Origin of the sequence: Streptomyces sp. NBC_00667, from assembly GCF_036226825.1 — a bacterium.
Classification (GTDB): Bacteria; Actinomycetota; Actinomycetes; order Streptomycetales; family Streptomycetaceae; genus Streptomyces.
The window spans coordinates 3,359,789-3,415,534 of the sequence record NZ_CP109022.1 but is presented as its reverse complement, the minus strand read 5'-3'; the positions used below and the strand labels follow the sequence as shown (position 1 = coordinate 3,415,534).

50 protein-coding genes and 2 pseudogenes (1 of these 52 running past the window's edge) are annotated in these 55,746 nt (G+C 72.7%); 20 read left to right on the top strand and 32 right to left on the bottom strand.

Features of this window, described 5'->3' with window-relative positions:
• Positions 1–362: 362 nt before the first annotated feature.
• Positions 363–789, top strand: a pseudogene (locus OHA81_RS34615) (TetR family transcriptional regulator C-terminal domain-containing protein); the annotation flags it as partial.
• A gap of 6 nt (positions 790–795) precedes the next feature.
• Here the strand turns inward: OHA81_RS34615 and OHA81_RS15865 are convergent.
• The 10 genes from OHA81_RS15865 to OHA81_RS15820 form a co-directional block, all read right to left on the bottom strand.
• The gene (locus OHA81_RS15865) at positions 796–1,773 is read right to left on the bottom strand and encodes an NAD(P)H-quinone oxidoreductase (protein WP_329196579.1); all 978 of its coding nucleotides are present in this window, start codon (positions 1,771–1,773) and stop codon (positions 796–798) included.
• A gap of 10 nt (positions 1,774–1,783) precedes the next feature.
• Positions 1,784–2,875, bottom strand: coding sequence for a potassium channel family protein (locus OHA81_RS15860; RefSeq protein WP_329196577.1), 1,092 nt, complete (start codon positions 2,873–2,875; stop codon positions 1,784–1,786).
• Positions 2,863–4,200 carry a molybdopterin molybdotransferase MoeA gene (locus OHA81_RS15855; RefSeq protein WP_329196575.1) on the bottom strand — a complete coding sequence of 446 codons (1,338 nt, stop codon included), beginning with the start codon at positions 4,198–4,200 and terminating at the stop codon, positions 2,863–2,865. The genes OHA81_RS15860 and OHA81_RS15855 overlap by 13 nt, the downstream gene beginning before the upstream one ends.
• Positions 4,197–5,096, bottom strand: coding sequence for an NTP transferase domain-containing protein (locus OHA81_RS15850; protein ID WP_329196572.1), 900 nt, complete (start codon positions 5,094–5,096; stop codon positions 4,197–4,199). The genes OHA81_RS15855 and OHA81_RS15850 overlap by 4 nt, the downstream gene beginning before the upstream one ends.
• Positions 5,097–5,518: 422 nt before the next feature.
• Positions 5,519–6,058 (bottom strand): bacterial proteasome activator family protein, encoded by a 540-nt coding sequence (locus OHA81_RS15845; RefSeq protein WP_329196570.1) that lies wholly within the window; start codon positions 6,056–6,058, stop codon positions 5,519–5,521.
• A 103-nt stretch (positions 6,059–6,161) separates the two neighbouring features.
• The gene (locus tag OHA81_RS15840; protein WP_329202310.1) at positions 6,162–8,903 is read right to left on the bottom strand and encodes an ABC transporter permease; all 2,742 of its coding nucleotides are present in this window, start codon (positions 8,901–8,903) and stop codon (positions 6,162–6,164) included.
• Between the two features lie 152 nt (positions 8,904–9,055).
• Positions 9,056–9,799: an ABC transporter ATP-binding protein gene (locus OHA81_RS15835; protein WP_329196569.1), complete on the bottom strand. Its 744-nt coding sequence runs from the start codon at positions 9,797–9,799 to the stop codon at positions 9,056–9,058.
• 26 nt (positions 9,800–9,825) lie between these two features.
• The gene (locus tag OHA81_RS15830; protein ID WP_329196568.1) at positions 9,826–10,524 is read right to left on the bottom strand and encodes a PadR family transcriptional regulator; all 699 of its coding nucleotides are present in this window, start codon (positions 10,522–10,524) and stop codon (positions 9,826–9,828) included.
• Between the two features lie 71 nt (positions 10,525–10,595).
• On the bottom strand, positions 10,596–11,174 hold the full coding sequence (locus tag OHA81_RS15825; RefSeq protein ID WP_329196566.1) for a hypothetical protein: 579 nt from the start codon (positions 11,172–11,174) through the stop codon (positions 10,596–10,598).
• A gap of 186 nt (positions 11,175–11,360) precedes the next feature.
• Positions 11,361–13,016 (bottom strand): protein kinase domain-containing protein, encoded by a 1,656-nt coding sequence (locus OHA81_RS15820; RefSeq protein WP_329196565.1) that lies wholly within the window; start codon positions 13,014–13,016, stop codon positions 11,361–11,363.
• A gap of 227 nt (positions 13,017–13,243) precedes the next feature.
• On the opposite strand from OHA81_RS15820, the gene OHA81_RS15815 reads away from it, so the two are divergent.
• On the top strand, positions 13,244–14,869 hold the full coding sequence (locus tag OHA81_RS15815; protein WP_329196563.1) for a protein kinase domain-containing protein: 1,626 nt from the start codon (positions 13,244–13,246) through the stop codon (positions 14,867–14,869).
• 271 nt (positions 14,870–15,140) lie between these two features.
• Here OHA81_RS15815 and OHA81_RS15810 read toward each other — a convergent pair whose 3' ends face one another.
• On the bottom strand, positions 15,141–15,803 hold the full coding sequence (locus OHA81_RS15810) for a response regulator transcription factor (RefSeq protein ID WP_329196561.1): 663 nt from the start codon (positions 15,801–15,803) through the stop codon (positions 15,141–15,143).
• 325 nt (positions 15,804–16,128) lie between these two features.
• On the opposite strand from OHA81_RS15810, the gene pdhA reads away from it, so the two are divergent.
• The 4 genes from pdhA (at position 16,129) to OHA81_RS15790 (ending at position 20,876) form a co-directional block, all read left to right on the top strand.
• Positions 16,129–17,328 carry a pyruvate dehydrogenase (acetyl-transferring) E1 component subunit alpha gene (gene pdhA, locus OHA81_RS15805; RefSeq protein WP_329196559.1) on the top strand — a complete coding sequence of 400 codons (1,200 nt, stop codon included), beginning with the start codon at positions 16,129–16,131 and terminating at the stop codon, positions 17,326–17,328.
• Between the two features lie 5 nt (positions 17,329–17,333).
• Positions 17,334–18,314 carry an alpha-ketoacid dehydrogenase subunit beta gene (locus tag OHA81_RS15800; RefSeq protein ID WP_190185636.1) on the top strand — a complete coding sequence of 327 codons (981 nt, stop codon included), beginning with the start codon at positions 17,334–17,336 and terminating at the stop codon, positions 18,312–18,314.
• Between the two features lie 12 nt (positions 18,315–18,326).
• Positions 18,327–19,820 carry a dihydrolipoamide acetyltransferase family protein gene (locus tag OHA81_RS15795; RefSeq protein ID WP_329196557.1) on the top strand — a complete coding sequence of 498 codons (1,494 nt, stop codon included), beginning with the start codon at positions 18,327–18,329 and terminating at the stop codon, positions 19,818–19,820.
• Between the two features lie 117 nt (positions 19,821–19,937).
• Positions 19,938–20,876, top strand: coding sequence for a GNAT family N-acetyltransferase (locus OHA81_RS15790; protein WP_329196555.1), 939 nt, complete (start codon positions 19,938–19,940; stop codon positions 20,874–20,876).
• 85 nt (positions 20,877–20,961) lie between these two features.
• Here OHA81_RS15790 and OHA81_RS15785 read toward each other — a convergent pair whose 3' ends face one another.
• Both OHA81_RS15785 and OHA81_RS15780 read right to left on the bottom strand, forming a co-directional pair.
• Positions 20,962–21,378, bottom strand: a complete 417-nt coding sequence (locus tag OHA81_RS15785) for a PPOX class F420-dependent oxidoreductase (protein WP_329196553.1) — start codon at positions 21,376–21,378, stop codon at positions 20,962–20,964.
• Positions 21,379–21,457: 79 nt separating this feature from the next.
• Positions 21,458–22,681, bottom strand: coding sequence for a DUF1266 domain-containing protein (locus OHA81_RS15780; protein WP_329196552.1), 1,224 nt, complete (start codon positions 22,679–22,681; stop codon positions 21,458–21,460).
• A 343-nt stretch (positions 22,682–23,024) separates the two neighbouring features.
• Between OHA81_RS15780 and OHA81_RS15775 the strand changes: the two genes are divergently transcribed.
• The 4 genes from OHA81_RS15775 (at position 23,025) to OHA81_RS15760 (ending at position 28,359) form a co-directional block, all read left to right on the top strand.
• A complete protein-coding gene (locus tag OHA81_RS15775) occupies positions 23,025–24,095 on the top strand; it encodes a hypothetical protein (RefSeq protein WP_329196550.1) in 1,071 nt (356 codons plus the stop codon).
• A gap of 207 nt (positions 24,096–24,302) precedes the next feature.
• A complete protein-coding gene (locus OHA81_RS15770) occupies positions 24,303–26,261 on the top strand; it encodes a C1 family peptidase (RefSeq protein ID WP_329196548.1) in 1,959 nt (652 codons plus the stop codon).
• 131 nt (positions 26,262–26,392) lie between these two features.
• Complete coding sequence (locus OHA81_RS15765) at positions 26,393–27,043, top strand: GntR family transcriptional regulator (RefSeq protein WP_329196546.1); 651 nt, start codon at positions 26,393–26,395, stop codon at positions 27,041–27,043.
• A complete protein-coding gene (locus OHA81_RS15760) occupies positions 27,040–28,359 on the top strand; it encodes an MFS transporter (RefSeq protein ID WP_329196544.1) in 1,320 nt (439 codons plus the stop codon). The genes OHA81_RS15765 and OHA81_RS15760 overlap by 4 nt, the downstream gene beginning before the upstream one ends.
• Before the next feature lie 62 nt (positions 28,360–28,421).
• Here OHA81_RS15760 and OHA81_RS15755 read toward each other — a convergent pair whose 3' ends face one another.
• Positions 28,422–29,246: a maleylpyruvate isomerase family mycothiol-dependent enzyme gene (locus OHA81_RS15755; protein WP_329196542.1), complete on the bottom strand. Its 825-nt coding sequence runs from the start codon at positions 29,244–29,246 to the stop codon at positions 28,422–28,424.
• 137 nt (positions 29,247–29,383) lie between these two features.
• Here OHA81_RS15755 and OHA81_RS15750 point away from each other — a divergent pair, with 137 nt between their 5' ends.
• Together OHA81_RS15750 and OHA81_RS15745 are read left to right on the top strand one after the other, a co-directional pair.
• On the top strand, positions 29,384–30,163 hold the full coding sequence (locus OHA81_RS15750; protein WP_329196540.1) for a carbon-nitrogen family hydrolase: 780 nt from the start codon (positions 29,384–29,386) through the stop codon (positions 30,161–30,163).
• Between the two features lie 75 nt (positions 30,164–30,238).
• The gene (locus OHA81_RS15745; RefSeq protein WP_329196538.1) at positions 30,239–30,550 is read left to right on the top strand and encodes a hypothetical protein; all 312 of its coding nucleotides are present in this window, start codon (positions 30,239–30,241) and stop codon (positions 30,548–30,550) included.
• A 51-nt stretch (positions 30,551–30,601) separates the two neighbouring features.
• Here OHA81_RS15745 and OHA81_RS15740 read toward each other — a convergent pair whose 3' ends face one another.
• Positions 30,602–31,096, bottom strand: coding sequence for an LURP-one-related/scramblase family protein (locus OHA81_RS15740; RefSeq protein ID WP_329196536.1), 495 nt, complete (start codon positions 31,094–31,096; stop codon positions 30,602–30,604).
• 32 nt (positions 31,097–31,128) lie between these two features.
• Here OHA81_RS15740 and OHA81_RS15735 point away from each other — a divergent pair.
• A pseudogene (locus OHA81_RS15735) lies at positions 31,129–31,933 on the top strand (hypothetical protein).
• Here the strand turns inward: OHA81_RS15735 and OHA81_RS15730 are convergent.
• Positions 31,930–32,484, bottom strand: a complete 555-nt coding sequence (locus OHA81_RS15730; RefSeq protein ID WP_329196534.1) for a Uma2 family endonuclease — start codon at positions 32,482–32,484, stop codon at positions 31,930–31,932. The pseudogene OHA81_RS15735 and the gene OHA81_RS15730 overlap by 4 nt on opposite strands.
• 102 nt (positions 32,485–32,586) lie before the next feature.
• On the opposite strand from OHA81_RS15730, the gene OHA81_RS15725 reads away from it, so the two are divergent.
• The gene (locus tag OHA81_RS15725) at positions 32,587–34,425 is read left to right on the top strand and encodes an NHL domain-containing thioredoxin family protein (RefSeq protein ID WP_329196532.1); all 1,839 of its coding nucleotides are present in this window, start codon (positions 32,587–32,589) and stop codon (positions 34,423–34,425) included.
• A 36-nt stretch (positions 34,426–34,461) separates the two neighbouring features.
• On the opposite strand, the gene OHA81_RS15720 is transcribed toward OHA81_RS15725, so the two are convergent.
• From OHA81_RS15720 to OHA81_RS15700, 5 genes are all read right to left on the bottom strand, one after another.
• The gene (locus tag OHA81_RS15720) at positions 34,462–35,766 is read right to left on the bottom strand and encodes a M18 family aminopeptidase (RefSeq protein WP_329196530.1); all 1,305 of its coding nucleotides are present in this window, start codon (positions 35,764–35,766) and stop codon (positions 34,462–34,464) included.
• A 102-nt stretch (positions 35,767–35,868) separates the two neighbouring features.
• Positions 35,869–36,609, bottom strand: coding sequence for a hypothetical protein (locus tag OHA81_RS15715; protein WP_329196528.1), 741 nt, complete (start codon positions 36,607–36,609; stop codon positions 35,869–35,871).
• A 177-nt stretch (positions 36,610–36,786) separates the two neighbouring features.
• Entirely contained in the window at positions 36,787–38,613 is a 1,827-nt protein-coding gene (locus OHA81_RS15710; protein WP_329196526.1) for an acyl-CoA dehydrogenase, read from the bottom strand.
• A 67-nt stretch (positions 38,614–38,680) separates the two neighbouring features.
• On the bottom strand, positions 38,681–39,100 hold the full coding sequence (locus OHA81_RS15705; protein ID WP_329196525.1) for an ATP-binding protein: 420 nt from the start codon (positions 39,098–39,100) through the stop codon (positions 38,681–38,683).
• Positions 39,097–39,303 carry a hypothetical protein gene (locus OHA81_RS15700; RefSeq protein ID WP_329196523.1) on the bottom strand — a complete coding sequence of 69 codons (207 nt, stop codon included), beginning with the start codon at positions 39,301–39,303 and terminating at the stop codon, positions 39,097–39,099. Before OHA81_RS15700 ends, OHA81_RS15705 begins: the two co-directional genes overlap by 4 nt.
• Before the next feature lie 122 nt (positions 39,304–39,425).
• On the opposite strand from OHA81_RS15700, the gene OHA81_RS15695 reads away from it, so the two are divergent.
• The 4 genes from OHA81_RS15695 to OHA81_RS15680 all read left to right on the top strand — a co-directional run bounded on the left by OHA81_RS15695 (position 39,426) and on the right by OHA81_RS15680 (position 42,146).
• Positions 39,426–40,277 carry a helix-turn-helix domain-containing protein gene (locus OHA81_RS15695; RefSeq protein ID WP_329196521.1) on the top strand — a complete coding sequence of 284 codons (852 nt, stop codon included), beginning with the start codon at positions 39,426–39,428 and terminating at the stop codon, positions 40,275–40,277.
• A complete protein-coding gene (locus tag OHA81_RS15690) occupies positions 40,258–40,461 on the top strand; it encodes a DUF397 domain-containing protein (RefSeq protein WP_329196519.1) in 204 nt (67 codons plus the stop codon). Before OHA81_RS15695 ends, OHA81_RS15690 begins: the two co-directional genes overlap by 20 nt.
• 48 nt (positions 40,462–40,509) lie before the next feature.
• On the top strand, positions 40,510–40,968 hold the full coding sequence (locus OHA81_RS15685) for an SseB family protein (RefSeq protein WP_190185660.1): 459 nt from the start codon (positions 40,510–40,512) through the stop codon (positions 40,966–40,968).
• Between the two features lie 215 nt (positions 40,969–41,183).
• On the top strand, positions 41,184–42,146 hold the full coding sequence (locus OHA81_RS15680; RefSeq protein WP_329196517.1) for a pirin family protein: 963 nt from the start codon (positions 41,184–41,186) through the stop codon (positions 42,144–42,146).
• 25 nt (positions 42,147–42,171) lie between these two features.
• On the opposite strand, the gene OHA81_RS15675 is transcribed toward OHA81_RS15680, so the two are convergent.
• Both OHA81_RS15675 and OHA81_RS15670 read right to left on the bottom strand, forming a co-directional pair.
• A complete protein-coding gene (locus tag OHA81_RS15675) occupies positions 42,172–43,224 on the bottom strand; it encodes an AI-2E family transporter (RefSeq protein WP_329196515.1) in 1,053 nt (350 codons plus the stop codon).
• 48 nt (positions 43,225–43,272) lie between these two features.
• Positions 43,273–45,585, bottom strand: coding sequence for a SpoIIE family protein phosphatase (locus OHA81_RS15670; protein WP_329196514.1), 2,313 nt, complete (start codon positions 45,583–45,585; stop codon positions 43,273–43,275).
• A gap of 158 nt (positions 45,586–45,743) precedes the next feature.
• On the opposite strand from OHA81_RS15670, the gene aspS reads away from it, so the two are divergent.
• Entirely contained in the window at positions 45,744–47,549 is a 1,806-nt protein-coding gene (gene aspS / locus OHA81_RS15665) for an aspartate--tRNA ligase (RefSeq protein ID WP_329196512.1), read from the top strand.
• A 115-nt stretch (positions 47,550–47,664) separates the two neighbouring features.
• Here aspS and OHA81_RS15660 read toward each other — a convergent pair whose 3' ends face one another.
• The 3 genes from OHA81_RS15660 to OHA81_RS15650 form a co-directional block, all read right to left on the bottom strand.
• Positions 47,665–49,155: a VWA domain-containing protein gene (locus tag OHA81_RS15660; RefSeq protein WP_329196511.1), complete on the bottom strand. Its 1,491-nt coding sequence runs from the start codon at positions 49,153–49,155 to the stop codon at positions 47,665–47,667.
• 273 nt (positions 49,156–49,428) lie between these two features.
• Complete coding sequence (locus OHA81_RS15655; RefSeq protein ID WP_329196510.1) at positions 49,429–51,450, bottom strand: FUSC family protein; 2,022 nt, start codon at positions 51,448–51,450, stop codon at positions 49,429–49,431.
• 97 nt (positions 51,451–51,547) lie between these two features.
• Positions 51,548–52,375 (bottom strand): hypothetical protein, encoded by an 828-nt coding sequence (locus OHA81_RS15650; RefSeq protein WP_329196508.1) that lies wholly within the window; start codon positions 52,373–52,375, stop codon positions 51,548–51,550.
• A 156-nt stretch (positions 52,376–52,531) separates the two neighbouring features.
• On the opposite strand from OHA81_RS15650, the gene OHA81_RS15645 reads away from it, so the two are divergent.
• Positions 52,532–52,942, top strand: a complete 411-nt coding sequence (locus OHA81_RS15645) for a hypothetical protein (protein WP_329196506.1) — start codon at positions 52,532–52,534, stop codon at positions 52,940–52,942.
• 61 nt (positions 52,943–53,003) lie between these two features.
• On the opposite strand, the gene OHA81_RS15640 is transcribed toward OHA81_RS15645, so the two are convergent.
• From OHA81_RS15640 to OHA81_RS15615, 6 genes are all read right to left on the bottom strand, one after another.
• Positions 53,004–53,156, bottom strand: coding sequence for a hypothetical protein (locus OHA81_RS15640; RefSeq protein ID WP_329196504.1), 153 nt, complete (start codon positions 53,154–53,156; stop codon positions 53,004–53,006).
• Between the two features lie 102 nt (positions 53,157–53,258).
• Entirely contained in the window at positions 53,259–53,597 is a 339-nt protein-coding gene (locus OHA81_RS15635) for a hypothetical protein (RefSeq protein ID WP_329196502.1), read from the bottom strand.
• 110 nt (positions 53,598–53,707) lie between these two features.
• Positions 53,708–54,352 (bottom strand): hypothetical protein, encoded by a 645-nt coding sequence (locus OHA81_RS15630; protein WP_329196500.1) that lies wholly within the window; start codon positions 54,350–54,352, stop codon positions 53,708–53,710.
• A gap of 281 nt (positions 54,353–54,633) precedes the next feature.
• On the bottom strand, positions 54,634–54,879 hold the full coding sequence (locus tag OHA81_RS15625) for a hypothetical protein (protein WP_329196498.1): 246 nt from the start codon (positions 54,877–54,879) through the stop codon (positions 54,634–54,636).
• A 21-nt stretch (positions 54,880–54,900) separates the two neighbouring features.
• Positions 54,901–55,659: a CbtA family protein gene (locus OHA81_RS15620; protein ID WP_329196497.1), complete on the bottom strand. Its 759-nt coding sequence runs from the start codon at positions 55,657–55,659 to the stop codon at positions 54,901–54,903.
• Positions 55,660–55,677: 18 nt separating this feature from the next.
• Positions 55,678–55,746, bottom strand: partial view of a CbtB domain-containing protein gene (locus tag OHA81_RS15615; RefSeq protein ID WP_190185673.1) — the final stretch only. The gene runs 147 nt beyond the window's last position; 69 of the gene's 216 nt are visible here — the last part of the coding sequence; its start codon lies beyond the right edge, outside the window; its stop codon occupies positions 55,678–55,680.

Here is a 55,746-nt window from a genome sequence, read left to right as displayed (position 1 = left end):
CTCTCCGTCAACAGCTGCTTGAGCCCGGCCGGAAGCTCCTCCCCGAGCTTCCGCTCCGCCTCGGCCAGGACCGACTCGTCGGTGGGATCCCTGAAACCGGCGTCGGGGAACACGTCACGGGCCGTTCGTCTCCACATGACGCGCAAACGTAGCCAGACCAGGTGGGACAGGGGTCAGGGGAGGCGGGGCGGGGTCCAGGCGGCGTGGCGGAGGATCGCGCGTGGGGCCACTGCCGCCGGGGTCAGGCGGAGGGCCGTGTTGCGGAGGGAGACGGCCAGGGGGTGGCGCAGCTGGTGGGTCGGCCGGCGCGGCGGCCCGCTCCAGCACGATCACCTCACACCCGGTGAGGTGCAGCCCGATGCTTCCGGACCCGGGCAGCCTTGCTCACCGCCCTCGTACGCCGTCTCGTGGTCCGCGACCAGGCCGAACACCAGGCAGCCGGTGAACGCGCCGTGCAACCCCGCACCCCTGCCGAACTGACCGACGCCCGCGCCGGGCTGACAGCGGCCCGGCCGGCGCCGGGAGAAGGCCGCCGGCGCTCGCCGGCTCGCTACGCGTGCGCCCTGGAGAGCGTGCGCGACCCGGAGCTGCGCGAAGATCCTCGTGCCGCGCGAGAACGCCGGGCGGGACGTCGTACGCACCTTCTTGGCGGCCCACGGCGTTCCCGACCCGGAGTCCCGCACCCCTGGCGCTGTCGGCCTCGGTCGACGGTCTCGTCCTCGACCAGCTGCCGGCGGCGAGGTGTCACGTGACGCCCTGGAGGGGCTCGTCGCGGCCGCCCTCAGGTGACCGGGGTCAGACGGTGAGCAGCAGTTTGCCGATGTGGGCGCTGGACTCCATCACCCGGTGGGCCTCGGCGGCCTCCGCCATCGGGTACGCCGCGTGGACCACCGGCCTGACCCGGCCCGACGAGACGAGCGGCCAGACGTGCTCCCGTACCGCCGCCACGATCGCAGCCTTCTCCTCCAGCGGCCGTGAGCGCAGCGACGTCGCCGTGACCGCCCCCCGCTTGGCCATCAGCGCCCCCAGGTTCAGCTCCGCCTTCACCCCGCCCTGGAGCCCGATCACCGCGAGCCGGCCGTTCACGGCCAGCGCGTCCAGGTTCCGCGCCAGGTACTTGGCGCCCACGATGTCCAGGATCACGTCCGCCCCGGCCCCGTCCGTCGAGGCCCGCAGCTCTTCCACGAAGTCCTGCTCGCGGTAGTCGATAAGGATGTCGGCGCCCAGCTCCGCACAGCGCGCCAGCTTCTCCTTGCCGCCCGCCGTCACCGCCACCCGGGCGCCGACCGCCTTGCCCAGCTGGATCGCCATCGTGCCGATACCGCTGGACCCGCCGTGTACCAGCAGGGTCTCGCCGGGACGCAGCCCGGCCACCATGAACACGTTCGACCAGACCGTCGTCACGACCTCCGGCAACGCGGCCGCCGTCACCAGGTCCACCCCGGCCGGCACCGGAAGCAACTGCCCCGCCGGGACCGCGACCCGCTCCGCGTAACCGCCGCCGGCCAGCAGCGCGCACACCTCGTCGCCCACCGACCAGCCGGAGACACCCTCTCCGACCGCGACGATCCGCCCGGAACACTCCAGCCCCGGATGACGGGACGCACCGGGCGGCGGGTCGTAGAAGCCCTGTCGCTGGAGCACGTCGGCGCGGTTCACGGCGCTCGCCGCGACCTCGACGAGTACCTCGCCCTGGCCTGCCACCGGATCGGGAGCTTCGGCCCACACCAGGGCCTCGGGTCCGCCGGGCTGCTCGATGGTGATCGCATGCATGGCCCGGAGGCTACCCGGAAAGCCCTGACGGCGCCGCCGCCCGACCGGCCCGGACGATGGTGATCAGACGGTCCGTCGACTGGAGCGGACTCGCGTGGGGATCGTCGTAGGCGAGCAGCCGGTGCCCCCGCAACACGCTCACCACCAGGTCCTCCGTCTCCCGCACCCCCTTGCCGACCTCCGGCTTGGTGACGGGCCGTTCGATCAGGTCCAGGCCGCTGCCCTGCTGGATCAGGTCCTCCATCACCGTGCCCGCGCTCGGGCTGAGCACCGACAGACCCAGCAGCCGCCCGGCCGCGCTCGCGCTCGTGATGACCGCGTCCGCGCCCGACTGGCGCAGCAGCGGCGCGTTCTCCTCCTCCCGGACCGTGGCGACGATCTTGGCACCGCGGTTGAGCTGGCGTGCCGTCAGCGTCACCAGGACCGCCGTGTCGTCGCGCTGGGTGGCGACGACGATCTGCCGGGCCTTGGGCAGTTCGGCGCGCAGCAGCACATCGGAACGGGTGGCGTCGCCGACGACACCCGTCAGTCCCTCGGCGGCCGCCACGTCGATCACCTTGGTGCTCGGATCGACGATGACGACCTGTTCCTTGGCGAGCCCGGTGGCCAGAAGTGTCTGGAGGGCCGAACGGCCCTTCGTGCCGAAGCCGACGACAACCGTGTGGTCACGCACGTTCTTCCTCCAGCGCTTCAGCCGCCACTCTTCCCGCGTCCGCTCCGTCAGCACCTCCAGCGTGGTCCCGACCAAGATGATCAGGAACACGATGCGCAGCGGCGTGATCAGCAGGGCGTTCACCAGCCGCGCACTGTCGCTGTAGGGGACGATGTCGCCGTAGCCGGTCGTCGACAGCGTCACCGTCGCGAAGTAGACGCAGTCGAGGAAGTCGACGGTTTCGTCGGCACTGTCGTGATAGCCCTCGCGGTCGAGCCACACGAGCAACACCGTCAGGCACATCACGAACAAGGCCATCAACAGCCGTTGTGCCACCTGCCGGAGCGGTCTCTGGACGACGCGCTTCGGGAGGGTGACGCGCCGTGCCACGAGCGCCTCGTCGGCGCGCCGGGCCATTGCGTCCTGGCCGGGCTGTTTCACGTGAAACATCCCCCGGAGGCCCAGGGCAGGTCGAGCATTTCCAGCTCCTGCCCCGACCGCGCGCCGTGCGGCGGTACGACGGCCAGCGCGTCGGCGGCCGCCACACCGCGCAGCATCGCCGGGCCGTGGTAGCGCAGCGGCACCGCGTGTTCCTCCGTCAGCAGGACCGGCACGAGCCGGGTGTCGTACGGGTGGCCGGGCACGTCACCCTGCACCGGCACCGCGTACCGGGGGCGCCGGCGCCTTCCGGCGAGGGCGCGCAGCAGCGGTTCGGCGAGCGTGAGCAGCCCGGAGACCGAGGCCAGTGGATTGCCCGGCAGCCCCACCAGGTGGCGGCCGTCGACGCGGTCACCGATCCGGGCCAGCAGCATCGGATGCCCGGGGCGCACGGCCACCCCGTCGACGAGCAGTTCGGCCCCCGCGCGCACCAGAACGGGGTGCACGTGGTCGACGGGGCCCGAGGCGGTGCCGCCGGTGGTGACGATGACATCGGCGGTGGACGTGGTGACGGCCTCGAACAGGGCCTCGGCTCCGGCGGGGTCGTCGCCGAGCCGTCGTGTGCCGGTGACTTCCGCGCCGAGCCGGGTGAGCCAGGGGCCGAGCATGGGACTGAGGGCGTCGCGGATGAGACCGTCGCGGGGGCGTCCCTCGGTGAGCAACTCGTCGCCGAGCACCAGGATGTCCACCGTGGGGCGGGGACGGGTCTCCAACTCGTCGTACCCGGCGGCGGCCGCCAACCCGAGCAGAGCCGGGGTGACCAGTGAGCCGGCCGGCAGCAGCAACTCCCCGGAGCGGCACTCCTGGCCGCGCGGGCGGATGTCCTGGCCGGTGACGACGGGCCGCAGCGCGTACAGCTGGGAGCCGTCCTCGCGGGCGTGCTCGCTGCGGATCACGGCGGTGGTGTCGGCGGGGATCCGGGCGCCGGTGGCGATCGGCACGGCCTCGCCGTCCGCGAGGGGCTCCGGCCGGTCGGACCCGGCCAGTATCCCGGCGCCGGTCCGCACCGACCAGGGGCCGGGACCGGCGACTGCCCAACCGTCCATGGCGGAGGTGTCGAAGGAGGGCAGGTCCGTGAGCGCGTCGAGGGGCTCGGCCAGGACCTCGCCGAGCGCGTCGGAGAGCGGGACCCGGTGGCTGCGGGGGCGGACGCCCGAACCGGCCCGGACGGCGGTTTCCCTGGCCCGGGACCAGGGCGAGGCGCGGTGGCCGCCCGCGGCGCGGGCCGCGTCGGGCGCGTCGAGGGGGCCGGGCGCGCCGGAGGCGTGGGGGGTGGGATCGCGGCTCACCAGGGCGAGGGCTTCGTCCAGGGCGCGGTCGGCGTCGGTGCGGGTCATCCGTTGCCGGCTTCCGGGCCGTCTTCGGTGGCGGATCCGGGGCGGGCTCCGGGGGCGGGGGCGGGGGTTTCCTCGGCCCAGCGCTGGGCCAGGGCGGCGGCCTTGCGGGACGCTTCGGCGACGGCTTGGGCGGGGTCAGCTCCGGTCGCCTCGGCCCGGGCCGCGGCGTAGCCCACGAGGAAGGTGGTCAGCGGGGCCGCGGGCCGGTCGACGCCGTGGGCGGCGTCACGGGCGAGGTCGAGCAGGGCCTTGGTGTCGACGGCGACATCGATGCCCAGCTCGTTCTTGACGGCGGTGATCCATTGCTCCAGCACGGTCCCATGCTCTCTGATCCGGGCGCGGGCCGTCGCGAGGTCCTCCCAGGTGTCGCAGTCGAAGGAGGCGAGTGGCGCAGCGCCGGTGACGGTGGTGAGGTCGAGTTCGGTGGTGAGGGCGCGCAGCGGCAGCCCGGCCAGGGTGCCGTGCTCGGTGGCCAGGAGGGCGATTTCCCGGCGCAGGGGTTCGGTCCGGTAGGCGGCGACGAGGGGCTGGTCGCGGCCGCCGGGGTCGCGGAGCATGACGCCGTCGGGGCCGGGCGCGTCGAGCAGGGCGCGGACGGTGTCCCGGTCCAGGAAGGGCAGGTCGGCGGAGAGCACGAGGACCCGTGCGGCCGACGTCTGGCGGAGCCCGGCGTCGAGCGCGGCCACGGGGCCGCCGCCGGGCGGGACCTCGCGGGTCCAGCGGACGGGGCGGGTGGTGGGGCGACGGGCGCCGACGACGATGGTGACGGCGGCGTCGGCGCAGGCGTCGAGGACGCGGTCGAGGAGGGTGCGGGCGCCGACGTGCAGGCCGGGTTTGTCGGCCCCGCCGAGTCGCTGCGCGGCGCCGCCGGCGAGGACGATCGCGTCGTAGCTCATACCGATGAGTATGCGGGGGGTGTGTTGCGGGCGGGTTCCGGCCCGCGCCGTGGCCTTGCGGCCCGGCCGTGAGGTGGCTGCGCCTCAATCGCCGGCGGGGCTGGATTCGGCGCCCGGGGCCGGGTTCGGTGCCCGGTCGGTTGGGTGCGGCTTACGGGTCGGGGCTCTGCCCCGGGCCCCGCGCCTCAATCGCCGGCGGGGCTGGATGTGGCGGTCCTGCTCGGTGGGGCTGCGGGGCCGGGTTCGGTGCCCGGTCGGTTGGGTGCGGCTTACGGGTCGGGGCTCCGCCCCCGGCCCCGCGCCTCAAACGCCGGCGGGGCTGGATGTGGCCCTGCTCGGTGGGGGCTGCGGGGCTGGAGTGGCGGCCCTGCTCGGTGGGGCGGATGGCCCGGCCGGTGGGGGTGCCGGCCGGGCGGCGGGGCTTAGAGGTACGGGCCCGAGCGGATGGCTCCGTGGGGGCCCTCTTCGTCGTCGTCGTGGGAGGCGCCCGGAGGGAGGGCGCGGCGCATCTGTTCGAGCTGGGCGCGGGCGGCCATCTGCTGGGCGAACAGGGCCGTCTGGATGCCGTGGAACAGGCCCTCCAGCCAGCCCACCAACTGCGCCTGCGCGATCCGCAGTTCCGCCTCCGAGGGGATCGCCTCCTCCGTGAACGGCAGGGAAAGACGCTCCAGTTCCTCCACCAGCTCGGGGGCGAGCCCGTCTTCCAGTTCCTTCACCGACGCGGCGTGGATGTCCTTGAGCCGGACCCGGCTCGCCTCGTCGAGAGGTGCGGCGCGTACCTCTTCCAGGAGTTGCTTGATCATGCTGCCGATCCGCATGACCTTGGCGGGCTGTTCGACCATCTCCGTCACCGGGACCTCGCGCGACTCGTCATCGGCGCCGCCGACCGCCGTCCCGTCTTGTCCCACGATCAGGACGTTCGGGGGGCTGTCCTGCGACCGTTCACTCCTCGGCATCTCCATGCCGACATTCTCTCGCACACCTCCGTACGCACACGGTGTGCCCCCGCACAGGCGTGATCCACCCTGTGCGAGGGGCCGTAATCAGATAGTGAGCAAAGGGTCCTCAGCCCGTGGCGCGACGGGCCAGCGCGCCGCTCGACCTCGTCACCAGCGCCGCCAGCACCGCCGCGCCGAGCGGGACCAGGATCAGCAGGCCGCCCAGCGTCTCCCACGGCACGGCGAACGGCACGTACACGGCCTGGTCGGAGCCGGAGTGGGTGATCAGCCCCGCCAGCGCCCGGCGTTCCGTCAGCCGCAGCCCCGCCGCCGGCAACAGTCCGGCGGCGGTACCGAGGGCGACGCCCATCAGGGCCACCACCCCGCACTGGAACCCGCTCAGCGTCCGCCGCACCCGCGGCGGCGCCCCGACCGCGGCCAGCGTCTTGAGGTCGGCCTCGGCATCCGCCTGGGCCAGGCCGGTGGCGATGCCCGCCGCACCGATGGTGACGAGGCCCGCGAAGATCGTGAGGGCGAGGATCTCCACGCTGTCCCTGCCCTGGTAGCCCTCCTCGATCCTGACGGGGGCGTCGACGCCGATCCGGTCGATCATGGCCGCCAGCGCCTGGCGTTGTGCTCCCGTGGGCTTGTCGGCGAGGGTGAAGTACGTCCCGAACGGGGCCGTCCCCAGGCCCGCCGCCTTCACCGCACCGGGCGGCAGGACGATCTCGATCCCGTAGCCGGTGACCGAGTCGGGTGCCTGGTAGACCGGGAAGACCTTGACATCCTTCGGCTGGTCCCCGGCCCCCGGCACGCCCGGCCCCCGGGCGTCATCGGTGATCACCTGCATGGTGACCTTCCCCTCCTTGAAGTTGCGCCGGTCGAAGGAGACTGCCTGCCCGGACCTCAGCGCCGCGACCGCGCCCGGGTCGCTGACGCCCAGCACCGTCAGCAGCTTCTCGTCGGCCACGACGGTGTCGCGCGGCTGCATGAACTGCCGGTCCGTGCACCGCCAGTCCCGGCGCAGGGCCCGCACCTGGTCCATGCTGAGCTCGGACATCACGTTCTTCGACTCGTAGAGCGGGCAGCGGTTCTCCGGCGGCATGACGATCTCCAGCCGCCCGCAGCCCGGTTCGGTGGAGTAGGCATCGCAGGACGGCTTGCCGACCACCACCCGGTCCACGTCGGCCCGTACGGCGAGGGAGAACTCCTTCGCAAGGGCTTGGCGCGCGGCGGGGACGTCCTTGTAGCGGTCGTCCTCCGCGTTCGTCAGCATTCCGGCGCCGGCGGGCAGCGAGGCCACGTACTCGTGCCGGGCCTGGAGCTCCGTGCTGTGCTGGTACGTGGCCACGGCCACGGTGCCGGCCACGGCGGCCAGTACGGCCGCCACCGCCGGCGCCGTACGCCCGCGGTTGCGCACGGCGTCCCGCAGCGCGAGCCTCGGCGACAGCGGCAGCCACCGTCCGGCCCGGCCGAACAGCCCGACCAGCGTCGGCGTCAGGGCGACGACGCCCAACTCGGCCAGGGCGCTGCCGCCGGCCACCACCACGGTGCCCATCGCGGAGACGGCCCCGTACAGCGCGAGCGCGGCGCCCGCCGCGACGGCGACGATCCCGATGAGGGGCAGGACCCGGTTGGCGCGCCGGACCCCGCGACGGCCCGTGAGCGAGGCCAGCACGGTCTGCCGGGAGGCGGTGACGGCGGGGACGACCGCGGCGAGCAGCCCGGTCAGTACGGCGACCAGCGCGACGGCGAGGAGTTCCAGAGGGCGGACCTCGAACCCGCCCCAGCGCAGCCCCAGGTACTCCTCCAGCACCGGCCGGAGCCCGAGGGTCAGCGCCACGCCGAGTGCCGTGCCGACGACGGCGGACGCCGCTCCGATGACGAGACCGCCGGACAGGACGATGGCCCGGATGTGCCGCCGGTCACCGCCGTTGGCGCCGACCAGGCCGAGCTGGCGGGCCGAGCGCCGGGCACCGACCGCGAAGGCGGGGCCGGCCAGCAGGCAGACCTCCAGCATGGCGAGGCCCACGACCGTTGCCAGGACGGTCAGTTCGACCGCCTTGGTCGACGCTCCGCTGTAGTCGCCGTCCCTGTCCTCCTCGCGCTGCTGCGCGTACAGCGGCACTTCGGAGTCGGCCGGCGGGTGGAGGTTGGCGGCGCGCGAGAGGGCGAGCAGCCCCTTCGCGTTGGCCGCCCGCACCATGTTCCACGTGAAACCATCCCCGCCGACCTTGACGAGGAAGCTGTCGTCGACGCTCAGGCCCTGGCCGCCGGCGCCCGTCAGGGCGCGGTCGAGCGGGGCGAGAAGCGTCCGGGGCGGCGCGATGATCTGCGTGGTGTTCAGCGCGGACGGAAGCTCGTACGCACCGACGATCCGGTAGGACCGGGCAGCACCACGAGGGGTCAGCTCGGAGCCGACGAAGAATCCCGACTCCTCGAGGAACTTGTCCGTGGCGATGACCTCGCCCGCCGCCGAGGGCATCCGGCCACGCTTGAGGGTGAGCAGCCCCTCCACCAGCGGACTGGCCGTGTCCACCTCGCGCAGCTCGGTGTCGAGCAGCCCGTGCGTGGTGCGGACCTTGGCACCGCTGTGGCTGTCCTGCACGATCTGCGCACCCGGCGGGAGAACGGAGGCGACCGGCACGTCCTCCAGCTTCGGCTTCGTGGCGTCGTAGTCGCGGTATCCGCCGACGGGCTCGTACCGGTCGCCCGCCGGGTTCTGGTAGAGGGCGGTGTCGTAGGAGGGTTTGGTCAGCTTCGCGTCGGCGGCTCCGATCTGCCGGGACAGGGATTGCTCGACGGAGAGTGCGGAGCTGCGCCAGGTGAGGTCCACGGCGCTCACGCCGACGATCGGCAGGGCGATCATCGCGAGGACGAGGGCGCTGCGCCCCTTGGCGCGCCAGGCGTCACGGCGGGCGATACGGACCGCCGCGACCCACGAGTGGTACCAGGAGGCGAGGAAGGACGACGGCCGGGAAGACGTCGAGCCGGAAGACGACGGCCGGGAAGACGACGGGCTCACAGGCCGGCCGCCCGCCCCGAGAGCAGCGAGTCGGCCCCGCTGCGCAGCGTCTCGTCGACGACGCTGCCGTCGCGCAGGAACACGACCCGGTCTGCCCAGGCGGCGAACCGCGGCTCGTGCGTGACCAGGATCCCGGCCGCCCCCGCGTCGCAGCGCGAGCGCAGGAGGGCGAGGACGGCCTCGCCGGTCTCGGAGTCGAGGGCGCCGGTGGGCTCGTCGGCGAGGACCAGGCGGCGGTCGCCGACCAGGGCGCGGGCGATCGCGACGCGCTGCTGCTGCCCACCGGACATCTCGTCGGGGAACCGGTCGGCGAGCCGGCCGAGGTTCATCTCCTCCAGCGCGGCCAGGGCGGAGGCGCGCGCCTTGCGGGCGGAGACCCCGTCGAGCTCGCGCGGCAGCGCCACGTTCTCGGCGGCCGTGAGCGCCGGGATCAGGTTGTAGTCCTGGAAGACGTAGCCGATGCTGCGGCGGCGCAGCGCGGCCAGCTGTTTGCGGCTCGCGGTGGTGAGGTCGGTGCCCTCGACGACCACGCGTCCGGAGCTGGGGGTGTCGAGTCCCCCGGCGAGGGTGAGCAGCGTGGACTTGCCGGAGCCGGAGGGGCCCATCACGGCGACGAGTTCGCCGGGGTGGACGGCCAGGTCGATGCCGCGCAGGGCGTGGACCTCGGTGGCGCCGCTGCCGTGCGTGCGGACGAGTTTCTCCAGCTGGAGTACGGGGCGTTGCGTGTGCTGGTCGGGCATGTCGGGGTCCCCCCTGGGACGGTGGTTCAGCGCCGCCGCAGGCGGGCGGTGCGGGGCGGCTCGGTGGTCGCGGCGGCGACGGGGCCGCTCGCGGTGACGGTGGCGGCCGGTGCGGGCTCCTGGGACGGTGGCCGGGGCTCCTCGGGCGGTGCCCCGGGCTCTTCGGCTGCGCCGGCGGCCGACCGGGAGAGCCGTACGAGCCGTGCTTCGCAGTGGTCGAGCCAGCGCGCCTCGGCCTCGGTCTGGAAGATCAGCTGTTCGAGGACCAGCAGCCAGGCCACGTCGTCGCGTTCGTGCGTCTTGCCGCTCTCGATGGCGGCGAGCGCCTGGGCCTTGAGCCGGGTGTAGTCCTGCATGGCCTGGATGGTGGCGTGCCGCTGCGACTGGATGACCGCGCGGATGTCGACACCGGGAGCGCCGACGGCCATGGCGAGCTTGATGGACAACTCGTCGCGCGGCGGGTTGGTGCGGTCGACGGGGCGCTCGTACCACTGGTGCAGTTCGGCGCGCCCGGTGTCGGTGATGGCGTAGAGGGTGTGGCCGGCCGGGTCCTCGCCGCCCGGGGCGACGAGGCCGTCGCGCTCCAGACGGGCGAGCGTCGTGTAGACCTGCCCGACGTTGAGCGGCCAGGTGGAGCCGGTGCGGGATTCGAACTCGGTACGCAGCTGAGAGCCGTACCGAGGGCCCCTTTCGAGCAGGGCGAGCAGGCCGTGGCGGATGGACATACTCAGTATGTATACCGAGTATGTCCTCCGCCGCAACCGTCCCGGGGCGTACGCCGTGAGGAGGAGGGGGCCTACGGACCCCGCCGCAGCCGCACGCCGATGAACCCCAGGCCCAGCCCCATCAGGGCGAGCCCGGTGCCGAGCGGGAGCATGTGCGCGGCGAGGTCGGCGGCCCGGTCGTTCGTCCCCGTGCCGATCGCGTTGACCCCGGTGCCCGGGCTCGCCGAGCCGTCCGGGGCGGGGCTCACCCCGGGGGAGGCCGCGGTGGACGGGGCTCCGGTCGGCGCTCCGGTCGGCACTCCGGTGGAAGCCGCGGTCGGCGCGCCGGTGTCGGCCGTACCCGGCGCAACGCCGGGCGGCCGCTGCGGACGCGCGGGCAGTTGCCGCGGCCGGGAGGCCACCATCGCCTCGGGGTCGGCCGGCTCGCCGACGGGCCGCCCGGGCCGGTCCCGCCCGACGCCCGCGAAACTGCCGGCGAGCTCCTCGTAAGCCTCTTCGGGTACGAGGGCCACCTCGTCGGCGCTCGCGGAGGCCACCGGGACCGGGGCGGAGGCGGGGGCCCCGCCCTGCTCGGGCGCGACGCCCAGGAGTGCGGCCGCCGCCAGCACGGCCCAGGCCGCCCACACCGGCGCACGGAGGCGTTGGGTCACCGGGGAGCCCCTCCCGTCCGAGCGGCGCGGGCGGCGCGAGCGCGCGCAGCGGCAGCGCTCGGGCCTGTACAGGGCTCACATTTGCACGACGGGACAAAAGCGGCATCCCGGACCGCCCATCGGGGTGGCCCGGGATGCCGGAAGACAACCGCAGCGGCCCACCCGGGGCCGCCTACGGCCTACCGCCTACTGCGGATCACCGGTGGACACGGTCAGCGTGTACTCCTGGTCCTTCGTCACGGCGGTCCCGGCCACGGGGAACTGCGCGAGGACGGTGTCCTGCCCGAAGACGGCCTCGTCCTTGTTCTCGATCTTGTACTTGCCGCCCGCGGCCTGGATGCAGAGCTTCACCGAGGCCAGGTTCTTGTAGGTGAAGTCCGGGGCCGCGACCTTGGACGCGTCCTGCCAGTCCTTGGACGGGTTCTTGCACTTCTCCGTCTCCATCGTCCGCGAGGTGTCCGGACCCTTGTGACCCGCCTTGGCGGGGGACGATGCCGACGCCGAGGGCGTGGTGCCCCCGTTCCCCCGCGCCTGGTCCTTGTCGTCGCCGCCCATGTTGAGCGCCGCGATCAGCCCGCCGACGGCCAGCAGCGCCACCACGATCGCCCCGACGATCACCGGGGTGTTCGACTTCGGGGCCGCGGTCCCCGCCCCGCCCCCCGGGTTCGGCGAGATGGTGAACGGCGCCGGGGTCTGCGGGCCGTAGTGGTGCTGCGCGCCCTGCGGCGCGTGCTGCTGGGACGGGTACGCGTAGCCGCCCGGCGCCGGAGTGTGCGGCGCGTACGGGGACGGTCCCGTCTGCGCGGCCTGGTACGGCTGCTGCACCGACTGCGGCGGCGTCTGGTAGGCGGAGTCGACCGGCGGGAACACGGCCGAACTCACCCCGGCGCCGCTGCCGCCCGCCGCCGCACCGGGGACGATGACCGGCGCGCCCGTGTGACCGGCCGACAGCACCCGCGCGATCTCGTCGCCCATGGCCGCGGCCGTCGGGAAACGCTCGTTCGGGTTCTTCTTCAAGGCGCGGGCCACCAGCGCGTCCATCGCCGGCGTCACGGAGCGGTTGACGGAGGACGGGGCGACCGGCTCCTCCTGCACGTGGGCGTAGGCGATGGCCAGCGGCGAGTCCGCGTCGAAGGGCAGCCGGCCGGTCAGCAGCTGGAACAGCATGATGCCGACCGAGTACAGGTCGGAGCGGGCGTCGACGGCCCGTCCCAGCGCCTGCTCGGGCGACAGGTACTGGGGGGTGCCCACGACCATGCCGGTCTGCGTCATCGAGGTGACCCCCGACTGCATGGCGCGTGCGATGCCGAAGTCCATGACCTTGACCACGCCGCGCTTGGTCATCATGACGTTGCCCGGCTTGATGTCGCGGTGGACCAGGCCCATCTCGTGGCTGGTCTCCAGCGCGGCCAGCACGTCCGCCGTCACCTTGAGCGCCCGGTCGGCGGGCATCGCGCCGTACTGCGCGACGTCCGCCTGGAGCACGGAGCCGAGCGGCTGCCCCTCCACGTACTCCATGACGATGTACGGCATCGGAGCGCCGTCGTCCGCGACGGAGCCGCCGAACGTGACCGTTCCCTCGCCCGTATCGAATACCGAGACGATGTTGGTGTGCGACAGTTTCGCAACAGCCTGCGCCTCGCGGCGGAACCGCTCGCGGAAGGACGCTTCGCGGCCGAGTTCGCTGTGCAGGGTTTTGATGGCGACCTGTCGGTCGAGCGCCGAGTCGTAGGCGAGATAGACGGACGCCATGCCGCCTTCGCCCAGCAAGTCCCTTAGCTGGTAACGGCCACCGGACAGGGAACCGCCTGCGTACCGGCCCCGTGTGCCGTCCTGGCTCATGACTGTTGCTTCCCCTCGGGCTGTGTCCGAACGCGTCTGGCAGAGCGCATGTGGCGCCCAGTCTGCCGGAGGGCAAGCGCCAGTCAAGCCAGGTGCCCGTTCCGTGACCGGGGGGCCACGGCGTGCCATTGCCCGAACGGCGACCTGTTCCGAGGCTGTAGCGTTCGTCGGAGCACCCGAAGAGGACCCGCAGAAGTTACGGACGAGAGAGACGACGGCGAGGACTGATGGCACCCGAACCCGACGGAACCGGCGCCGGGATGGCCGAGGATCCTGAGCATTGGGGCGCAGGCGGCCTGGTGGGCGACGGCCGCTACCGCCTCACGCACCGCCTCGGACGAGGCGGTATGGCGGAGGTGTTCGCCGCCGAGGACGTCCGGCTGGGCCGCACCGTCGCCGTGAAGCTGCTGCGCGCCGACCTCGCCGAGGACCCGGTGTCCAAGGCCCGCTTCACCCGCGAGGCACAGTCGGTCGCCGGGCTCAACCACCATGCCGTCGTCGCGGTCTACGACTCGGGCGAGGACCGGGTCGGCCCGAACGTCGTCCCGTACATCGTCATGGAGCTGGTCGAAGGCCGCACCATCCGCGAGCTGCTGATCAGCGCGGAGGCCCCGGGGCCGGAGCAGGCGCTGATCATCGTGTCGGGCGTGCTGGAAGCGCTCGCGTACTCGCACCAGCACGGCATCGTGCACCGCGACATCAAGCCCGCGAACGTCATCATCACCAACACCGGTGCGGTGAAGGTGATGGACTTCGGCATCGCGCGCGCCCTGCACGGCGCGCAGTCGACGATGACCCAGACCGGCATGGTCATGGGCACTCCCCAGTACCTGTCGCCCGAACAGGCCCTCGGCAAGGCCGTGGACCACCGCTCGGACCTGTACGCGACCGGCTGCCTGCTGTACGAACTCCTCGCGCTGCGGCCCCCCTTCACCGGTGAGACGCCGCTGTCGGTGGTCTACCAGCACGTCCAGGACGTACCGGTCCCGCCGTCCCAGCTGCCCGAGGGCCAGCACATCCCGCAGGAGCTCGACGGCCTGGTCATGCGCTCCCTGGCGAAGGACCCGGACGACCGGTTCCAGAGCGCCGAGGAGATGCGCGCACTGGTCCAGTACGCGCTGCAGATGCTCCAGGAGCAGGGGCCCAACTCCGGTACGTGGAACACCGGTCCGGTCACCATGGCGCTGCCGCACGGGCAGGCCGGCGGTGGCGCCCCGACGACGCCGATGCGCGGACCCGGCGGGCCGCGCCCGCCGTACGGCCAGAACGCCACGACCTCGCAGTTCCAGCGGCCGATGGTGCCCGCGCTGAACCCGGACGACGGCACGGCCTTCCCGGGTGGCGGTGGCCGCGGCGGGCACGGCCAGGGCCAGGGCGGCGGTTACGGCCCGGGCGGCGGCTACGACGGCTATGACGGCTACGACGACCGCCGGGGCGGCAGCCGCTGGAAGATGTGGGTGTTCGCGGTCCTCGCGGTCCTCGCGATCGCCGGCGGCATCGCCTACGCCGTCAAGACGGTGGGCGGCGGCGGTGGCGGCGGCAACAAGCCGAGCACCACGACCAGCAGTTCCCCGAACGCCTCGCAGAGCTCCTCCTCCTCTTCGGAGACCACCCCCTCCACGGAGCCCTCGGACTCCTCGGATTCGAGCGAAGAGCCCACCTACAAGCCGACCCCGGGCCGCACCAAGTACACGCCGAGCACCACGCCGACGCCGTCGACGGAGCCGACGGCCTCGGAGAAGCCGACGGAAACGGAAAAGCCCCCGACCTCGGACAAGCCGACGCCGTCGGAGAAGCCGACGAAGCCGACCGCGCCGCCCACCGGCGGCGCGGTGAACAACGAAGGCGAATAGGGACGGTCATACGACGGTCACAGGAACGGGCCCGACGGAAGGATTTCCGCCGGGCCCGGCCCTTTTCCGCTTGCAGACCTCCCGGCCGCCGACCAACGCGGCCGGCTCCGGGTCCTGAATGGAATCGCGTTCGCGTGCTGCTCGCGCGCCCCTCGAACGGCACTCGCGCCGCGGTCGTACGCCCTCGCGCACCGCTCGCGCCGCGGTCGTACGCCCTCGCGCACCGCTCACGCACCGCTCGCGCGCCGGTGGGAGGTGCCGGCCTCCTCGGCTAGACGCGCTTCTCCGCCTGGAGGCGCGCCACGTACGCCGCCGCCTGCGAGCGCCGCTCCATGCCGAGTTTCGACAGCAGGCTGGAGACGTAGTTCTTGATGGTCTTCTCGGCCAGGTGCAGCCGCTCGCCGATGACGCGGTTCGTCAGCCCCTCGCCGATCAGGTCGAGGATCTTGCGCTCCTGTTCGGTGAGGTGCGACAGCCGGTCGTCGCCCCTGCCGTTGTTGCCGTCGCGCAGCCGCTCCAGTACCCGCGCGGTGGCCACCGGGTCCAGCAGCGACTTGCCCTCCGCGACGTCCCGTACCGCGCTGAGCAGCTCGTTCCCGCGGATGGCTTTCAGCACGTACCCCGAGGCGCCGGCCATGATCGCGTCGAACAGGGCTTCGTCGTCCGCGAACGAGGTGAGCATCAGGCACTTGATGCCCTCGTCCTGCGAGCGCACCTCCCGGCACACCTCCACCCCGCTGCCGTCCGGTAGCCGCACGTCGAGGACCGCGACGTCGGGGCGGGTCGCCGGGATCCGCACCATCGCGTCGGCGGCCGTACCCGCCTCGCCCACGATTTCGATGTCGTCTTCCACGGACAGCAGCTCATGCACTCCCCGGCGTACCACTTCGTGGTCGTCCAGGAGGAATACCTTGATTTTACCGTTTTCGGGCACGGAGTCAGTTTCACACACTCACCCCTTCCCTGCCGCAGTTACCCGGGATAACGTGCCGTTGTTCCGGCCCCCTGCAAGGCTGTGACCAGTGGTTGTTCCCGCCGCCGCCGATTTACTTGGATATCCAAGCAAAATCGCAGGTCAAACGGGGTTTCGCAGTTATGCGAGGCACTGGGTAACGTGCATTGCGCAGGGCACTCGCCGGGGCACCTGTCACGCCTGAATCCCGTACCTTCCTCGCACCCACCCCGTGCGCGGGTACGCATGCAGGTGAGCCGCACTGGACCCCGGAGAACCCGGGTGCCGGACCGACGGAGGAGCACACGTGACCGTGGAGAGCACTGCCGCGCGCAAGCCGCGACGCAGCAGCGGCACCAAGCGGGCGGCCGGCGCCGATAGCGCCCGCAAGACCGCCGTTGCCACCGCACAGCCGCACGACGCCGAGCCTCAGCTCGTACAGCTGCTGACGCCCGAGGGAGAACGGGTCGAGAGCGCCGACAGCGCGCAGTTCGCCCCCTTCGTCGCCGACATCACCACCGAGGACCTGCGCGGGCTCTACCGCGACATGGTCCTGACCCGCCGTTTCGACGGTGAGGCGACCGCCCTGCAGCGTCAGGGCGAGCTGGGCCTGTGGGCCTCGCTCCTCGGTCAGGAAGCCGCGCAGATCGGCTCCGGCCGGGCGCTGCGCGACGACGACTACGTCTTCCCCACCTACCGTGAACACGGTGTGGCCTGGTGCCGCGGGGTCGACCCGACCAACCTGCTCGGCATGTTCCGCGGCGTGAACCACGGTGGCTGGGACCCGAACACCAACAACTTCCACCTGTACACGATCGTCATCGGCTCCCAGACGCTGCACGCGACCGGGTACGCGATGGGCGTGGCCAAGGACGGCGCGGACTCCGCGGTCATCGCCTATTTCGGTGACGGCGCGTCCAGCCAGGGTGACGTCGCCGAGGCGTTCACCTTCTCGGCGGTGTACAACTCCCCGGTCGTGTTCTTCTGCCAGAACAACCAGTGGGCGATCTCCGAGCCCACCGAGCGCCAGATGCGCGTGCCGCTCTACCAGCGGGCCCAGGGCTTCGGCTTCCCGGGCGTGCGCGTCGACGGCAACGACGTCCTGGCCTGCCTGGCGGTCACCCGCTGGGCGCTGGAGCGGGCGCGCAACGGCGAGGGTCCGACGCTGGTCGAGGCGTTCACGTACCGCATGGGCGCGCACACCACCTCCGACGACCCGACGAAGTACCGGCGCGACGAGGAGACGGCGGCCTGGGAGGCCAAGGACCCGATCCTGCGCCTCAAGGCCCACCTCCTGGCGACGGGCGGCGCCGACGAGGCGTTCTTCGCGCAGCTGGAGGAGGAGAGCGAGACGCTGGGCAAGCGGGTGCGCGAGGTCGTGCGCGCCATGCCCGACCCGGACACCATGGCGATCTTCGAGAACGTCTACGCGGACGGGCACGCGCTCGTCGACGAGGAGCGCGCCCAGTTCGCCGCCTACCTCGCGTCCTTCGAAGGCGGGGAGTGACCACCATGGCCGTACAGAAGCTGACCATCGCGAAGGCGCTCAACGACTCGTTGCGCAAGGCCCTGGAGACCGACCCCAAGGTCCTGATCATGGGTGAGGACGTCGGCAAGCTCGGCGGCGTCTTCCGCATCACCGACGGCCTGCAGAAGGACTTCGGCGAGGAGCGGGTCATCGACACCCCGCTCGCCGAGTCCGGCATCGTCGGCACGGCGATCGGCCTGGCGCTGCGCGGGTACCGGCCCGTCGTGGAGATCCAGTTCGACGGGTTCGTCTTCCCCGCCTACGACCAGATCGTCACGCAGCTCGCGAAGATGCACGCGCGCTCGCTCGGCAAGATCAAGATGCCGGTCGTCATCCGCATCCCCTACGCGGGCGGCATCGGCGCGGTCGAGCACCACAGCGAATCCCCGGAGACGCTGTTCGCGCACGTCCCGGGCCTCAAGGTGGTCTCCCCGTCGAACGCGAGCGACGCCTACTGGATGCTCCAGCAGGCGATCCTCAGCGACGACCCGGTGATCTTCTTCGAGCCGAAGCGGCGCTACTGGGACAAGGGCGAGGTCGATGTCGACGCGATCCCGGACGCCCTGCACGCCGCCCGCGTGGCGCGCGCCGGCACGGACCTCACCCTGGCCGCCTACGGCCCGATGGTGAAGGTCTGCCTGGAGGCGGCGGCCGCGGCGGCCGAGGAGGGCAAGTCGGTGGAGGTCGTCGACCTGCGGTCGATGTCCCCGATCGACTTCGACGGTCTGCAGGCTTCGGTGGAGCGCACCCGCCGCCTGGTCATCGTCCACGAGGCGCCGGTGTTCCTGGGCGTGGGTTCGGAGATCGCCGCGCGCATCACGGAGCGGTGCTTCTACCACCTGGAGGCGCCGGTGCTGCGCGTGGGCGGGTTCCACGCCCCGTACCCGCCGGCCCGCCTGGAGGACGAGTACCTGCCGGGCCTGGACAGGGTGCTCGACGCCGTCGACCGCTCGCTGGCGTACTGAGGAGCCACGTTCATGACCATCCGCGAATTCAAGATGCCCGACGTGGGCGAGGGCCTCACCGAGGCCGAGATCCTCAAGTGGTACGTCCAGCCGGGTGACACCGTCACCGACGGGCAGGTCGTCTGCGAGGTCGAGACCGCGAAGGCGGCCGTGGAGCTGCCGATTCCGTTCGACGGGACCGTGCACGCGCTGCTCTTCGAGGAGGGCACCACGGTCGACGTCGGCCAGGTGATCATCTCGGTGCAGACGGAAGGCCCGGCCGCCGAGGCCCCGGCACAGGAGGTGGCGGCCCCGGCCGCCGCCGAGGAGCCGGCCGCCGAGGCGCGCCAGCCCGTCCTGGTGGGCTACGGCGTGTCCACGGCCTCGACGAAGCGCCGGCCGCGCAAGGCCGCCGCGGAGGCGGGAGCGGGCTCGGCGGCCGCCCCGGCGGCGTCCGCCGCCCCGGCCGCTGTTCCGGCCGCCACCGCCGTTCCCGCGCAGAACGGGACCGGCGCGCTGAACGGCAACGGCAATGGCAATGGCAACGGCACGATGGCCGGGGGCGCCGAGCGTCCCCTGGCCAAGCCGCCGGTGCGCAAGCTCGCCAAGGACCTCGGCATCGACCTCGCCTCGGTGGTCCCCACCGGCGAGGGCGGCGTCGTGACCCGCGAGGACGTGCACGCGGCCGCCGCGGCCGCCGTCGCCCCGCAGACCGCTCCGGCCGCTCCGGCAGCCGCACCGGCCGCCGCGGCACCGGCCCCGGCCGCCGCGGCACCGGCCCCGGCCGCCGCACAGGCACCCGCCCAGGCCCCCGCCGGGGCGACGGCGCGCGAGACCCGCATCCCGGTCAAGGGCGTCCGCAAGGTCACCGCCCAGGCCATGGTCGGCTCCGCCTTCACCGCGCCGCACGTCACCGAGTTCATCACCCTCGACGTGACGCGCACGATGAAGCTGGTCCAGCAGCTCAAGGACGACCCGGACCTCGCCGGTCTGCGGATCAACCCGCTGCTCCTCATCGCCAAGGCGGTGCTCGTGGCCGTCCGCCGCAACCCGGACGTCAACGCGTCCTGGGACGAGGCGGCCCAGGAGATCGTGCTCAAGCACTACGTCAACCTCGGCATCGCTGCGGCCACCCCGCGCGGCCTGATCGTCCCGAACATCAAGGACGCCCACGCCAAGACGCTGCCCGAGCTGTCGACGGCCCTGTCCGAGCTGGTCGCCACGGCCCGCGACGGCAAGACCTCCCCGGCCGACATGCAGAACGGCACGATCACCATCACCAACGTCGGCGTCTTCGGCGTCGACACCGGGACGCCCATCATCAACCCGGGCGAGTCCGCGATCCTCGCGGTCGGTGCGATCAAGCTCCAGCCGTGGGTCCACAAGGGCAAGGTCAAGCCGCGCCAGGTCACCACGCTGGCGCTGTCCTTCGACCACCGTCTGATCGACGGCGAGCTCGGATCCCGCTTCCTGGCCGACATCGCGGCGGTCCTGGAACACCCCCGCCGCCTCGTCACCTGGTCGTAACGCACAGGAGAACGCACGCGGCGCCGGTGGCCGGGCCCCTTCGGGGAGCCCGGCCACCGGCCGTTCGGGCGCGGAAAACTGCTGGCCGACGGCCCCACCCTGCCCGATCATCGGCGGATGATCTTCCGCGCTGCGACCGCAGACCCCACGGACATCGACCGCGTCCTCACCTACCCCGCCGACGGCCCCGTCGACGCGCTCGCCGCCGACCGCATCCGGGAGGAGCTGGCGGCGGGCCGGATGCGCCCCGAGTGGGTCTGGTTCGCCGAGGACGAGGGCGGCGAGGTCCTCGCCCGCGCCCTGTGGTGGGGCCGGGAGGACAGCGAGCGGCCCGTCGCTCTGGACTGCCTCCAGGTCCGGGCCACCGTCGACGATCCGGCCACCGTCGCCGCCGGCCTGCTCGCCGCCGGACACGCGGCCTTCGGGGTCCTGCCCCTCTACAACGCCTCCCTGCCCCGCGACTGGCGCGCCCGCCCCGACGTCGTCGAAGCCGTCGCCTGGCGTCGGGAGGCGGGGCGCAGGGCCGGGCTGACGAACGGGATCGAGCGCCTGCGCTACGAGTGGACCCCGGCCGCCGGGACCGCGGAGCCCACCGGGCGGCTGGTGTTCCGCGAGGGCACGGACGAGGAGTTCGTCGAAGCGTTCGCCCGCGTCTCGGCCGGGAGCCTGGACGCGCACACCCGGACCGAACTGCGCTCCATGGACGCCGTGCAACTGGCCCGGGAGGACGTCGGGTTCTACCGCGACTGCCCGGGCGAACGCTCCTGGTGGCGGCTCGCGGAGCTCCCGGACGGCACCCTCGCCGGGTTCGCCGTTCCCTCGGCGACCCCCTACCACCGCAACGTCGGCTACCTCGGCGTCGTGCCCGAACAGCGCGGCAAGGGCCTGATCGACGAGATCCTCGCGGAGATCACCCGCTTCCACGCCGGTCAGGGCGCCCGCCGCATCACCGCGACCACGGACACCGTCAACGCCCCCATGGCCGCCGCCTTCGACCGCGCCGGCTACGAGGTCACGGAGATCCGCCTGGTCCTGGAAGGGCCGTCGCGGGCCTGACCGCAGGGCGGGCGGCTCCCGGCCGGGAGACGGGCGGCCCCGGCCGGGAGGGCGGCCCTGTGCCCTCCCCGGCTGCCGTAGGCGCCTAGCCGGCCTTGGTGGCGTTGCCGAGCACGTTCGTCGGGGTGATGCGCAGGACCACCCGTACGTTCTCCGCGGGCGCCTGCGCGTACTCCCGGCCCGCGCCCGGTCCCAGGTACTCCTCGGCGATCCGGACGGCGACGGTCCGCCCCGTGTCCTCGGAGACCGAGGCGGTGCCGCGGATCTCCGCGTAGAGGAACGGGTTGGTCAGGTCGAAGACGGTCAGGCCGACCCGCGCGTCCCGGGCGATGTTCCGCTCCTTGCGGCGACCCTGCTCGGTGGAGACCAGCACGTCGTCGCCGTCCCGGGTCACCCACACCACCGAACTCTGCGGTCCGCCATCGGGGTTGAGCGTCGTCAGGATGGCCGGATGCGGCGCGTCCAGCAGTTTGCGTACGGTGTCGTTCAGCTCAACGGTCATGCCGCACAGGCTAGTTGGCCGGCGCACGGCGGCGCGCCGGGTTCCGCGGCCCGCGGTGCGACTACCCGAGGTCCGCGCGTCAGCCCCAGGCGAGGTTGAGCCACGGGCTTCCCGGGTCGCCCGTCAGTTCGCGGTGCGCGGTGACCATCTCCTCGTACCACCGCCCGAACTCCTCCTCGTCGAACTGCATGCAGCGCCCGAGGACGAACCCCGCCGACAGCTCCTCCCAGGACCGGTACGCGAGCCGGCACGCCTTTCCGGCCCGCACCACGACGTCCTCGGCCTCGGCGAGCGTCCCGAAGCGGGCGCCGACGCCCCAGCGGGCCATCTGGGAGGCCCGGCCGTAGTCCCACGCCTCCACCGACCGCACGTACTTGCCCTCGCCGAGCACCCCGTCCGCCCGGAACCGCTGCTCGTAGCGGGTGATCCGGCCGATGACCCGCTGCACGCCCGCGATCTCGCCCTCGACCTCGGCTGTCGGACGCGGCTGGGCGACCGTCACCCCGTCGGGGGTCAGCCGGGGCTCGGCGGCCCGCTCGGCGTTGGCCCGCAAGGTCGCCTCGGTGGCGTGGCGCCAGTGCTCGATGTCCACGGGTCCGGCGAACTCCTGGGCCAGCGCCTGGCGCACGCGGAGCGCGAACTCCCACACCGGACTGACCATGTCGGCCCGCAGCAGCCGCTCGGTGGTGACGAGCCACTCCTCGCGGGTGGTCACGCCCCAGCTGTCGCGGAGCGTCTCGCGCTCCTTGGTGTAGCCCTGGCCGTGGTAGGCGAGGGAGTTCCAGAACATGCCGTTGCGCACGGACAGGTGCGCGCCGCAGGCCAGCCCGAAGGCGACGGGGCCGTGCAGGGGCCCGCCGACGTGGAGGGCGTGGACCTTGCCCTGTTCCAGGCCCACGTACCGCGGCCGGCGGCCGTCGTGCAGGGCCCAGGTGGCGCGGTGGGCGGGCGAGGCGGGCAGGAGGGTCTCGAAGGGGGTTCCGGGGTTCACGGCCAGGAACGGGGGCCCGTCGGGCGGGAAGCTCTCGCAGAACCACCCGAGGTCGACGCTCTCGAAGACGAGCTCGGGAGTGGGCGCGGGCAGCATCCCCTCCGTGAAGACCACGTACGCCTCGGCGCGCGCCTGCGGCAAGTGGACCCGCTGACGGCGCACCTGGGTGGGGTGGGCGTCCTGGAAGGACCGTTCCTGCGGTACGAAGAGATCGGCGAGCGCGAGGGCGTCGAAGAACGCCGGCCAGTTCCCGGCGGCCTTGGCCTCTTCCAGCTCTCGTTCTATGGCGCTCGGTGCGGTCCAGGTCCCCATGGGGAAACCCTATCCGTGCGTATCGGGCGCCAGTTCGGGCCTCCCGTGCCCCCGGCGGCCGCCGCGTCTTCGTCGGCCCGGCCCGCGAGGGGGAACCCGACGCCCGGCCCCGATCGTTACGCTGTGTGACGACGGTGCGTCCATCCGGGTCGCGCTCCGGGGTGATGGGGTTCGGGCAGGTCAGGCAGGTGATTTACGCCGTTGCGCGGCGTGTCGGCGGCTGTGGAGGAGCAGCTCCGGTTGCGGGCGGTGACCGGCTGTCGGTGAGTGGTATGGGGCAGCTCCACGGCCCCGCGTCATCCCGGACCACACGGTCATCACATCGCTGAACAGGAGAGAGCCGTTGCACCGCATCACCCGCTACTCCATCCCCGCCGCCCTCTGCGTGACCCTGCTGACCGCCTCCCCGGGCATCGCGGCAGCCGTCTCCTCGCCCGAGCGCCCGTCCGTCACCTTCGCCGGGCAGACCGTTCCCGGCAGTGAGGCGCTGCTCGCCCAGGCGCAGTCGCTCGCCGCCGCCGCCGAAGTGGTCGAACCCGTCACGGACCTGCTCTCGGCGGTGCTGAAGTCGCCGAACGGGAAGGTGTCGGAGGCCGAGCTGGCCGCCGTCAAGAAGCAGCTGGAGCCCGCGTTCGCGGAGCTGCGCCAGAGCCTGCCCGAGTCGGCGAAGCCGCTGCCGGCCCCCGTACCGGCGGACCCGGCGGTGGCGAAGCCGGTGATGGCCAAGCCGGTGATGGCCGAGCCCGCCGACCCGCCGGCCGACCCGGCGGCCAAGCCCCCGGTCGCGCAGCCTCCGGTCGCCCAGCCGGCGAAGCCTCCGGTTGCCGAGCCGGCGAAGCCTCCGGTTGCCGAGCCGGCGAAGCCTCCGGTTGCCGAGCCAGCCAAGCCCCCGGTCGCGCAGCCCCCGGTCGCCCAGCCGGCGAAGCCTCCGGTTGCCGAGCCGGCGAAGCCTCCGGTCGCGCAGCCCCCGGCGGCCCAGCCGGCGAAGCCTCCGGTTGCCGAGCCGGCGAAGCCTCCGGTCGCGCAGCCCCCGGCGGCCCAGCCCGCGAAGCCCCCCGTCGCGCAGCCCGCGAACCCGGCGGCCCCCGTGGCGAAGCCCCCGGTCGCCGAGCCCGTGAAGCCGGCCGACCCGGCGGCGAAGCCCCCGGTCGCGCAGCCCGCGAACCCGGCCGCCCCGGCGGCCAAGCTCCCGGTCGCGACTCCGGTCACCGCACCGAAGGCCGCTCCCGTCGACAAGGCCGCCGCCGCCGTCGACAAGCTCAAGGCCTCCGTCGACGGCCTCCTCAAGGTCGCCGAGACCGGCAGCAACTCCGCCGACGCCAAGGCCAAGGCCGACACGGTCGTGACCGACCTGGGCAACGTCCTCCTCGTCATGGTCAACGGTTCGGGCCAGCAGAAGGCGCCCACTGCCTGAGCGCCCCCCAAAAAACCCTGCGTCCCCGGCGACCTTCGCGCGCCGGGGACGCAGCGGTGCCCGCCCCCGTCCCCGCCGGGGCCCGCACCGTACGACCCCCGTGCCACCGCGCGACCGCGCAACCCCTCTTGACGCCCCCCTGCGCCGGGGAGACGCTCCCGGGTCTCGCCCGCATCCGAACGGGCGATCGCGCACTGGGGGGCCGGTATGCCGCAGGAGTCCGTGCGGACGGCGGGGGAGCTGCGCGCGCGGCTCGCGGAGCTGGGGGCACGCTGGTCCGTCAGCGAGCACCTCGCCGACGGAGAGCCGCTCCCACGCCCCTCCCTCGGCCTGGCCGGCCCGTCGCGCCCGACCACCGCCGCCGAGGCGGGAACCGTGGATCTGCGGGCGCTGGTCGGGCACGTGAGCGGCAACCCACTGCTGACCCGGCGCAGGACGGCGCACGGCCTGCTGCCCGACCCCCGCAACGGCCCCGACCCCCGCACCGGCACCGGCACCAGCTCCCGCACCCACACCCGCCCCGGCACCGGCGGAGCCGCGGCGCTCGCGCTGCCGACGGCCGTGGACTGGCGCGAGCGGTGGGGGTGGCGGTGGATCACCCGGGTGAAGGACCAGAACCCGTGCGAGTCCGGCTGGGCCTTCGCGGCGGCCGGCCTGGTGGAGTCCATGGCCCGGATCGAACACCACGTGTGGGCCGTGCGGTCCGAGGGGGACGTGCGCGACGGACTGCGGCTGACCTGCGGCCAGGGCTGCGACCCGGAGACCGCGCTCGACTGGATCCGGGACAACGGCGGCCTCGCGGACCCCGACTGCCGGCCCTACACCATCCCGCCGCCCGGCCTGCCCGCCGAGCGGCGCGCCGCCTGGGGCTCCGAGTACACGCCGAGCTGGGACCGGTCGGGCCGGACGGTGCGGATCACCGACTACGTGCGGCTCGGTGACGTCGGGCAGCAGAAGGTGTGGCTGGACACGGTCGGCCCGCTGACCGCCTGCCTCGACGTGTACGAGGACTTCTTCGGGCTCGGCTCCGGCGTGTACCACCGGACGAGCGACCGACTGGCGGGCGGACACTGCGTGTTGGTCGTCGGCTACGACGACGCGGCCGGGTGCTGGCTCTTCAAGAACTCCTGGGGCGCGGGTCACCACACCGGCGGCTACGGGCGGATCGCGTACGGCGAGGCCCGCATCGACCACTGGGCCAAGTGCGGTCTGACCGGCACCAACGTCGACCCGTGGAGCAAGCGTCGCCTGCACGCGGGGAACGTCTACGAGAGCGGCAACGGCCGCGGCCACCGCAACTTCGAACTCGCGGCCACGACGGGTGACGGCAGCCTGCGGCACTGGTGGCGCGAGGGCGAGGCGCCCTTCGCGTGGACCCCGGCCAAGACGTACGCCAACGACGCCTCCGGCCAGCCCGCCTTCACGGGCACCACCTTCAACCGGAACACGGAGTCCCTGCACGTCACCACCGGCGGACGGCTGCGCCACTGGTACTACGAGCAGTCCGGCGGTGCCTGGCGCGACGGCGGCGCCTTCGGGCCGGGGGACGCGGCGATCGGCTCGACCCCGGCCTTCATCCAGAGCGACTACGGCAAGCCCGGCAACTTCGAGGTGGTGGTCCGCACCGTCGACGGACGCCTCAACCACTGGTGGCGCATCAACGGAGCGCCCTGGACCTGGAACGACGGCGGCCGTTTCGCCTCCGGCATCGCCCACTTCGGGCCCGCCCTCGTCCAGACCCGCTCCCGTCACCTGGACCTCGTCGCGACCCGCACGGACGGCCGGATGCAGCTGTGGTGGCGCGACGACCGCGACGGTTTCGCCTGGCATCCCGGCGAGGTGTTCGGCAGTGCGATCACCTCGGCCCCGTGCCTGATCGAGGCGCAGTACGGGGCCACCGACGAGGACACCGCGGGGAACTACGAGCTGTGCGTCGTCGCGGCGGGCGGCCGGGTCGAGCACTGGTGGCGGGGGAACGCGGGCGGCGGCGCCTGGACCCGGGGCGCGGTCTTCGGGCGGGACGCGCTCGCCGTCACGGGGATGCTCCAGGGCAGTTTCGGGTTCGACCTGGAGGTGATCGTCCTGCGCACCGACCGCCTGCTCCAGCACTACCGCCGCGACGGTTCGGGCCGCTGGCACGCCGGGCCGCTGATCGGCCCGGCCTGAGCCTCGACTTGAGCCCCGACTTGAGCTCCGGCTTGAGCCCCGGCTTGAGCCCGCGGCCTGAGCCCCCGGCCGGCCGTCCGCATCCTGGACGGCCGGAACTCTTGTACGGCGCATGTATCTATCCTGTGCGCATGACTTCCGCGCCCCCGGTCGTGACCGCCGCCGACCGCGTCTACCAGCACGTCAAACAGGGGGTATTGGGCCGCCGCTACGAGGGTGGCGTACTCCTCACCGAAGGCGAGGTCGCCGAGGCCGTCGGCGTGTCCCGCACGCCGGTGCGCGAGGCGCTGCTGCGCCTGGAGACCGAGGGGCTGCTCAAGCTGTACCCGAAGAAGGGCGCGCTGGTGCTGCCGGTCTCCGCGCAGGAGATCGCCGACGTCATCGAAACCCGGCTGCTGGTCGAGGAGTTCACCGTCCGCAGGGCCGTGCCCGCCCCGCCCGGCCTGCTGGAGCGGCTCGCCGCCCTCATCGGGGAGCAGCGCCGGCACGCCGCCGACGGGGACCTGGTCGCCCTGATGGCCGCCGACCGGGCCTTCCACGCCGAGATCGTCCGCAACGCCGGGAACCAGATCCTGGGCCGGCTCTACGACCAGCTCCGCGACCGGCAGCTGCGGATGGGCGTGGCCCTGCTGCACGCCCACCCCGACCGGGTGGAGCGGACGCTGGCCGAGCACACCGAGATCCTGGACGCCCTGCGCGCCGGGGAGCCGGAGACGGCCGCCGCCGCCGTACGGGCGCACGTGGGCCGGGTCGAGGCGCTGGTGCGCGGGGCCGGCCGGTGAGCGCCCCCACCGGGCCGCCCCGCCTCCCCCTGGATCCCCCCGGCGGGCGCCGGGCCCTCGCCGTCTGGGCGATCGGCGTCGCCGTCTACTTCGTCGCGGTCATCTTCCGCACCAGCCTGGGCGTGGCCGGGCTGGACGCCGCCGACCGCTTCCACGTCAACGCGTCGGCCCTCGCCACCTTCTCCATCCTCCAGCTGCTGGTCTACGCGGGCATGCAGATACCCGTCGGGCTGCTCGTGGACCGGCTCGGCACCAAGCGCGTCCTGACGATGGGGGCGGTGCTGTTCACCGTCGGACAGCTCGGTTTCGCGCTGGCGCCCTCCTACGGGACGGCTCTGGCCGCGCGCGCCCTGCTGGGTTGCGGCGACGCGATGACCTTCATCTCCGTGCTGCGGCTCGGCACGCGCTGGTTCCCGGCCCGGCGCGCGCCGCTGATGGCGCAGCTGGCCGGACTGGTGGGCATGGCGGGCAACCTCGTCTCCACGCTGGTGCTGGCGCCGGCGCTGCACGGGCTCGGCTGGGTGCCGGCCTTCGCGGGCAGTGCGGCAGCCGGGCTCCTCGTTCTGGTGCCGCTGGTGCTGTTCCTGCGGGACCACCCGGAAGGGCACGCGCCGGCGCCCGTGGCGCGCGCCGGCGGGGGCGGGTTCGTACGCCGCCAGATCGCCGAGTCCTGGCGGGAGCCGGGAACCCGGCTCGGGCTGTGGGTGCACTTCACGACGCAGTTCCCCGCGATGGTGTTCCTGCTGCTGTGGGGGATGCCGTTCCTGGTCGAGGCGCAGGGGCTGTCGCGGACCACCGCGGGCGGGCTGATGACGCTGATCGTCGTCGCGAACATGGGGTTCGGGCTGCTGTACGGGCAGCTCGTCGGCCGCCGCCAGGGCGCGCGGATCCCGCTGGCGCTGGGAACGGTCGCGGCCACCGCCGCGCTCTGGGGCGCGGTGCTGGCCTACCCCGGCCAGCGGGCGCCGATGTGGCTGCTGACCACGCTGTGCGTGGTGCTGGGTACCTGCGGCCCGGCCTCGATGATCGGCTTCGACTTCGCCCGCCCGGCCAACCCGGCCGAACGTCAGGGCACCGCCTCGGGAATCACCAACATGGGCGGCTTCCTCGCGTCCATGACGACGCTGCTCGCGGTGGGCGTCCTGCTCGACGCCACCGGCGACGACTACCGGATCGCCTTCTCGTCGGTGTTCTTCCTGGAGGTGCTGGGCCTGTCCCAGATCCTGCGGCTGCGGCCCGCCGCCCTGGCCCGCGAACGCCTCCCGCTCCCGGCGCCGGGCCCCGACCGGGTGGCCCCGGCCCGCGCCCGTACGTAGGAGCCCGGGCCCGCACCGGGCTTCCCCGTACGCGGGAGCCCTGGCGGCGCGGGCCGGTGGGGTTACGGGGTCACGGCGAAGCGCGTCAGGATGGCCTCCGCCAGGGCGGGGTCGCCCTCGGTCTTCACCCGGTCCGCGACCGCGTGCGGCCGTACCCGCCCCGCCGCGAGCCGCACGTACGTCTGCCAGTCCATCGCCAGCGTCACCGCCGGCCCCAGCGAGGGCGCCTTGTCCAGCGTGCCCCGCCCCTGCGCGTCCACCCGTACGGTCCGCATGAACTCCAGCTCCCCGTGCACGTCGAGCACCACGGCCGAGTTCGGGGGCGCGCCCGCCTCCTTCGCGACCACCTTCGCCAGCCCGGCCAGCAGGAGGTCCCGCGCCACGTACGCGCCCGGCGAGTCCCAGTTCCCGGGGACGCCCAGCGCCGCCCGCAGGTCCTGCTCGTGGATCCACACGTCGAACGCCCGAAGCCGCAGCGCGAACTCCAGCGGCACCTGGTCGCCCAGCGGGCCGCGCACCAGCGTGGCCGGATCCCGCTTCTCGTTGCGGAGCTGGCGCTGGCGCCGGATGATCGTGTACTCCAGCTCGGAGGTCATCTCCGGGGCGGTGTGGTGACGCCGGACGTCAACCTGCACCTCCATGTACCGGGTGAACTCGTCCACCACGTGCCGCAGGTCGCGCGGCAGCGTGTGGATCGGCCGCGGATCGCCGAGCTGCTCGCACTCGATGCCGATGATGTGTGACACCACGTCACGAACCGACCAGCCGGGACACGGAGTCGCCCGGTTCCACTCGCCCTCCGACAGGGGGAGGACCAGCTCGGATATCGCCTCGATGGAATGGGTCCACGCATCGGCATAGGGCTGGAGGCTGGGATGGACGGTCAACGGGACCCCTCGCGTGCTGTTCAGTGGCGCGTTGTGGACTGTGCCCAAAAGTACGCTGCCGGTGAGCACCCCGGCAGCGCTTTCGTGTGACGATCGTAGGCCCGAGCTGACGGACGCAATGCAAGGACGGTGGTAGTGTGCGCGCCTCTCTGATCCAAGTCGCCGTGAACGAGGGCGAGTCGGTCTCTTCCCGACGCGCCCGCGTGGCCGATCTCGTACGGGAGCAGTCCGCCTCCGACCTCGTCGTGCTGCCGGAACTGTGGACGGTGGGGGCGTTCGCCTACGAGCAGTTCGAGACCGAGGCGGAGCCGCTGGACGGCCCGACCTACGAGACGATGTCCAAGGCCGCGACCGACGCCGGGGTCTGGCTCCACGCGGGCTCGGTCGTGGAGCGCGCGGGCGACGGGTCGCTCTACAACACCGCACTGGTGATCTCCCCGGCCGGTGAGCTCGCCGCCAGCTACCGCAAGATCCACCGCTTCGGCTTCGACCAGGGCGAGGCGGTGCTGATGGCCGCCGGGGACACCCTGACCACGGTGACCCTGCCGGAGCAGACGCTCGGCATCGCCACCTGCTACGACCTGCGGTTCCCCGAGATGTTCCGCGGCCTGGTCGACGCCGGGGCCACCACGATGGTCGTCGCCGCGGGCTGGCCGGCCCGGCGCCGCGCCCACTGGACGCTGCTGAACCGGGCCCGCGCCGTGGAGGACCAGGCGTACGTACTGGCCTGCGGGCTGGCCGGCACCCACGCGGGAGTCGAGCAGGCCGGGCACAGCCTGGTCGTGGACCCGTGGGGCGAGGTGCTCGCGGAGGCGGGGCCGGGCGAGGACGTGCTCACGGTGGAGCTGGACCCGGCGAAGGTCGCGGACACGCGGGAGCAGTTCCCGGCGTTGAAGGACCGCCGCCTCGGGCGCTGAGACGACGGTTGGCGAAGCGGCCGCCGGGTATGCGGGCGGCGACGGCGCAAGGAGCGGAGCAGGGGGGCGGGTGCCATGTCGCAGGAGTCCGAAGCCATGGAGGCCATGGTGGAGGCGGCACTGGAGCCGCACGAACCGTCCCCGGGCGAGACCGAGGCCCGCGACCGGGTGCGGGCCGAGGCCACCGGCATGACCCACCACCAGACGGCGGCCGCCCTGGAGCGGGCCGAGGACGCCGCCGCGGGCGGGGGCGGCGCCGACGCGTCCACCCGCGCCGCCCTGGCGGAGTGGCGGCGGATCACCGACCTCCTCGCGGACCACGGCGGCCCGTACACTCCCGAGGCCGACCCCTACGCACAGGGCCAGTTGACCGCGCGCGGCCGCTGACGCGGCTACCCGCCGCGCCGGCTGCCGCCGACCCCGTTGCCACCGCGTCGCCTACCGCTCCTCCCGCTCCTTCTCGGCCATCCGGATCACGCACACGGCGACGGCGATCAGCAGCGCCGCGTCCGCGTCCTCCCGCACCACGTCCACCGCGTACGTCTCGCGGACCCGCAACCACCGGCGGGAGATCAGCGCGAGCAGCTCGCCGTCGTACTCGACCTTGAACTCGCGGTCGAGGATCCGCCCGCTGACGTCCAGTCCGGTGCCCTCGGAGAGGGTGACGAGGTAGTGGTTGCGCAGCAGGGAGAGCCACTTCTTGCGGATCACGGCCAGCCGGCGGCCGTCCCGCTCCAGGGTCATCGCGTCGCGGAAGGCGAGCCACTTCTCCCGCAGGGTGATCAGGATCCGCCCCTCGGGGTCCTTGAGCTCCAGGGTGTCGCGCAGCCGCAGGGCCTTGCCGTCGACGAGGAAGGCCTGCCGGCCGTCCTCGTCCTCGATCCAGTAGTCGTCCCCGATGTCCAGCACTTTGTCCCGTACGAGGTATTTCATGGCCTGATCCGTGCCCGCGATAGGTTTCCGCCATGCCACTGCTCTATGTCACCGACCTGACGTACCCGGCGCGCGGCCAGCCGCTACTGCGACGAGGACATATTCCTCACCGGGCGGCTGCGCGAGCACTTCCCGCTGGCCCTGTGCCACCCGCGCGACGCCGAGGCCCTCATGGGCGGCTTCGACGCGGTCGTGGTCCGCAACAGCGGCCCCGTCCTGTACTACCAGGAGGCCTACGACGCCTTCCGCACCGCCGCCCTCGCCGGCGGCGCCCGCGTCTACAACCCGCTGACGGGGCGCGGCGACATGGCGGGCAAGCAGTACCTGCCGGACCTGACGGCGGCCGGCTACCCGGTGATCCCGACGGTCGACGACCCGGCGCTCCTGCACCTGCTGCCGCGGGTCCCGCAGTACGCGGTGAAGCCCAAGCAGGGCGCGGACTCCATCGGCCTCACCTTCACGGCGGACCCCTCCACCGCGGAGCCGGGCCGGACCTTGATCCAGCCGCGGATCGACTTCGCGTACGAGGTGTCGTTCTACTTCGTGGACGACGCCTTCCAGTACGCCCTGTACGCCCCGGACCCCGACCGCCGCTGGGAGCTGGAGCACTACGACCCGACCCCGGCGGACCTGGCCTTCGCCCGCACCTTCGTCGAGTGGAACACCCTCTCGCACGGCATCCAGCGCGTGGACGCCTGCCGCGCTCCCTCCGGCGAGCTCCTCCTGGTCGAACTGGAGGACCTCAACCCCTACCTGTCCCTCCACCTCGTCCCGACCGACGTCCAGGACGCCTTCGTCACCGCCCTCGCCCGCTCCCTGGACTCCTTCCTGTCCTAGAGCTCGCTGGTGTCGAGGTCCAAGTCGAACGGCTCCGGCAGCCGCACGGCCGTCCCGAACGGATGCGGCCCGTCGACCTTCGCGTAACCGAGCCGCCCGGGCTCGGAGAACAGGGTGACGGTCTTGTCCAACCGGTCGACCAGCAGGTAGAGCGGCGCGCCGTACTCGGCGTACCGCTTGCGCTTGACGACGCGGTCGGTCTCGGCGTTGGACTCCGAGGTCACTTCGACGATCAGCAGGGTCTGGTCGGGGAGGAGGGCGCCGCCGCCTTTTGCCAGCTCCTTGGGGGCGACCGCGATGTCCGGGACGTACCAATTCGCCGAGCCGGGCAGGTCCAGATTGCCCGACCCGGTCACACAGCCCAGTTCCTTGACCCGCGGTTTGATCTGATCGCGGATCTCCTCAGCCGCGTTCTCGTGGTCCCAGTTCGGCGTCACGTTGCTGATGACCCCTTCAATGATCTCGGTGCGGTCGCCGCTGTGGTGCTGGATGGCGTACTTCAGGGCACGCTCGGGGTCGATGCCTTCGCCGTAGTCGTGCGCGGTGGTCATGCCGGACGCCTCCTTCGATGCCTGCGGCCAGCCTGTCACGACGGCCCGCCGAGCGGCGTCACCCCTGGGGGTACAGCTGGACGGGGATGGCAAGCTTGAAGGATGAACGATGCTGCTCCGGCGCCCACCCCCGCGCCCGCACCCCGCAAGCGTGCCCGTGTCCGTGCCCCCGAGCTGATCGGCAAGGGGGGCTGGCTCAACACCGGTGGGAAGGACCTGACGCTCGCCGACTTCCGAGGTCGCATCCTGATCTTGGACTTCTGGACCTTCTGCTGCATCAACTGCCTGCACGTCCTGGACGAGCTGCGCGAGCTGGAGGAGAAGCACCGCGACACCGTGGTGATCGTCGGCGTGCACTCGCCGAAGTTCGCGCACGAGGCCGAGCACGCGGCCGTCGTGGACGCCGTCGAGCGGTACGAGGTGCACCACCCCGTCCTGGACGACCCGGAGCTGGCCACCTGGAAGCAGTACGCCGTACGGGCCTGGCCCACGCTCGTGGTGATCGACCCCGAGGGGTACGTCGTCGCCCAGCACGCCGGTGAGGGGCACGCGCACGCCATCGAGCGGCTGGTGGGGGAGCTGGAGGCCGAGCACGCCGCCAAGGGGACCCTGCGGCGCGGGGACGGGCCGTACGTGGCGCCCGAGCCCGTGGCGAGCGACCTGCGGTTCCCCGGGAAGGCGCTGCTGCTGCCCTCGGGGAACTTCCTGGTGTCGGACTCCACCCGGCACCAGCTGGTGGAGCTCGGCGCCGACGGGGAGAGCGTCGTGCGGCGCATCGGCAGCGGCGAGCGCGGGTTCACCGCCGACAGTTTCAGCGAGCCCCAGGGCCTCGCGCTGCTGCCCGACGGCCGGGTCGTCGTCGCCGACACCGTCAACCACGCGCTGCGCACGTACGACCCCGCCACCGGGGCCGTGGAGACCGTCGCCGGGACGGGCCGCCAGTGGTGGCAGGGCTCGGCCACCTCCGGGCCCGCCCTGGATGTCGACCTGTCCTCGCCCTGGGACGTGGCGTGGTGGCAGGGCAAGGTGTGGATCGCCATGGCGGGCGTGCACCAGCTGTGGACCTGGGACCCCGCGACGGGGACCGTGGGCGTGGCCGCCGGAACGACCAACGAGGGGCTCGTGGACGGGCCCGCCGCCGAGGCCTGGTTCGCGCAGCCGTCCGGGCTGGCCGCGACCGGGGACCGGCTGTGGGTCGCCGACTCCGAGACCAGCGCCCTGAGGTACCTGGAACGCGAGGGCGAGGAGTACGCCGTACGGACCGCCGTCGGCACCGGGCTCTTCGACTTCGGGCACCGCGACGGCGACGCCGCCCAGGCCCTGCTCCAGCACCCCCTCGGGGTGACCGCGCTGCCCGACGGCTCGGTCGCGGTCTGCGACACGTACAACCACGCGCTGCGCCGCTTCGACCCGGCGACGGGCGAGGTCTCCACCCTCGCCACCGACCTGCGCGAGCCCAGCGACGCCGTCCTGGTCGGCGGGGACATCGTGGTCGTGGAGTCGGCCCGGCACCGCCTGACGCGGCTGCGGCTGCCCGAGGAGGCCGTCCGGGTCGACGCGGTCGCCCACCGGACGCAGCGCGCCGCCACCGAGGTCGCGCCCGGCACGCTCCGGCTCGACGTGGTCTTCCAGGCGCCGAGCGGGCAGAAGCTCGACACCCGCTACGGTCCCTCGACCCGCCTCCTGGTCTCCTCGACCCCGCCCGAGCTGCTGGCGGCGGGCGAGGGTCCGGGGACGGACCTGTTCCGCGACCTGACGCTGAACCCGGAGGTCACCGAAGGCGTGCTGCACGTCTCCGCGATGGCCGCGTCCTGCGACGACGACCCCGCCAACGAGTACCCGGCCTGCCACGTCCACCAGCAGGACTGGGGCGTGCCGGTGACCGTCACCGCCGACGGGACCGCCCGTCTCCCCCTCGTCCTCGCCGGGATGGACGCGTAGGGGGTACGGCCCCCGCCCCGCGGGGCGGGGGCCGGCTCAGCCCTCCAGGAAGGCCACCAGCGCGTTCGCCAGCAGGAACGGGTCGTCCGCGCCGCACAGTTCGCGGGCGCTGTGCATCGACAGGATCGCCACGCCGATGTCCACGGTCTGGATGCCGTGCCGGGCGGCCGTGATGGGACCGATCGTCGTACCGCACGGCATCGAGTTGTTGGAGACGAACGTCTGCCACGGCACCCCGGCCCGCTCGCAGGCGCCCGCGAACACCGCGCGCCCGCTGCCGTCGGTGGCGTAGCGCTGGTTGACGTTGACCTTGAGGATGGGGCCGCCGTTGGCGCGCGGGTGGTGCGTCGGGTCGTGCCGCTCACCGTAGTTGGGGTGCACGGCGTGGCCGGTGTCCGAGGACAGGCAGATGGTGCCCGCGAAGGCCCGTGCCCGGTCCTCGTAGGAGCCGCCGCGCGCGAAGACCGAACGTTCCAGCACGTTGCCCAGGAGCGGGCCGTCCGCGCCGGTGTCGGACTGCGAGCCGTTCTCCTCGTGGTCGAAGGCGGCCAGCACCGGGATGTGGTCGAGCTTCGCGTTCCCCGAGCCGGCCGCGGAGACGGCCGCCAGTGCCGCGACGCCCGCGTGCACCGACAGCAGGTTGTCCATGCGCGGCCCGGCCAGCAGCTCGCGGTCGCGGCCCAGGTACGCGGGCGGCTCGATCGAGTGGACCATCAGGTCCCAGCCGGCCACCGAACCCTGGGGCAGGCCCTCTTCCTCCTCCAGGAACGCGATCAGATCGCCCTCCCGGACCTCGCCCAGGCCCCAGATCGGCTGCATGTGGCGCTGCTTGTCGAGCTTGAGGCCGTCGGTGTTCACCGACCGGTCCAGGTGCACGGCGAGTTGGGGCACGCGCAGCAGTGCCCGGTCCACGTTCACCAGCCGCTCGCTGCCGTCGCGCAGCGTCAGCCGGCCGGCCAGGCCGAGGTCGCGGTCCAGCCAGGTGTTGAGCAGCGTCCCGCCGTAGATCTCGACCGCGATCTGCCGCCAGCCCTGTGACCCGGCGTCAGGGACGGGCTTGACGCGCAGGTTGGGGGAGTCGGTGTGGGCGCCGATGATGCGGAACGGGGTGTGCGCGGCGGCACCCTCCGGTACGTACCAGGCGATGATGGCACCGCCGCGGAGTACGAACCTGCCCCCCGTACCCGAGTCCCAGGCGTCCGATTCCGACAACTGCCTGAAACCGGCCTTTTCCAGCCGCTCGGCCGCGTTGGCCACGGCATGGTACGGCGACGGACTGGCCGTCAGGAAGGCCATCAGGTCGTCGGTGTGGCCGCGGTCGAAGTGGGCGGGAGAGGTCATGTGGTTCACCTTAACGACGGTCGTGTTCGCCATGGCCGGACTGCGGCGGATAGCGGAAAGGTCAGGGCGACGCGGGGTGTGTGGCCCGCGGTCCCGTCGTTTTCAGCCCGGCGGACGCTCGAATCTGCGCTGTAGCTGTCGCCGCTCGCCCCGGCGGATGCGCGGGAGCATCTCGGGGGTCTGCGGCGGGCGCTGCGCGCGTCTTTTGCGTCCGGCGCAGAAGATACAGGCCTCGCCCGGCGGGGCATCGGGGTCGATCGGTGCTCCGGGGTGTTCGGAGCATCCGGAGGCGTTGCGGGGGCGGGACAGTTCCCGGGCGACGATGAAGGCGCGGTGCAGGTCGTCCGCGATCCGTACGAAGTCCGCGGCGGGCGAGGAGATGCCGAGGTGGAAGCGCTGGTCCTCGATCGTACGGAGGTACCCCCGCAGCAGTTCATGGGTGTACGGGGGCTCGGGCACCGGGTACCCCAGCCGGCGCTGCTCCCCGGGGACCGGGGCGGCGGGGCCGGGGCGCCCGCCGTGCCTGCGCAGGCCGAGCCTCCGCCGGTCGTTGCAGATCAGGCAGCGGCCCCAGCCGTCGGGCGCCTCGGGGTCGAGGGCGCCGTTGGGGTGCTCGGGGCAGCCGGTGTAGCTCTTGGCGGGGGCCAGGCCGGCGGCGGTCTGGAACGCGGTGTAGAGCGCGTCGGCGAGGCCCTCGTACTCGGCGGGGTGGGAGCCGTCGTACAGCTCCCGGGCGTGGTCGCCGAGGCTGCCCAGCATCGCTTGCAGCTCCTTGAGGGCGTACGGCCGCCCGGTGGGGACGGAGTACCCCCTGCCGTTGCCGTGCTGATCCTGTGGCGTCATGCTTAGAGCGTCCCACGGCCGACTGACAAGCAGGGAATGCGCAGGTCGCGGGCCCTGCGCCGGCCCCGGCGGCCCCAGGTGCAGCGGGGCGGTGGCCCGGGCCGTGCGGGGCCCGGCACGACAGCGGCCGGGCCCCCCAGAGGGGGTCCGGCCGTGTGACCGTCCGAGCGGCTCAGCCTAGAACGCGGCCTCGTCGAGCTCCATGAGGCTGTTGTCGACGCTCTCGGCCAGCGCGCGCTGGACCGAGACGCCCGGGAGGACCTCCGCGGCGAAGAACTTCGCGGCGGCGATCTTGCCGGTGTAGAAGGGGACGTCCTTCGCGGAGGCGCCGGCCAGCTTCTCGGCGGCCACGGCGGCGCCCTTGAGCAGCAGGTACCCGACGACGACGTCACCGGATGCCATCAGCAGGCGGGTGGTGTTCTGTCCGACCTTGTAGATGTTCTTGACGTCCTCGCCGGTGGCGGTGAGGTCGACGATCATCTGGCCGACGATGGCCTCCAGGTCGACCGCGGCCTTGGCGAGCGCGTCGCGGGCCGGGGCGAGGTCGTCGCCGCCGACGGCCTCGGCCAGGAACTTCTTGATCGTCTCGGAGAGGACGTTCAGGGAGGCGCCCTGGTCGCGGACGATCTTCCGGAAGAAGAAGTCCTGGCCCTGGATCGCGGTGGTGCCCTCGTAGAGGGTGTCGATCTTCGCGTCCCGGATGTACTGCTCGATCGGGTATTCCTGGAGGTAACCGGAACCGCCGAAGGTCTGCAGCGACTGCGCGAGCTGCTCGTACGACTTCTCCGAGCCGTAGCCCTTCACGATCGGCAGCAGCAGGTCGTTGAGGCCGACCAGCGCGGAGGCGTCCTCGCCCGCGGCCTGCTTGGCCTGGATCTCGTCCTGGATGGACGCGGTGTACAGGACCAGGGCGCGCATGCCCTCCGCGTACGCCTTCTGCGTCATGAGCGAGCGGCGCACGTCGGGGTGGTGGGTGATGGTGACCTTGGGGGCCGTCTTGTCCATGAAGTTGGCCAGGTCCGGGCCCTGCACGCGCTCCTTGGCGTACTCCAGCGCGTTCAGGTAGCCGGTGGAGAGGGTGGCGATGGCCTTCGTGCCGACCATCATCCGGGCGAACTCGATGATCATGAACATCTGGCGGATGCCGTCGTGCTTGTCGCCGATCAGCCAGCCCTTGGCGGGGTGCTGGTCGCCGAAGGTCATCTCGCAGGTGTTCGAGGCCTTGAGGCCCATCTTGTGCTCGACGTTCGTCGCGTAGACGCCGTTGCGCTCGCCCAGCTCGCCGGTCTCCCAGTCGAAGTGGAACTTCGGGACGAGGAAGAGGGACAGGCCCTTGGTGCCCGGGCCGTGGCCCTCGGGGCGGGCGAGGACGTAGTGGAGGATGTTCTCCGACATGTCGTGCTCACCGGACGTGATGAAGCGCTTCACGCCCTCGATGTGCCAGGAGCCGTCGTCCTGCTGGACCGCCTTGGTGCGGCCGGCGCCGACGTCCGAGCCGGCGTCCGGCTCGGTGAGCACCATGGTCGAGCCCCACTGCTTCTCGACCGCGATCTGCGCGATCTTCTTCTGCGCCTCGTTGCCCTCTTCGAAGAGCACGCCGGCGAAGGCCGGACCGGAGGAGTACATCCACACGGCCGGGTTGGCGCCGAGCAGCAGCTCCGCGTAGGCCCAGATGAGGGAGCGGGGCGAGGTGGTGCCGCCGATCTCCTCGGGCAGGCCCAGGCGCCAGTACTCGGAGTCCATGAAGGCCTGGTAGCTCTTCTTGAAGGAGGTCGGGACCGGCGCGGTGTTGGTGGCCGGGTCGAAGACCGGCGGGTTGCGGTCGGCGTCCTCGAAGGAGGCGGCCAGGTCGTTCTCGGCGAGCTTGGTCAGCTCGGCCAGGATGCTCTTGGCGGTCTCGGTGTCCATCTCGCCGAACGGGCCGGTGCCGTACAGCTTGTCGCGGCCGAGCACCTCGAAGAGGTTGAACTCGATGTCGCGGAGATTCGACTTGTAGTGCCCCATGGCGACGGCTCCGTTAAGGCTCGGGGAGACAGGTTCCTCGTACATACCAATCGGTAACAACATGATGCTACCCGCCGGTAATAAGGGCAACCCTCCGGTCCGGACTGTGACCAGGCTCAAGCTCGCACCACACGGTCTTGCATCCCGCGCCCTGTGTCACCCCCCAGCGCAGGGCCACTGCGTCGAGCAGGGCCAGCCCCCGCCCGGACTCCTCGGTTCCGCTCGCCCGGCGCAGTACGGGCCACGCGCGCGGATCGGGGTCGGTGAGCTCGACCCGGGTACGGGCTGCCCTTCCGGTGATCCGCGGGGTGGTGATGCGCAGGGTGACGGGGGTGCCCGCGCCGAGGTGGGTGATCACGTTGGCCAGCAGCTCGCTGACGCAGAGCTGTACGTCGGCGCACGGCTCCCCGAGGTGCTCCCGTACCGCCCGCCTGAGCCCGGACACCGCCTCGGGCGTGGCGAGCAGCCGGATGCTGAGGCCGTTCACCGGTCGGCCAGTACGGCGGCCAGGCGCTGCGCGGTGGCGGTGTTGCAGTTGCCGAGGGTGATCAGGGGCGGGTTGCCGTAGCCGCTGGCGTAGGAGGCGAGGTGGAGGTCGAGGGAGGGCAACGTGATCCCGTGCGCGGCGAGCGCGGCGCGGAGCCGGTCGAGGGCCTCGATCGCCTCGCGGTCGGCGGCGTGTGTGCTCATGGGGGGCTTCCGTTCCGGTGGGGACTGACTGTGACGAACCGCTCACAGCCTGCGGCCGGGGTGCGTACCGTGGGAAGGGTTTCTGGTCCACAGTGCGAGGTGTGGAAAGGCGGGCCCCGACGATGGCCGCACGTAAAGGCATCGATGGATCGGCCAGCGTGCCGGCCTTCTACGGCAAGGAGTTGCGCTGGAAACGCGAGGCGGCAGGCCTGACGCTGGAGCAGACGGTGGAGGGCAGCTTCTACGGGGTCAGCTACCTGAGCGAGATCGAACGGGCCCAGCGGCGGATGCCGTTGGATTTGGCGCGTCATGTGGATGCCGTCCTGAGGACGGACGGCTTCTTCGAGCGGTGCTGCGAGGACGTCCGTAAGGCTCGCAACGGCACCCTCGCGCCGTACTTCGCCCCGGTTGCCGAGATGGAGAAGCGGGCCCGGTCCATCGAGGAGTGGGCCCACGCGATCATCCCCGGGCTGCTGCAGACGGCGCCGTGCACCCGGGCGATCACGCATGTCACGCACCCTCTCGACCTGCCGGAAGAGGTGGACGTGAAGGTGCGGAACCGACTTCAGCGAGGACGGCTCCTTGATGACCCGCAGCGGCCGGAATACTGGGTGATCCTGCACGAGTCGCTGCTGCGGAGCCCACTTTTGCCGCCCGAGGAGATGGCGGATCAGCTGGAACACGTGGCCGCACTGGCGCGCCGCCGCCGGATCGTTCCACAGATCCTTCTGTGGAACGCACCCCTCAGCCCGTTCATGGGGCAGTCGATGAAGCTCATGGAGTTCGACGACGAGCCGCCGGTCATGTACACCGAGGGTCCGTACCACGGCCAACTCATTGACGATCTGGCGCTCGTGAAGCGGTATAGGAAGACATACGATCGGCTCAGGGCCGCCGCACTGCCGTCTGAAGCGTCCCTGGCCATGATCGAATCGACAGCCGAGGACCTACGAAATGGCAAGCAGCGCAGCTGATTTCCCCAAGGCCGTCTGGCGGAAGAGCAGCCACAGCAACGGCGACAACGGCGACTGCGTGGAGGTGGCGGACGGGCTGGACCGGGTCGTGCCCGTGCGGGACTCGAAGCGGCCGGGCGGCCCGGCGATCGTCGTCGCGGCGGCGGCATGGACACCCTTCATCGCCACCCTCAAGGCGTCCTGACCGGAACTCGGCGGTCGGGCGCCCCACCGCCTCGGTAGGCTTCGGCGCATGTACGGCTACGACCAGAACCCGGGTGCCCAGCAGGGCTACGCGCAGCAGCCCCCTCAGGGGTACGCGCAACAGGCGCCGCCGCTGTACCCCGAGCCGTCGCCGCCCTCCCTCGCGGACGCCGTACGGGCCTTCACCACCGGGCAGCTCGCCGCCGAGGACTTCCAGCAGATCTTCGCCACCTCGAAGGTCTACTGCCCCCGCGGCGAGACCCCCGGCTTCCTGGCCCTGCACAACACGCAGCAGCCGGTCATCCCGATGTTCACCACGCTCAAGGAGCTCCGCCGGTACGCCGGCAAGGAGTCCAAGTACTTCGTGATCACCGGCGCCGAGGTCATCGACCTGCTCCCGACCGGGTACGGCTTCGTCCTCGACATGGAGGGCGACCACCGCATGGTCTTCGACGCGAAGGCGGTCGAGCAGATGGTCGACTACGCCATGCGCCGCATGTATGGCTAGACGCCATTGCTGCGCAGGTGGCTAGACGCCATTGCCGCGCAGGCGGCTAGCCGCCCCGCGCGAACGCACCCCCAGCCCGCCCCGCCGATCCGGCGGAGGCGGGCTTCGTCGTGTCTGGGGGCGGGACGGGAATGCGGACGAGTGGGGCGCTGTTCAGTCGGGTGTGGCAGAAAGTTCGACTTTCAACTAAAGTCGAAGCAGAAGGAGGCCCGACCATGCCTGCAGTGACTGTGGAGAACCCGTTGACGCTCCCCCGCGTCGCGGAACCGGCCCAGGAGACCGCCGCCCGTAAGGTGCTGGCCGTCACGACCGCCCCCGGTGGTTTCGAGGGCGAGGGATTCCCGGTGCGCCGCGCGTTCGCCGGGATCAACTACCAGTACCTCGACCCGTTCATCATGATGGACCAGATGGGCGAGGTGGAGTACGCGCCGGGCGAGCCCAAGGGCACCCCCTGGCACCCCCACCGCGGCTTCGAGACCGTGACCTACCTGATCGACGGAACCTTCGTCCACCAGGACAGCAACGGCGGCGGCGGCGTCATCAACGGTGGCGACACGCAGTGGATGACCGCCGGTTCCGGCCTCCTGCACATCGAGGCTCCGCCGGAGTCGCTCGTCGTCAGCGGCGGGCTCTTCCACGGCCTCCAGCTGTGGGTGAACCTCCCCGCCTCCGACAAGATGATGCCCCCGCGCTACCAGGACATCGGTGGCGGCCAGGTGCAGCTGCTGACCACCCCCGACGGCGGCTCGCTGCTCCGCGTGATCGCCGGTGAGCTCGACGGGCACCAGGGCCCGGGCATCACCCACACCCCGATCACGATGATCCACGCGACCGTCACCCCGGGCGCACAGATCACCCTCCCGTGGCGCGAGGACTTCAACGCCCTCGCCTACGTCATGGCCGGGCGCGGCTCGGTCGGCGAGGACCGGCGGCCCGTCCAGACCGGGCAGACCGCCGTGTTCGGCGAGGGCGGCTCGCTCACGGTGCGTGCGGACGCCTCGCAGGACTCCAACGCCCCCGCGCTGGAGATCGTCCTGCTCGGCGGCCGGCCCATCCGGGAGCCGATGGCGCACTACGGACCGTTCGTGATGAACAGCAAGCACGAACTCCAGCAGGCGTTCGACGACTTCCAGGCCGGTCGGCTGGGGACCGTACCCACCACGGCGCGCACGCGCTGAGCCGGGGACAGCGGGCAGAACACCGTCACACGGTGGTCTGCCCGCTCGCCGCGTAACGGGCGCGCAGCTCGGACAGCACCCCGGACGCGGCGGCCGTCAGCGGTACGGCGAGCAGCATGCCGAGGATCCCCGCGACGCTCGCCCCCGCCGTGATGGCGAGCATGACCGCCGCCGGGTGCATCTGCACCGTGCGGCTCTGGATCAGCGGCTGCAGGACGTGCCCCTCCAGCACCTGGACGGCGAGCACCACGCCCAGCGCCCACAGCCCGATCACCCAGCCCCGGTCGGCGAGGGCGACGAGGACGGCGAGCGCCCCGGAGATGAAGGCGCCCAGGTACGGGATGTAGGCGCCGACGAACACCAGCGCGCCGAGTCCCAACGCCCCGGGCACCCGCAGCACCAGCAGACCGGCGGTGATGCACAGGGCGTCGATCAGCGCGATGAAGGTGGTCCCGCGCATGAACCCCTCGACGGCCTTGTAGGCGCGCCGCGCCACGGCCTCGACGGTGTCGCCGGTGGCGGCGGGCGCGAGGGAGCGCAGCGCGCCGGCGACCCGGTCGGAGTCGCGCAGGAAGAAGAAGATCAGCAGGAGCGCGAGCACGCTGGTCGCGATCAACTCGCCGACGACGCTGAGGCCGGTGATCACGCCGGAGGCGGCCGTACCGCCGAACTTGGTCAGCAGCTCCCTGGCGTTCTTGGCGAGGTCCTGCAGCGAGGTTCCCGCCACGCCGAAGTGCGCCCTCAGGCCCTCCCCGGCGCGCCGCAGCGAGGCGAGGATCTCGTCACCGGTGTCGATGAGCGCCGTGACGATGACGTAGCCGGCCCCGCCCACGACGGCGACGACGGCCAGGCAGGTCAGCGCGGCGGCGAGGGACCGGTTCACCCCCAGCCCGACCAGCCGCCGGTGCAGCGGCCCGAGCAGTGCGGTGCCGAGCAGGGCGAGCAGTACGGGCGTGAGGGCGGCCTTGAAGACGACGCACAGCCACACGCCGACGGCGAGCACTCCGGCAACCAGCAGCACGACCACGCACCAGGCGGCGAGGCGCCGCACCGGCCCGGGCAGAAGGGGAGTCACCACGGCTGCATCCAACCACGCACGCCCGGCGCTTCCCGGGCAGGCCGGGCGTCAGCCGTCGGAGTCTTCGGCCTTCGCCTGCTCGCGCAGCTCGAACCAGATCGACTTGCCCTCGCCGCGGGGGTCGACGCCCCACGCGTCGGCCAGCATCTCCATCAGCAGCACCCCGCGGCCGCTGGACGCCATCTCGCCCGGGTGCCGTTTGTGCGGCAGCTCGTCGCTGGAGTCCGCGACCTCCACGCGCAGCCGCCGGGTCCCCAGCTCGCCCAGGGCCTCCGCGACCAGCAGCGCGTCGCCGTCGGTGTGCGTCAGCACGTTGGTCAGCATCTCGGAGACCATCAGCTCCGCGGAGTCGACCTGGTCGGGGTCCGCCCAGTCGTGGAGCAGCTCCCGCACCTGCCGGCGCGCCCCGGAGATCCGTTCCGGCTCGGCCTGGGCCACGGTCAGCACGGTGCGCCGGGCCGGGCGGGTGTGGGGGGACACCGAGGTGCCGCAGCCGCAGCCCCCGCCCTCGCGGCACAGCAGGACCACGGCTATGTCGTCCTCGCGCCGGTCGGCCAGCGGCCCGGTGGTGTGGTGCGAGGACGGGCCGTGGACGGCCTGGACCAGCAGGTCGGCGAGCTTTTCGAGGTGCTCCGCGTCCGGTCCCCCGGTTTCCGGCCCGCCGGCCGGGTCCTCGGCTTCGAGGACGGCCCGCAGCCGTGCCCAGCCGGTGTCCAGGTCGTGGCCGCCGGTCTCGATGAGGCCGTCGGTGCACAGCATCAGCGTCTCGCCCGGTTCGAGGGTGAAGCAGGTGGTGGGGTAGTCGGCGTCGGGGACGATCCCGAGCGGGAGTCCGCCCGCCGTCGGCCGCATCAGGACCGTGCCGTCGGTCATCCGGACCACCGGGTCGGGGTGGCCGGCGCGGGCCACCTCCAGCCGGCCGGTCCGGGGGTCGCACTCCATGTAGAGGCAGGTGGCGAAGCGCGGGCTGGTGTAGTCCGGGTCGGGGCCGCCCTCGGCGTACCCCCCGTCGGTGTACGAGGAGGCGGATCCGCCGTCACGGCCGCCGCCGTACCTGCCGCCGTACCCACCGCCGTATTCGCCGCCGTATCCGCCGTCGTACCCGTCGGCGTAGCCGCGGGGGCCGTCCTTCTCCTGCGAGGAGCACAGCCCGTCGAGGAAGCGGGAGGCCCGGGAGAGCACCGCGTCCGGGCGGTGCCCCTCGGAGGCGTAGGCGCGGACCGCGATGCGCAGCTGTCCCATCAGGCCCGCGGCGCGGACGTCGTGGCCCTGGACGTCCCCGATGACCAGCGCGAACCGGCCGGAGGGCAGCGGGATCATGTCGTACCAGTCGCCGCCGACCTGGAGCCCGCCGCCGGTGGGGACGTACCGGGCGGCGATCCGCATGCCAGGGATTTCGGGGCCCAGCTGCGGCATCATCGAGCGTTGCAGGCCGGTGGTGAGTTCCCGTTCGGACTCCGTCACCCCGGCGCGCTGGAGGGCCTGCGCCAGCATCCGCGCCACCGTGGTCAGCACGGACCGCTCGTCCGGCGAGAAGGACACCGGGTGCTTGAAGGCCGCCATCCACGCCCCCATGGTCCGCCCGGCCACGATCAGGGGGACGAAGGCCCAGGAGGACCGGCCGAAGGGCTCGGCCAGCGGCCAGGTCGCGGGGAAGCGCCGCTTGTACTCCTCGGAGGTGGGCAGGTAGACCGCCCGGCCGGTGCGGACCACCTCCGCGGCCGGATAGGCCGTGTCCAGCCGCATCTCGGTGAAGGGGGTCTCGTCCCCCGGGCCGTGCCCGTGGTGGCCGATGATCGACAGCCGGTCCCCGTCCACGCCGAAGACGGCCAGCCCGTCGGGGCTGAACCCCGGCATCGAGAGGGAGGCGGCGACCCGGAGCACCTCCGCCGTCGACCGGGCCTCGGCCAGCGCCCGGCCCGCGTCCAGCAGGAAGGCCTCGCGGGAGCGCCGCCAGTCGCCGGTGATCGGGGTGTGCGCGGCGGTCGTGCCCGGCTGCGGCTCGGCGATCTCCTGGACCGTGCCGATCAGCTCGTAGTCGATCCTGCCGTGCGTGGTGGCGGCCGGCACCGGTTTGGAGCGGCTGCGTACGGTGCGCAGCACGCGCCCGTCCGCGTCGACGATCCGCAGCCGGGCCTCGGCGAGGGTGCCCTCGGCGACGGCCAGGTCCACGATGGCCTTGATCTCGTTCCAGTCGACCGGGTGGAACCGCGACCGTACGGCCACCTCGGGCAGGACGGCCGGCTCGGCGGGCAGCCCGAGCAGCCGGGCGGCCTCGCTGTCGAGAGCGACCATCCCGGAGGCGTTGTCCCATCGCCACAGGCCGGTCGCGATCGCGGCCAGGACGTCCTCGGTGCGCACCAGGTCATCTTTACAGCTGACCTGCCCGGGCTGCCTGTTCAGGGCGCCTCCGCCGCCCCCACCCGGCCCTCGACGGCCGCGCCAGCGCGGTACCCGTCCCGGACGGTAACCTTGTGAGGGTTGAATCCACCCTGGTATCGCGAAGAACTGGATGACTGATGCATCGGTACAGGTCCCACACGTGCGGCGAGCTTCGTGCCTCCGACGTCAACGCTGACGTCCGGCTGAGCGGCTGGGTGCACAACCGTCGAGACCTGGGCGGCATCCTCTTCATCGATCTGCGCGATCACTACGGCATCACGCAGCTCGTCGCCCGTCCCGGCACCGCCGCGAACGAGGCGCTGAGCAGCGTCAGCAAGGAGACCGTCGTCCGGATCGACGGCAAGGTCGTCTCCCGCGGCGCGGACAACGTCAACCCCGAGCTGCCCACCGGCGAGATCGAGATCGAGGTCTCCGAGGTCGAGGTGCTCGGCGCGGCCGGCCCGCTGCCCTTCACCATCAACACCGACGACGGTGTGAACGAGGAGCGGCGCCTGGAGTACCGCTTCCTCGACCTGCGCCGCGAGCGCATGCACCGCAACATCATGCTGCGCTCGGCCGTCATCGCCTCCATCCGCTCCAAGATGGTGGCCCTCGGCTTCAACGAGATGGCGACCCCGATCCTCACCGCGACCTCCCCCGAGGGCGCCCGTGACTTCGTCGTCCCCTCCCGCCTGAACCCGGGCAAGTTCTACGCCCTCCCGCAGGCGCCGCAGCAGTTCAAGCAGCTGCTGATGATCTCCGGCTTCGACCGCTACTTCCAGATCGCGCCCTGCTTCCGCGACGAGGACGCCCGCGCCGACCGCTCGCCGGGCGAGTTCTACCAGCTCGACGTCGAGATGTCCTTCGTGGAGCAGGAGGACGTCTTCCAGCCCATCGAGAAGCTGATGACCGAGCTCTTCACCGAGTTCGGCGGCGGCCGCGCGGTCACCTCGCCGTTCCCGCGGATCCCGTTCCGCGAGTCGATGCTCAAGTACGGCAACGACAAGCCCGACCTGCGCGCCAAGCTGGAGCTCGTCGACATCTCCGACGTCTTCGAGGGCTCGGAGTTCAAGGCGTTCGCCGGCAAGCACGTGCGTGCGCTGGCCGTCCCGGACACCGCCGGGCAGCCGCGCAAGTTCTTCGACGGCCTGGGCGAGTACGCGATCTCGCTGGGCGCCAAGGGCCTGGCCTGGGTGCGGGTGGGCGAGGACGGCGCCCTGACGGGCCCCATCGCCAAGTTCCTCACCGAGGAGAACGTCAAGGTCCTCACCGAGCGTCTCGGCCTGGCCGCCGGGCACGCGGTGTTCTTCGGCGCGGGCGAGTTCGACGAGGTCTCCAAGATCATGGGCCCGGTCCGGGTCGAGGCCGCCAAGCGCGCGGGCCAGTTCGAGGAGAACGTCTTCCGCTTCTGCTGGATCGTCGACTTCCCGATGTACGAGAAGGACGAGGAGACCGGCAAGATCGACTTCTCCCACAACCCCTTCTCCATGCCGCAGGGCGGCATGAAGGACCTGGAGGAGAAGGACCCGCTCGACATCCTGGCCTGGCAGTACGACATCGTCTGCAACGGCATCGAGCTGTCCTCCGGCGCCATCCGCAACCACGAGCCCGAGGTCATGCTCAAGGCCTTCGAGATCGCCGGTTACGACGCCGAGACCGTCGAGCGGGAGTTCGCCGGCATGCTGCGCGCGTTCCGCCTGGGCGCCCCGCCGCACGGTGGCATCGCCCCCGGCGTCGACCGCATCGTGATGCTGCTGGCCGACGAGCCGAACATCCGCGAGACGATCGCCTTCCCGCTGAACGGCAACGCGCAGGACCTGATGATGGGCGCGCCGACGGTGCTGGAGGAGTCCCGCCTGCGCGAGCTGAACATCGCGCTCCGCAAGCCGGTGGAGACCAAGACCGGCGAGCCGGTCGAGAAGGCGGTCAAGCCGCACCAGTAGGCCGCGGGGCGCTAGCCACGGACGTGCCGAAGGGCCCGGGATCGGATGATCCCGGGCCCTTCGGGCTGTACTGCGCCGTGCGGCGGGCGCGGCGGTCGGTCAGGGACGGTCTCGGTCAGGGACGGTCGAGGAAGCCGTCGAGGACGCCCTTGAGGAGGGCCGCCGAGGTCAGCTCGGACGGCGCGGGCCCGGCGTGGAAGAAACCGGTGTGCGGAGCGTCCAGCTTGCGCAGGAAGTCGAAGGCCTTGGAGTCGTGGTCGCCGAAGGCGACGAACTGCCAGTGGATGTCGTGGGCGGCCGCGTCGGCGATGGCCTGCTTGGCGGGCTGGCGGTTGTCCGGTGCCCCGTCGGTCTGGAACACCACGAGCGCGCGGTGGTCGCCACCGTCCTTCCGGTACCGCTCGACGACCGCCTCGACGGCCACGTGGTAGCTGGTGCGGCCCATGCGGCCCAGTTCGGCGTGACGGGACTCGACCCAGGCGGCGTCGTGGGCGTCCAGGGTGAGGTCGGCGGTGCCGTCCACCTCGGTGGAGAAGAAGACGGTGTGCACGGTCGCGTCCGCGTCGAGGTGCGCGGCGAGGGCCAGGGCGTGGTCGGCGAGGTACTGGGCGCTGCCGTCCTTGTAGAACCCGCGCATGGAGCCGGAGCGGTCGAGGACCAGGTACACCTTGGCGCGCGCCCCGGCCTGCCCCTTGCCGCGCAGCACCTGACCGGCCGCCTTGTAGGCACCCGCCACTTCGGGCGCCTGCCGCTTCACGGCGGCGAGCGCGACGGCGGGGCCGACCTCGGGAGCGGCGCTCTGGGGCTCCGCCTCGGCGGCGGCGGCCACCGGCTCCGGCTCGGCGACGGGCTCGGGCTGGGGCTCGGGAGTGGCCTCCGGCTCCGGCTCGGCTGCAGCGACGGGCTCCGGCTCGGCCTCTGCGGCGGGCTCGGGAGTGGCTTTCGGCTCCGGCTCGGCGACGGGCTCGGGCTGGGGCTCGGCTGCGGCGACGGGCTCGGGAGTGGCCTCCGGCTCGGGCTCAGTGACGGGCTCCGCCTCGGCGGCGGCGACGGCCACGGGCTCCGGCTCTGCTGCGGGCTCGGGCTCGGCGGCGACGGCCACCGGCTCCGGCTCGGCCTCGGCGGCGGGCTCCGGCTCGGCCTCGGCGGCGGGCTCCGGCTGGGAGGCGGTGGTCGGCTCCGGTTCGGGGGTCGGGGTGGGTTCCGCTTCGGCCGTCGGTTCGGCGGCGGCGGGGGCTGCCTCCGGCTCCGCTTCCGCGACCGGCTCGGCCTTAGGCGTCGGCCGGCCCGACTGCGCAATCGGCGCGGGCGAGCCACCGGTTGGGCCTTCCGAAGTGGTCGCGGGCGACGGCCGGCGCGCCTCCGGGACCGTCGGGTCCGTCGTCTGGGTCGGCGCCGTCAGCACGGTCCCCGGCTCGCGATCGCGCGGCGCGGACTGCGGCGGGACCGTCGGGTTGTCGAAGGACGCCGCCACCAAGTCGGCCGCCACGTCCAGCGGCGTGCGTTCGGTCTGGCTCGGGACGGCCGCCGACGGGGCGTCCGACGAATCCGGAACGGGTTCGGCAGACCGTCCGAACACCTTGCGCAACAAGCTCCGAATACCCATGGGCCAGGCCTTTCGCATGTGTGCGTGCGTCATTTGTCCGTGCTGCGCGGTAGATCCCTACCCAGAGTGGACACGTAAGGTTATCGGCCCCTTGGCTGGATCGTCGGCAGGGGCGCCAATCGTGGCGTTCCTGTCACCTGCGCACTCCGGGCGCCCTGCGGGAACTCCCCCCCTCGCCCCGCCCGATTCACGCAGCGTTCATCTCCGCGACACGGCATCCGTGCGACCCCACAGGGGGTTTCACGTGAAACATCCGCTTTCCGCGGCGGGGCGTCAGTGTTCCGTGGCGATGGCGCGGGCGGCGGCGATCTCTTGGTGGAGCGGGGCAAGGACGGAGTCCTCCATGCCCGGTGGGGGTGGGGCGATGCGGACCTCGGCCGGGGTCCTGCTGGTCCGCACGCCCTCCGCCAGGCCCCGGAGTTCGGCAGTGGCGGCCGCCACCTCCTCGGGACCGGGCGGCTCGGCCCCGTGGTTGACCCGTACCCGGGCGGCGGTCGTGGCGTCCACGATCCGCTCGACGGCCACGACCAGCGGCCACCACGCGGCGGCCCGCGCCCCTGTGGGCGGGGGCTCGGTCAGCGCCCGCTGGAACTCGCTCCGCACCCCCGACAGCTCGCGGTAGATCCGCCGCCGGGCCTGCAGCCTGACGGTCCGCGCCGCCGCCTCGTCGGCATCGGTCGCGTCAGCGGCGCCGAACGCCCGCTCCACGTACCGGGCCGAGTCCTCGACGGCGTCGGCCAGCCGGTCCCCGATCCGGGTGTGCCAGCTCTCGGGCCACAGCAGGTACCCCGCGACCAGGGTGATGGCACAGCCGATCAGGCTGTCCAGCAGCCGGGGCCAGATCAGGTCGAAGCCCTGGTGGTTGAGCTGGTCCGACAGCAGCAGGATCACCGGGGTGATCGCGGCGGTCTGGAAGGCGTACCCCTTGACGGTCAACGCCGGGATCAGCGCGGCGAGTACCGCCATGACCGGTACGTCCCACCACCCCCGCGGTACCTCGGAGAGCACGGCGGCGGCCAGGACCAGTCCGCCCGCCGTACCCAGAGCCCGCAGAACCGCCCGGGAGAACACCGAGCCGAAGTCGGGCTTGAGGACGAAGGTGACCGTCAGCGCGACCCAGTACGAACGCTCGACCGGCACCAGCGAGACCAGCGCCTGCGCCAGCCCGATGCACAGGGCGAGCCGCAGTCCGTACCGCCAGGAAGCGCCCGACAGCACCATGTCGCGCACCGCCCGCCGGGCCCGGTCACGCAGTGCGGCCGGCCTGCCGAGCCGGTCGTCGGCGTTGTACGGGTCCCCGTCGTCCCGGTACACGACCGCCGCCGCGTGCCGCAGAGCCGCGTCGATGGCCCGCTGGGACGGTCCGTACGGGGCCGGAAGGTCCAGGGCGGGCTCCCGTTCCCCGCTGCGGCCCTCTTCGACGGCCTGGGCCAGCTCCCGTACGGCCGCCGGGACCTCGGGTGGCAGCGGGCGGCCGCTCAGGTGCGCGGCGGGCGCCGCGTCGACGAGCGGGATCAGTACGTTCAGCTGGGCGAGCATCCGCACGAGGGACGGGTTGCGCCCGTGGTCCCGGGCGCGACGGCCGAGGATGAGGTCGTAGGCCTGGTTCAGGGCCTGGGTGACCTCCAGGCGCCGTTCCTCGTACCCGGATCCGCCCGCGGCTTCGAGGGCGTCGGCGAGGGACCGGTAGCAGGCGGCGACCGCGGCCCGTTCGGGTTGCCGCCCGCGCAGCGGCCAGCCCAGCAGGGTCAGCGCCAGTACGAACAGTCCGCCGGCGGCGAGCAGCAGGGGCGCGGTCCACCAGGGTTCGGGGAGCGGCAGCCCGGCGCCCACCGCGGCGTTGAGCAGGAGCAGCAGTCCGGAGACGGACGCGACGGTGCCGATCGAGGAGATCATCCCGGACACGAGGGCGATCAGGGTGAGGGCGCCCACCGCGAGCCAGCCCTGCCCGAAGACGAGCGTTCCCAGGGCGACACCGACGGCGCCGAACAGCTGGGGCACGGCGATGTTGAGGATCCGCATCCGGTAGGCGTCGGCGGTGTCCCCGATCACCCCGGACAGGGCGCCCATCGAAACGAGCGCGCCGTATTCGGGCTCGTCGAGGGCGAAGCCGATGGCGAGGGGGGTCGCCATCGCGATCCCGGCGCGCACGACGGCTGCCCAGGGCACGGGGGCCCGGCTCGGCCGCAACCCCCTCAGCAGCCAGGCGGGCGGGGCCAGTGGGATCTGTCGGGCGGCGGCCCGGGCCCGTTGCTGCCCGGGCGGTATGTGCTCGGTGGGTCGTTCGCTGGTCATTCCGCTTCCGTGGCGCCGCTCGCGAATCGGTTCTGCTGAGCTGTGGAGGTTCTACGGGGGTCTGTGGAGTTCTGGGCCCGTTGCGTACGTTCCGAGCTTATGGGGTGCGGCGCAGTCGTCCGGTCAGCCAGGCGGCCAGCGCGGCGGCGAGTCCGATGGCCAGCACCAGCCATGCGGTGGTGCGCAGGAACGAGGTCAGGGCGTCGTACACCGCGCCGGCGGCCGGGCGGTCGACGTCGGGCGGCAGATCGTCCAGGGTCAGGCGACGGCAGACCTCCACCGTGATCCACAGCAGCGCCGCCCCGACGGCGAGCCCGATACCGGTGGCCACCACGGCACGCCTGCGCCGCACGGCGACGGCGACCGCCGCCAGGGCGAGCACGACGGTCAGCAGGGGAAGCCATACGCCGGCGATCTGGAGCATGCGGAATCCTTCCCGGAGCGCGCCGAGATCGTCGTACTCCATGACCTTCACGGACAGGTGCGTGACGGGGATGCGGTCCGCGAACGGGACCCCGTCCGCTATGAGTTCCCCTTTGACTTCGGCGAGCACGGGCGCCAGGTCGATGGTCACGGCGTCTCCGTGCCCGGTCGTCAGCGCGCGGAAGAAGGCAGCGTGCGCGGCGCGGTTGGCGGCGTCCCACGCCGTCCGGTACGCCGGTGTCCCGACGAAGGACCGCAGGGCCTCGCCGAGCAGGGTGTCGACACTGCCCTGGAAGGGTCCGGCGTCGATCTGACCGGCCAGGGCGCGGGTGCCCTGGGTGACCACCACGTTCTGCACGGCGGGATCACGGGCGAGCGGGGACATGGCGGCGGTGTAGCGGCCGGCGTCACCCAGCTCCCGGTCGGCCCAGTACGCGACGGCGCTCGCGGGCACCAGGAGGGCCACGAGCACGATCAGTACCGCCGACAGCGAGGTGCGCACGTCCCCAGGGAACGCCCTCGGGGCCCCGCCGGGCCAGCTCGGTTGCTGCGTACGGGTGACCCCCCACCCGGCGCGTCGCCCGGGTGGCCGGGGTGATCCACTTGCCGCCCCGGGACGGCGGGTGTGCCCTGGAGGGTGGACAGAGAGGAGCCCGCCATGGCACACGCGGCACCCACCGCTCCCCGTCAGCACCATCGGATGACAGGGGCGGACATCCGGCACATCAGCAAGAGCGCACTGACGGTCCCCCTGCTGATGGGCCTCGTCTACGGCGTCTGGGCGGCCTTCATCAACCGCCAGATGGGCCCGGTCGACGCCGGCAACGTCTTCTACGGGATCCTGTGCGGCGTCGTCTTCGCCGCCTGCGTGTTCGTCCTCGCCCGGTTCGGCTCCCGCTTGGTGCGCGAACTGCACGCGGCCGCCTGGGGCGCCTTCGCGGGCATCGCCATGGGCTACCTGTTCAGCCAGACCAATGAATCCGTGCTCCGGTCGGCGGGGATCGGCCTGGCCGTCGGCGTGGGCACCACCCTCGTCGCGTTCTACCGCTACCACTCGATCGAGGACTGACCCGCGACGCGCCGTCCACCGGGCGGCGCCGGCCCCGTGAGGGGCCGGCGCCGCCGTCGGTTCACTCCGTCGGCGCCGCCTCGGCCGGGCGGCCGGGCGGGTTGCCCGAGCAGTCGGTGTCCTCGCTTTCGGGGCGGCGGGCCGGCGGCGGAGTGGAGCGGGCGACTTCGGCGCGGAGCATGGCGTTGAGAGCCGCGAACGGGTCGATGGGCATGGCGGAACCTCGCGGTGTCGCAGGGGTGTGGTCAAGGCGCGCTGGAGGAGGCGGATCGGCCCCCGCGTGGACGACCCCGCGGGGCGAAACGCCCGGGCCCGCTCAGCAGCGCAGGACCACACTCCGTACCGCCGACTGCGACGCGCCCGCCGCAGCTGCCCCGTCCGGGGCCGTGCGGGGCGGCTGAGCGGCACGTTTCACGTGAAACACCACCACGGGCCGCCGCACCTGCGGCGTCTCGCGCGTGAAGGTCCGCAGGGCCGGGCGGGCCTCCACGTCCGGGGCCGGATCCGACGAGCCGTCGGAGGGCTCCGCCGGGGCGCTGGTGGCAGGACGGGACTCCGCGGCCGTGGCCGCCGAGGGACCGGCGCCGCACACGCACAGCAGCACGACGCAGGCCAGCATCAGGGCCCTCGCCAGCCTCGCCCGCGCACCGTTCATGCCCAGCTGTGTGCCCCGACGCGCCGGGGCCCGTGCCGCCGTGGGGCGAGAAACGCCCGATGGAGGGACGAAGACACCCCCGTCGGCTGACACGCGGCTGCCCGAGCGGTTCAGCGGGTGTGGTGGCGTCCCGTCAGCCGGGCCACGACGACGGCGTCCGCGCCGACGAGTTTGAGTCCCGCCCGCTCCGGATGTCCCGCCCGCTCCGCCCGCCCCCCGCGCTGCGGCACCCCACCGCCGGCCTCCACCGGTACGACCCGGTCCACGGTGAACACGGCCGTTCGGTGGTCCGCGCGGGCGATCTCGATGACGCGCCCGCGTCGCAGACCGGCCAGCCGCAGCTCCTTGCCGGTGACGACGGCGGTACCGGCCGACCCCGGGGCCGGGCTGTCGGGGTCCCAGCGGACCCTGCCCTCCGGGTTCCGGGAGGAGACGTGGAGATCCACCTCCAGACTCGGGATCCGCAGGTGCACCGGCCGCGCCGCCCGCATCGGCGGGACGGTGGCCGAAGAGCCCCGGGCCGGCCGTGAGCCGCTGCCGGGAGCGTGCGGCCCGGCTTGACCGGCGTACTCGCCGCCGGGCTCCAGCTCCCGCACCAGACGCCGGTGACCGGTCAGCCCCAACGCCCGCGAGGGCAGTGCGTCGCTCGCGGCGACGGGTTCGGGCTCGGCGCCCTGGGTGCTGTGCAACATCGCTACGCCGGTGCCGAGCAGAGTGACCGTCAGCGCACCGACGGCCCACTGGGCGCGGGCCATGGCATTCCCTCCTGGTCCGGCTCGGGCGGCCGGATCCTTTCAGCAGTGGACCGCTCCGGGCCCCCGCGCACATCGGGAGGCGCTGGACACCGCCGACATGTCACCGGTGTGTCGTAACACCCCGGGCGCGTCTTCGCAGATGGAGGGGGGTGCGGCCGCCGTTTTCCGGCCAATGCCACCGGTGCACCCGTACGGGTGAGGAGGACGGGCGGGAAACGTCACCGCCAGGGAGCGGGCACCGCCGGAACGTGGTCACCGCCGGAACGTGGTCACCGCCGGGGTCAGACCACCACCAGCGCCGCCGCAGCAGCGCCCATCAGCGCGGCGGCGACGTGGATCGCCGGGTGCCCGTAGTCACCGAACCACAGCTGCCGGGCCAGACCGCCGAGGCCGGCCAGGGCCACGATGACGCCGATCTGGGCCAGCAGGGTGATGGCGGTGAAGGGGGCCAGGAGCAGCAGGACGGAAGCCAGCCAGAACGGGGCGGCGCCCGTCCAGCCACGCCACCTCCAGATCGCCGTCTGCATGTGCCACCGGCCCCTTCACCGTCAACTGGTCGGCTGCACAGCCTCCTTGGGCGCAGTGGCGGGCACAAGTGCGCGTTCGGCTAGATATCCGAAGGACAGGCCGAAAGTCGCCCACAGCGCCGCCTGGATGGTGAGGGACGCGATCCGGAACTGCCAGATCAGCGCAGCCGGGAAGTCGGCCGGTACCTCGTTGATGCCGGGCAGGAAGACGTACGCGAGGGCGACCGCCACGACGAACGCGAGCCCGGCGACGACCGAGGCGTTCCAGTTGCCCATGCGCGGAGCGAGCCGCCGCCCGAGGATCAGCGCACCCGACGCGAGGAGCACGCTCAAGGCGATCATGAGGACGAAGAGGGTGGTGCGGTGGACCACCGTCTCCGGGTCGCCGACGGCCGGGGGGTTGGAGGGGTACTTGAAGAACGGCACCAGGTTGACGGTGACGAACAGGCCCCCGGCCACGAGCGCCGCGGTGGCCCGAGGGCCGAAGCGGCCGATGCGGCCCAGGGCGTAGCAGAAGACGAGAGCGGCGATCCCGCCGAGCGCGACGCCGTAGAGCAGGGTGCCGGTGCCCAGGCCGGCCGTGGCCTGCAGGGCCCGGCTGACCGGGGCGGCGGCCTCGTCACCGTGGTCGTGACCGGCCGAGGCCGCCTCTTCGAGGGCGATCGCCGCATCCACCTTGGACTCGCCCAGCACATAGGCGACGAGGAACGCGGCCAGCCCTGCCAGCAGGCCCGACAGCATGCCCCGGACGAGCAACACGCGGGGCGATACGGAGTTCATGTTGATCGGTACTCCGGATCAGTGGCAAGGGAAGCCGAGGAGGTGACGGCCGTCGTGCATCCACTCGTGGACGGTGTTGCCTTCGAA

What these genes read in the sequence shown, in the direction of transcription:
- OHA81_RS15845 (WP_329196570.1), bottom strand. Translation starts at nt 6,058, where the DNA reads ATGGAGATGCCGAGGAGTGAACGGTCGCAGGACAGCCCCCCGAACGTC.
- OHA81_RS15795 (WP_329196557.1), top strand. Translation starts at nt 18,327, where the DNA reads ATGACCATCCGCGAATTCAAGATGCCCGACGTGGGCGAGGGCCTCACC.
- OHA81_RS15660 (WP_329196511.1), bottom strand. Translation starts at nt 49,155, where the DNA reads ATGGGTATTCGGAGCTTGTTGCGCAAGGTGTTCGGACGGTCTGCCGAA.
- OHA81_RS15790 (WP_329196555.1), top strand. Translation starts at nt 19,938, where the DNA reads ATGATCTTCCGCGCTGCGACCGCAGACCCCACGGACATCGACCGCGTC.
- OHA81_RS15800 (WP_190185636.1), top strand. Translation starts at nt 17,334, where the DNA reads ATGGCCGTACAGAAGCTGACCATCGCGAAGGCGCTCAACGACTCGTTG.
- OHA81_RS15690 (WP_329196519.1), top strand. Translation starts at nt 40,258, where the DNA reads ATGGCAAGCAGCGCAGCTGATTTCCCCAAGGCCGTCTGGCGGAAGAGC.
- OHA81_RS15865 (WP_329196579.1), bottom strand. Translation starts at nt 1,773, where the DNA reads ATGCATGCGATCACCATCGAGCAGCCCGGCGGACCCGAGGCCCTGGTG.
- OHA81_RS15770 (WP_329196548.1), top strand. Translation starts at nt 24,303, where the DNA reads ATGCCGCAGGAGTCCGTGCGGACGGCGGGGGAGCTGCGCGCGCGGCTC.
- OHA81_RS15820 (WP_329196565.1), bottom strand. Translation starts at nt 13,016, where the DNA reads ATGAGCCAGGACGGCACACGGGGCCGGTACGCAGGCGGTTCCCTGTCC.
- OHA81_RS15850 (WP_329196572.1), bottom strand. Translation starts at nt 5,096, where the DNA reads ATGAGCTACGACGCGATCGTCCTCGCCGGCGGCGCCGCGCAGCGACTC.
- OHA81_RS15645 (WP_329196506.1), top strand. Translation starts at nt 52,532, where the DNA reads ATGGCACACGCGGCACCCACCGCTCCCCGTCAGCACCATCGGATGACA.
- OHA81_RS15730 (WP_329196534.1), bottom strand. Translation starts at nt 32,484, where the DNA reads ATGACCACCGCGCACGACTACGGCGAAGGCATCGACCCCGAGCGTGCC.
- OHA81_RS15655 (WP_329196510.1), bottom strand. Translation starts at nt 51,450, where the DNA reads ATGACCAGCGAACGACCCACCGAGCACATACCGCCCGGGCAGCAACGG.
- OHA81_RS15765 (WP_329196546.1), top strand. Translation starts at nt 26,393, where the DNA reads ATGACTTCCGCGCCCCCGGTCGTGACCGCCGCCGACCGCGTCTACCAG.
- OHA81_RS15625 (WP_329196498.1), bottom strand. Translation starts at nt 54,879, where the DNA reads ATGCAGACGGCGATCTGGAGGTGGCGTGGCTGGACGGGCGCCGCCCCG.
- OHA81_RS15725 (WP_329196532.1), top strand. Translation starts at nt 32,587, where the DNA reads ATGAACGATGCTGCTCCGGCGCCCACCCCCGCGCCCGCACCCCGCAAG.
- OHA81_RS15815 (WP_329196563.1), top strand. Translation starts at nt 13,244, where the DNA reads ATGGCACCCGAACCCGACGGAACCGGCGCCGGGATGGCCGAGGATCCT.
- OHA81_RS15640 (WP_329196504.1), bottom strand. Translation starts at nt 53,156, where the DNA reads ATGCCCATCGACCCGTTCGCGGCTCTCAACGCCATGCTCCGCGCCGAA.
- OHA81_RS15860 (WP_329196577.1), bottom strand. Translation starts at nt 2,875, where the DNA reads ATGTTTCACGTGAAACAGCCCGGCCAGGACGCAATGGCCCGGCGCGCC.
- OHA81_RS15780 (WP_329196552.1), bottom strand. Translation starts at nt 22,681, where the DNA reads ATGGGGACCTGGACCGCACCGAGCGCCATAGAACGAGAGCTGGAAGAG.
- OHA81_RS15835 (WP_329196569.1), bottom strand. Translation starts at nt 9,799, where the DNA reads ATGCCCGACCAGCACACGCAACGCCCCGTACTCCAGCTGGAGAAACTC.
- OHA81_RS15710 (WP_329196526.1), bottom strand. Translation starts at nt 38,613, where the DNA reads ATGGGGCACTACAAGTCGAATCTCCGCGACATCGAGTTCAACCTCTTC.
- OHA81_RS15695 (WP_329196521.1), top strand. Translation starts at nt 39,426, where the DNA reads ATGGCCGCACGTAAAGGCATCGATGGATCGGCCAGCGTGCCGGCCTTC.
- OHA81_RS15855 (WP_329196575.1), bottom strand. Translation starts at nt 4,200, where the DNA reads ATGACCCGCACCGACGCCGACCGCGCCCTGGACGAAGCCCTCGCCCTG.
- OHA81_RS15720 (WP_329196530.1), bottom strand. Translation starts at nt 35,766, where the DNA reads ATGACCTCTCCCGCCCACTTCGACCGCGGCCACACCGACGACCTGATG.
- aspS (WP_329196512.1), top strand. Translation starts at nt 45,744, where the DNA reads ATGCATCGGTACAGGTCCCACACGTGCGGCGAGCTTCGTGCCTCCGAC.
- OHA81_RS15840 (WP_329202310.1), bottom strand. Translation starts at nt 8,903, where the DNA reads ATGATCGCCCTGCCGATCGTCGGCGTGAGCGCCGTGGACCTCACCTGG.
- OHA81_RS15715 (WP_329196528.1), bottom strand. Translation starts at nt 36,609, where the DNA reads ATGACGCCACAGGATCAGCACGGCAACGGCAGGGGGTACTCCGTCCCC.
- OHA81_RS15785 (WP_329196553.1), bottom strand. Translation starts at nt 21,378, where the DNA reads ATGACCGTTGAGCTGAACGACACCGTACGCAAACTGCTGGACGCGCCG.
- OHA81_RS15635 (WP_329196502.1), bottom strand. Translation starts at nt 53,597, where the DNA reads ATGAACGGTGCGCGGGCGAGGCTGGCGAGGGCCCTGATGCTGGCCTGC.
- OHA81_RS15630 (WP_329196500.1), bottom strand. Translation starts at nt 54,352, where the DNA reads ATGGCCCGCGCCCAGTGGGCCGTCGGTGCGCTGACGGTCACTCTGCTC.
- OHA81_RS15685 (WP_190185660.1), top strand. Translation starts at nt 40,510, where the DNA reads ATGTACGGCTACGACCAGAACCCGGGTGCCCAGCAGGGCTACGCGCAG.
- OHA81_RS15680 (WP_329196517.1), top strand. Translation starts at nt 41,184, where the DNA reads ATGCCTGCAGTGACTGTGGAGAACCCGTTGACGCTCCCCCGCGTCGCG.
- OHA81_RS15620 (WP_329196497.1), bottom strand. Translation starts at nt 55,659, where the DNA reads ATGAACTCCGTATCGCCCCGCGTGTTGCTCGTCCGGGGCATGCTGTCG.
- OHA81_RS15745 (WP_329196538.1), top strand. Translation starts at nt 30,239, where the DNA reads ATGTCGCAGGAGTCCGAAGCCATGGAGGCCATGGTGGAGGCGGCACTG.
- OHA81_RS15740 (WP_329196536.1), bottom strand. Translation starts at nt 31,096, where the DNA reads ATGAAATACCTCGTACGGGACAAAGTGCTGGACATCGGGGACGACTAC.
- OHA81_RS15830 (WP_329196568.1), bottom strand. Translation starts at nt 10,524, where the DNA reads ATGTCCATCCGCCACGGCCTGCTCGCCCTGCTCGAAAGGGGCCCTCGG.
- OHA81_RS15700 (WP_329196523.1), bottom strand. Translation starts at nt 39,303, where the DNA reads ATGAGCACACACGCCGCCGACCGCGAGGCGATCGAGGCCCTCGACCGG.